We start from the raw sequence: 44313 nt of genomic DNA on the forward strand, positions 1-44313 counted from the left end.
GGAAAAGCAAAAGTGCGGTTATTTTCTTTTTTTAAATCATTAAGTTATTTCTTTTTTGCTAACATTGTCACAAATTTCATTTTAATGCGATTGCCGTTTTCATCGGTTTTGTGTAATTCACCCATTTCTTCGTTATATTTCACAAATTCCCAACCTTGATAATAATTTTTCAATTCGTTTTCTTTAAAGGTGAAAGAAAATGGCACAGGGCAAGGTACATCATTGGTGGACATTGCCGCAACAATTAAGTTATAACCGCCTACATTGGTATGTGCTTGTATATTTTTGATGATAGCCGGCACGCGCTCAGCCTTTAAGAACATAAATACGACAGTAGAAAGAATAAAATCGTAGTTTTCTTGAATATTGGCGGTGTTGATGTCGTAAAGTGCGGTTGAAATGGCGAGATTTTCTTTTGCTTTGGTTTCATTTAAAAATGCAAGGCTGTTTTCGTTATGATCCCAAGCGGTTACATCAAAACCGAGCAAACTTAAAAAGAGGGCATTGCGTCCTTGACCGCAGCCGAGATCAAGCGTTTTATAAGGTGGAATGGTTTCAACGGCGGCTTTCACTTCGGAATGGGTTGCCGTCATATTGTATTTTTTGCTGAAGTAATCTTCTTTTTTGCAATAAAAACCAAGGCTACATTCTAAATCATCCGTTAAGGCTTCCACCCGATGCCAAGCCTGTGGTTCAACAAAAGGCGTTTCATTTTCCGCAGTGAAAATATGTTCTGCGATCACTTCACCTTCTTCGGTGAGTTCATAAAATTTAAGTTTACCTTTAAGTACCGTTAATTTGCCCCAAGTGCCGACTTTGGTATTGTGTTTTTGTTGGAACATTTGCGGTAATGTGTCTTTTGTCCAAACGGGCATTTGTTTGTAGCAGATTAGTTGATCTTTCATTGTATTCTCCAAATATTTGATAAATAGTTGAGCGATATAGTAGGGAATAAATCCTTTTCTTTCAAGCCAAAATAAAAAAGGCGACTGAAGTCGCCCTTTCAATGCATTTTGTTATTTCACCTGCATTCCGGCGGTGACACCGCTATCTGCCGAAAGCAAGAATAAATCGCTTCCGCCTGTGCCGGCAGAAAGAATCATTCCTTCGGATACGCCGAATTTCATTTTGCGTGGCGCGAGGTTTGCCACCATAATCACAAAACGCCCTTCCAATTCTTCCGGTTTATTGTAAGCTGCCTTGATACCGGAAAACACTTGGCGGGTGTGATCGCCAAGATCTAATTCAAAACGCAGGAGTTTATTGGATTCCGGCACGGCTTCGCATTTCAACACTTTTGCCACACGCATATCCAGTTTGGCAAAGTCATCAATGGTAATGGTATCGCCAATAGGTTCAATGTGAGAAAGTGCGGTCGGTTTTGTTGCCGTTTTTTCTGCTGTTTTGTTGCTTTGTGCAAATAATGCCTTAGTTTCATCCACCACCGCATCAATTTGTTTTTTCTCTAAACGGGAGAATAACGCCTTAAACGGTGCAAGGGTATGACCAAGTAAAGGCTGGTTGATGTTATCCCAACGTAATTCACTTTGTAAAAAACCTTCAGCTCGTTCTGCCAATTTTGGTAGCACTGGTTTTAAATACGTCATTAATACACGGAATAACTCGATTCCCATTGAACACACGGCTTGTAATTCTGCTTCTTTGCCTTCTTCTTTAGCGATAACCCAAGGGGCTTTGTCATCAATGTATTTATTGGCTTTGTCGGTTAATGCCATAATTTCACGGATGGCTTTATTAAACTCACGGGTTTCGTAATAGTCGGCGATTTGTTCCGCTTGGGCGGTAAATTCGGCGAACAAGGCTTCATCTTCCAATTTATCCGCCAATTTGCCGCCAAAACGTTTCGCAATAAAGCCCGCATTGCGGGAAGCCAAATTGACAAGCTTGTTGACAATATCCGTATTCACCCGTTGAACAAAATCTTCTAAATTGAAATCAAGATCTTCAATACGATTATTGATTTTCGCCGCATAGTAATAACGCAGACATTCAGGATCAATATGGTTTAAGTAGGTATTGGCTTGAATAAATGTACCGCGTGATTTTGACATTTTCGCGCCATCTACGGTGACATAACCGTGGGCGAACACATTGGTTGGTTTACGATAGCCACTGCCTTGCAACATTGCCGGCCAGAAAAGGCTGTGGAAATACACAATATCTTTACCAATAAAATGATAAAGCTCCGCATTGCTCCCTTCATCCCAAAATTCATTGAAATTAATGCCTTCACGATCGCAAAGATTTTTAAAGGATGCCATATAGCCGATTGGTGCATCCAACCATACGTAGAAAAATTTATCTTTTGCCCCCGGAATTTCAAAACCAAAATAAGGGGCATCACGGGAAATATCCCATTGCTGCAAACCGCTTTCAAACCACTCTTGCATTTTATTGGCAATTTCAGGTTGAAGCGAGCCGGAGCGTGTCCATTCCTGCAACATATCTTCAAATGCCGGTAAATCAAAGAAGAAATGTTCCGATTCTTTCACGATTGGTGTGGCACCGGAAATGGCAGAGCGTGGGTTGATTAAATCCATTGGGCTATAAGTGGAAGCGCACACTTCGCAATTATCGCCATATTGATCTTCCGCTTTACATTTTGGACAAGTGCCTTTTACGAAACGATCCGGCAAAAACATATTTTTTTCCGGATCATAAAGTTGAGAAATGACATTGGTTTTAATAAAGCCATTGTTTTTTAATTTATTGTAAATTTCAGCAGTAATTTGTTTATTTTCTTCACTGTGGGTGGAGTGGTAATTATCAAAGCTAATATTGAAACCGGCGAAATCACGCACGTGATCGGCTTTGGCTTTGGCAATGAGTTCTTCCGGTGTAATACCGAGTTTATCGGCGTTTAACATAATTGGCGTGCCGTGGGCATCATCGGCACAAACAAAATAGACGTTGTTGCCACGCATACGTTGAAAACGCACCCAAATATCCGCTTGAATATGTTCCAACATATGACCTAAATGGATCGCACCATTGGCATAAGGCAGGGCGCAAGTGACTAAAATTTTACGGGGTTGATTCGACATTGTTATTCTCTTTTTATCACACAAAAAAACGCCCGTATCTTACCTGATAAAGGGGACTTTTTCTAGTTTGAAAAACTTTGACTTAACAGACCGCACTTTACGTGGTTAAATATGCCCGACAAATTTACTCTACTTAATATTTCAAAATGAGACGTTTTTATGACAACCTATTTTTCTGACAATCTTACCACTAAGCAACAACATCAAATTCAACAAATTATTCAACAATTTCAACATCCAAGCCTGCAAAAAGATTTGCTTGCCCTGAATACATTAAAAAAAGTCGAAAAGGGTGGGGAAACCTTGCGTATTGAATTGCAACTTCCTTTCGCTTGGAACAGCGGTGTCGAACAGCTTAAACAAAGTGTATCTGATGACTTATTAAAAGTGGCGAATTGCCAAGCCATAAAATGGGCAGTGAATTATCAGATCGCCACCTTAAAACGTGCGAATAATCAACCAGCAGTAAAGGGGGTGAAAAATATTATCGCCGTGACATCCGGCAAAGGCGGTGTGGGAAAATCCAGTGTTTCGGTTAATCTCGCCCTCGCCCTGCAAGCTCAAGGCGCGCGCGTGGGGATTTTGGATGCGGATATTTACGGTCCTTCTATTCCACATATGCTTGGCGTGCCACATCAACACCCAACCTCACCGGACAATCAGCATATTACGCCTATTAAAGCACACGGCTTGTCAGCAAATTCTATTGGATTTTTAATGGATGAAGACAGTGCAACAATTTGGCGTGGCCCGATGGCGAGCAGTGCATTGAGCCAATTACTTAATGAAACCTTGTGGGATAGCTTAGATTACCTTGTGATTGATATGCCACCGGGAACCGGTGATATTCAACTTACCCTGTCACAACAAATTCCGGTAACCGGGGCGGTGGTGGTGACAACACCACAGGACATTGCTTTGCTTGATGCGGTGAAAGGCGTTGCAATGTTTGAGCGGGTTTCAGTGCCGGTGCTTGGCATTGTGGAAAATATGTCAATGCACATTTGTAGCAACTGCGGTCATCACGAAGCGATTTTTGGTACCGGCGGTGCAGAAAAAATGGCAGAAAAATACAATGTGAAAGTATTGGCACATTTGCCATTGCATATTCGTATTCGTGAGGATCTTGACAGTGGAAATCCAACTACCATTGCCGCACCGCAAAGCGAAATCGCCCAAGCCTTCTTGCAACTTGCAGAAAAAATCTCCACCGAGCTTTATTGGCAAGGATCGGTCATTCCAAGTGAGATTTTGTTTAGAGAAGTGAAATAATAAAACGAGGCTGCATTTGCAGCCTTTTCTCCGCCTAATTCTTGTTCTTCTTACCCTTTCTCATTAGAATACCGTGCAATTTTTTTCTACACCTGCGAGATAACAATGAAAAATTTTGCCAAATACAGTCTCATCGATTTACATCTCCACCTAGACGGTTCCCTTTCCCCTGAATGGATGTTTGAATGGGCGGAAAAACAGAACATTCCTTTGCCGGCTCAAAATGTTGAACAACTTCTTCCTTATATTTCAGCCCCCCAAGATTGTACCGATCTCAATCAATACCTGAATTGTTTTGCGATTCCCGTTTCTTTACTACAAAGCCCGGAAGCCATAACATCCGCCGTTTTTGATTTAGTAAAACGCTTAGATCAGCAAGGGCTGGCCTATGTTGAAATTCGTTTTGCCCCTCAACTTCATACCCAAAAAGGTTTAACCCAATCACAGGTAATTGAAGCCGCTTTAGCCGGTTTACAGGCAGGACTAAGTGGAAGTCAATTATTTAAAGCGAATCTGATTTTATGTTGTTTGCGTGGCATTGGTTCACAAGCCGGAAATTTAGAAACCATACAAATGGCTAAGCATTATCTTTCAACGGAAAAAGCAGGCGTGGTTGCCGTGGATTTAGCCGGGCCGGAAACAGGGTATCCAACAAAAAATTTTGTCAAAGAATTTGAATTGGCAAAATCATTAGGTGTGCCTTTTACCATTCACGCCGGTGAAGCGGCTGGGGCAGAGAATGTTCAACAAGCGATCGAGCTTGGAGCAAGCCGAATTGGACACGGTATTCGTGCGGCAGAATCGGAATCGGTAATGCAATCGTTAGCCGAGAATCATATTGGCGTAGAAATGTGTCCGTGCAGTAATTTACAAACGAAAGCCATTAACGATTTAAAAAATTACCCGCTTAGAACGTTTCTAATGAAAGGCATTATTGCCACATTAAACACGGATAATATGACCGTCTCCCAAACGTGTATCCGACAAGAATTTGATTTATTGACACAAGAATACCAATTAATGGAAAGCGAATCACAACAGTTGCTTGAAAATGCCATTCGTGCCGCTTTTCTCAGTGAGGAAGAAAAACGGGGATTAAAAACCTATATTAAAAAACGTTTTGAAAAATGGGTTAAAGATATTTAACTTAATTATTTAAGAACGCCCCAATAAAAAACGGAGAAAAATATGAATAAACCAATTTGTGTTATTTTAACCGGTGCCGGTATTAGTGCCGAGAGTGGGATTCCGACTTTTCGTTCGGAAGATGGCTTGTGGGCAGGGCATAAGATTGAAGAAGTTTGCACGCCTGAGGCTTTAAGAAAAAATCGAGCCAAAGTGTTGGCGTTTTATAATGAACGCCGCCGTAATGCACAAGCAGCTCAACCGAATATGGCACACCTTGCTTTAGTCGAACTTGAAAAGGCTTATGATGTGCAAATTATTACCCAAAATGTTGATGACTTGCACGAACGTGCAGGTAGCCAAAACGTGCTGCATTTGCACGGTGAGCTGAACAAAGCAAGAAGTAGTTTTAATGAGGATTACATTGTTCCTTGTTTAGGTGATCAGCATATTGATGATAGAGATGATCAAGGACATCCAATGCGTCCGCACATTGTCTTTTTTGGTGAAAACGTTCCAATGCTGGATGAAGCCATTAAACGGGTAAAAAAAGCCGACATTGTGATCGTCATTGGTACATCGTTACAGGTTTATCCCGCCAATGGATTGGTCAATGAAGCACCTTATGGTGCCGAGATTTATCTCGTTGATCCTAACCCTAATACGGGCTTTATTCGTAAACACGTTATCACCGTGAAAGAAAAAGCCGGTGAAGGCGTGCCGAAAATTGTGAAAGCATTGCTGGATAAAAGGGGGAATTATTAAAACGAAGTGCGGTTAAAAATCCGATAAATTTTAAATAGCAACAATCTTTTGTTGATACAGTGGAAAAGAAGACAGTGTCTAGTCAGAGAAAGTCTGTTTACTTAGAAAATGATTTATAAATTTAAATCCCCTTTTTTTAGAAAAAGGGGATTACTTTAATTATTGCTCCATATTTTTTGCTACATTTAAAAATCCTTGCGCACTATTAAACACGGCTGATTTTCCTTGAGCGGTTAGAATCATATCGGACATTTCTCGGAATGCACCTTTTCCACCTTCTAAAGAAAGAATGTGATCGACGGCATTTTTTACATAAATAGGTGCATCAGCCACAGCAAAGGAAAGTCCGCATATGGCGAAAGCAGGGAGATCGACACTGTCATCGCCAATGTAAGCGGTTTGTTCCGGCGTTACACCGGCTTGTTTCATTAAATCAAAACAGGCGGTTTCTTTTTCCAGCTTGCCAAGGAAGAAAAGTTTAATGCCTAAATCGGCAATGCGGCGGCGTAGAATAGCGGAATCCCTGCCGGAAAGTACGGCAACTTGAATGCCGGCATCCATTAGCATTTTTACCCCCAAGCCATCACGCACGTGAAAACTTTTAATGGCTTCACCATTGGCATCGTAGTGGAGTAGTCCGTCTGTGAGTACGCCATCCACATCTGTAATAACCAGTTTAATGTTTTTAAGTTTTTGTTGCATTGCTGTTCCTTAACTTGAAAATTCCACTAAACCGACTACGTGATTTTCATCATTTACCACCACAAGGGAATGAATTTTTTGTGTTTTCATAAAGTCTTCCGCTTTGGCGAGAAATTCATCTTGGTGGATTGTTTTTGGTGATTGGGTCATAAAATCTTGAGCGGTTTTATTTAGGGTTTCTGCGCCATTTGCCGTTAATGCGCGGCGAATATCGCCATCGGTGATAATGCCTTTAAGCTGTTGTTCTTCCATTACCAGTGCAACGCCCATTCTGCCTTCATTCATTACGGTTAGGCAATCGGTGAAGCTTGTGCTTGGCTGTACGATTGGCAAGCGGGTTTGCATTTGATCTTTTACTTTGCACAACAAACGGCGACCAAGGCTGCCACCCGGATGAAATTTGGCAAAATCCGCCGGTTGGAAATTTCGTGCGGTGATTAAGGAGACCGCAAGGGCATCCCCCAGAGCCAGAGTAACAAGAGCGGAAGTTGTAGGAGCGAGATTATTCGGGCAAACTTCACGTTCAACGGTAATATCCAGCACATAATCGGCGTGGCGGGCGAGGGTGGAGTTTTTATTGCTTGTAACGGCGATAATTTTGTTACCAAAATTTTTAAGACTTGGGAGCAGCTTATTGACATCGTCGGTTTCGCCACTGTAAGAAATCAGCATTACAATGTCGATGGGTTTTAACATTCCAAGATCACCGTGAAAGGCTTCTGTTGGATGCAAAAAGAAACTTGGCGTACCGGTGGAGGCAAAGGTTGCCACCATTTTTTTGCCGATTAAGCCGGATTTGCCGATTCCACCAATCACCACACGTCCTTGGCAAGCTAAAATAAGTTCAACAACGTGGTTAAAATCTTCATCTAAACGTTGGCTTAGTTGCGTTAAGGCACGGCTTTCGACAGAAAGGGTATCGCGGGCAATTTGCAAATAATTCATTCTTTTTACCTAAAGTGCGGTTGAAATGGCGACTATTTTAGCCGAAGGCGTGAAAAATAAGAATGAAAATTTATGCCTAATCGTTGAATGCGATGACTGGCGGTTTTATTTTTCGAGGTAAACTAATATTTAAAATCCATTGGATTTTGTTGACCGTACTTTTATTCATCTCTATACTACGCGCCGAGTTGGTTAGACAATCGCTGGTTTATTGAAGCCCTTAACCGTAGCAATACGACCTAGTGGGACAAGTAAACGAGAGGAAAGTCCGAGCTACACAGGGCAGAGTGCCGGATAACGTCCGGGAGGCGTGAGCCTACGACCAGTGCAACAGAGAGCAGACCGCCGTGCAAACGGTAAGGGTGAAAGGGTGCGGTAAGAGCGCACCGTGCCGCCGGTAACGGTTGGCAGCAGGGTAAACTCCACTCGTAGCAAGACCAAATAGGAACTCAATGGATGGCCCGTTCAGAGTTCGGGTAGGTTGCTTGAGCGGCGGAGTAATCCACCGCCTAGAGGAATGATTGTCCACGACAGAACTCGGCTTATCGACCAACTCACAAAATTTTAAAAAAATGACCGCACTTTAGTTTGTTTCTTGGGAAATGGGGTAAGGTGCGGTTGTTTTTTTGCTTATATTAGGTTTCACCAAGGATAGTTACTTTTCTTTTCTTTGCGTTGCCAAAGAAAAGTAACCAAAAGAAAGGCAACTCTACTTTTCCTTATTCCCTTTGTTCCATTGAATTTGCTTAACGGAAATTTTCTGAACTCGCTACGCTCAAACAGACGAAAATTTCCTACAAATTCAATTTCACAAAGGCGGAAAAGAAGGGAGCCGATTTTATTATGCGGTTGTTTTGAATAGCTTTTTATGTCATTTATCCCCTCGTTAAAAAGAAAGAGGGGATTGATGGTAAGGTTTAGTCTTGGTAAATTCGGTTGTAAAGCGAACTTTCAAACTGTACTAACGGGGCGCGTTTGGTTTTGCTTTCAAGATCGCCGGTGGAGTAGCCGTTGATAAATTGTACGAAAGCGACTTTTTCGCCCCGAGCGTTCGTCATAAAGCCGGCAAGGTTATAAACACCTTTTAATGACCCTGTTTTGGCGATGACATTTTTCACTAAAGGTGGATTAATTAAGCCACCACGTCCACTGATCGTGCCATCTACGCCGGCGATGGGGAAGGTTTCCATTAAATGGAATTTGTCTTCATTTTTTGCAATGTATTCCAACACGGAAAGCATTGTTTTTGGGGCAACGAGATTATGACGGGAAAGTCCGGAGCCGTCTGCCAAAATGCTGTTGCCGAATTTTATTCCTTGTTTTTGTAATACGGATTTCACCGCCAATGTTCCCAGCTGGAAAGAGGCAGGGCGTTTGTAATAATGATAGGCAACGGCTCGGAATAAAGAATCGGCAATTTGGTTGTCGGATTTTTTCATCATTTTTTTCAATAAATCCGGTAAAGGTTTAGAGAAATGCTGTGCAATTAATTGTCCTTGCTGCGGTTTTTGAGGTTGCAATATTTTCCCATTAAATTCAATGCCTAAACGTTTTAATTGACGCTGTATAATGGCGGCAGCGTAGGCATCGGGATCTTGCACGGCAAAACTTAAACCGAAGGGTTTGGCTTGGCGGGCAAGGCAACCTTTCACTTGATAGCGGTTATTATCGTGTACCACCACATCTAATTGGCAATAAGGGGCTTCATTTGGGGCGGCAACATAAACCTGACCGAAAACCTGAATCGGGAATTGTGCCGGTACACTGATTTTGACGGTTTCACCCACTGCCAGATTGGCATCCAGTTCGGCATAAAAACAGTTATTATCAATGTTTGCGGCAGAAGGTGGAGAGTTGAAGCACATTGTTAAATCATTCCAAATCCAACCTAAGCCACGATCGTGACTGGCAAAAACGGATGTATCAAGAACCAAATCACCGCTAATTTTAGCCACGCCTTGTTTTTTTAGTTCTGCCAATAAACCATAAAGCTGACCGCTTGTAAGATCGGGATCGCCGGTAAAACGCACAATTAAATTACCGTTTAATTGATTATTTTGAATTTTACCGTTTGTTAATAATGCGGTTTCAAATTTGAACTCATCCCCTAAGACTAATTTTGCCGCCACCGCGGTGAAAACTTTTTGTGTACTTGCCGGCAGCATAAATGTGTCGCCGTGATAGTTGGCAATAAGGGCATTTTGATTCAAATTTTTAGCGATGACACCAACACTTGCCCCTTCCGGTAATTGTTGTGTAAGGGAGGCAACATCCACCTCGGCAATAGCAGGAAGGGAAAGGCTGAAAGAAAGAAAAAGGGTACGAAGTGCGGTCGAAATTGTAGATAATTTTGTCATATTTTCGGGTTATCGGTTGCTATTTTTTTTCAGACGAACAATAATAGCCACCGAGCGGATGAGAGTAAATCATTTTCTCATTTCAATCTATTTTATTTGACTGCGGCAAGATTTGAGATCTTGCCGTGGTTTTCTTTTGACTAAATTTTGAGGAAAACAATCGATGAAACAAATCCCAATGACAGTTCGTGGTGCGGAGCAGTTAAGAGAAGAATTAGATTTTTTAAAAAATGTACGCCGTCCGGAAATTATTAAAGCCATTGCCGAAGCGCGAGAACACGGTGATTTAAAAGAAAATGCAGAATATCACGCAGCACGTGAACAGCAAGGATTCTGCGAAGGCCGTATTCAAGAAATTGAAGGAAAATTGGCAAATTGTCAGATCATTGATGTAACAAAAATGCCAAATAACGGAAAAGTCATTTTTGGCGCGACAGTCGTTTTGGTGAATGTGGATACCGAGGAAGAAGTCACCTATCAAATTGTAGGCGATGATGAAGCGGATATTAAAGCCGGTTTGATTTCGGTCAATTCCCCGATTGCACGCGGTTTAATCGGTAAAGAATTAGACGACACGGTAAATATCACAACACCGGGCGGCACGGTTGAGTTTGAAATTATTGAAGTAAATTATATTTAATGATTAAAAAAGTGCGGTTAAAAATCTCTTTGAATTTTAACCGCACTTTTATGTTTTATTTACGGGGAAGTTGAATTTTGCTTTCTTCACTTGGGCGATAGAGTACCAAGATATGACCGATGGTTTGAACTTGAGTCGCTTTGGTTTCACGCACAATGGCATCAATAATTAATTGCTTGGTTTCACGATCGGCACCGGCAATTTTCACTTTAATGAGTTCGTGATGATCCAATGCATTTTCAATTTCGGCTAATACCCCTTCGGTTAAGCCATTACCGCCCAGCATTACCACCGGATTTAGATGGTGTGCAAGACCTTTTAAATATTGTTTTTGTTTGGTTGATAAGGTTGTCATTAAAAATCCTTAAAAATGAAGTCAGAACGAAAAAAGAGCGGTCAGAAAAAACGGTGTTTTTTAGAGAATGCCACTCTTGAATTCGGCAGATTGTACCCAAATATAGGCGAAGTTACAAAAAATAATATAAAAAGATAAAGATTATGGGAAAGAAAAAACGCTCGGCGAGTTCTTCGCGTTGGTTAAATGAACATTTTAAAGATCCGTTTGTGCAGAAAGCACATAAGCAAAAATTGCGTTCTCGTGCTTATTTTAAACTGGATGAAATTCAGCAAACAGATCGACTATTTAAAGCAGGGATGACGGTCGTTGATCTTGGTGCCGCGCCGGGGGGCTGGTCGCAATATGTGGTGAGCCAAATTGGCGGTAAAGGGCGTGTGATAGCCTGTGATATTTTAGAGATGGACCCTATTGTCGGTGTTGATTTTTTACAAGGTGATTTCCGTGATGAAAATGTGCTAAATGCACTTTTAGATCGCGTGGGTGAAGCCAAAGTCGATGTGGTGATGTCCGATATGGCACCTAATTTCAGTGGAATGCCTTCCGTAGATATTCCACGAGCGATGTATTTGGTAGAACTTGCGTTGGATATGTGCAAGCAGGTGTTGGCAACCAAAGGGAGTTTTGTGGTGAAAGTATTCCAAGGGGAAGGCTTTGATGAATATTTGAAAGAGATCCGCACGCTTTTTACCGTGGTGAAGGTGCGTAAACCCGAAGCCTCGCGCGGACGTTCCCGTGAGGTGTATATTGTGGCGACCGGTTATAAAGGCGAATTGCTTTGATAGCTTTTCATTAGCCCTGATATATAGTATCTTGTGACGATTTTATTAACTTAGAAAAGGCAGGTTAAACTTTGAACGATATGGTCAAAAATTTGGTACTCTGGATTGTGGTAGCGGTTGTTATGATGACAGCTTATCAGAGTTTCAATTCTTCTTCAGTGGAGAATTCCACAGACTATACCACCTTTGTTTATGATGTGAGCAATGGTCAAGTGAAAGAGGCACGTTTTGATACCAATGAAATCACGGTTATCAAAAATGACGGCTCAAAATATATGACTGTAATGCCGCCATTGGAAGACAAAAAATTACTTGATGATTTATTGAGTAAAAAAGTGAAAGTGGAAGGCACACCTTTTGAAAAACGTAGCATTATTTCACAAATTTTAATTTCTTGGTTCCCAATGTTATTCCTTGTGGGCGTGTGGATTTTCTTTATGCGACAAATGCAAGGTGGCGGCGGTAAGGCGATGAGCTTTGGTAAAAGCCGTGCAAAAATGCTGAATCAAGATCAAATCAAAGTGACTTTTGCCGATGTTGCAGGTTGTGATGAAGCCAAGGAAGAAGTGGGTGAAATCGTAGATTTCTTACGTGATCCGGGAAAATTCCAAAATTTAGGCGGAAAAATTCCGAAAGGTGTCTTGATGGTTGGCCCACCGGGAACAGGTAAAACCTTATTGGCAAAAGCCATTGCCGGTGAAGCAAAAGTGCCGTTTTTCACCATTTCCGGTTCTGACTTTGTAGAGATGTTTGTGGGCGTGGGGGCTTCCCGTGTTCGTGATATGTTTGAACAGGCAAAGAAAAATGCGCCTTGTTTAATTTTTATTGATGAAATTGATGCGGTAGGCCGCCAACGTGGTGCAGGTTTAGGTGGTGGTCACGATGAACGTGAACAAACCCTTAACCAAATGCTGGTTGAAATGGATGGTTTTGGTGGCAATGATGGTGTTATCGTGATTGCCGCAACCAACCGCCCTGATGTTTTAGATCCGGCGTTAACCCGTCCGGGACGTTTTGACCGCCAAGTGGTGGTAGGATTGCCTGATGTGAAAGGCCGTGAACAAATTTTACAAGTGCATATGCGTAAAGTGCCGGTGGCGGATGATGTGGATGCAATGACATTAGCACGCGGTACGCCGGGCTATTCCGGTGCAGATTTGGCGAATTTGGTGAACGAAGCCGCCTTATTTGCTGCACGTAGTAATAAACGTACCGTATCAATGCTTGAGTTTGAAAAAGCAAAAGACAAAATCAATATGGGGCCGGAACGCCGCACAATGATTATGACGGAGAAACAAAAAGAATCGACTGCATATCACGAAGCCGGTCACGCCATTGTGGGTTATTTAGTGCCTGAACACGATCCTGTGCATAAAGTCACAATTATTCCTCGCGGTCGTGCTTTAGGGGTAACGTTCTTCCTGCCGGAAGGCGATCAGGTGAGCATTAGCCAAAAACAATTGGAAAGTAAACTTTCCACCCTTTATGCAGGGCGTTTGGCGGAAGATTTGATTTACGGTGAAGAAAATATCTCCACCGGTGCATCAAATGATATTAAGGTGGCAACCAATATTGCCCGCAATATGGTGACGCAATGGGGCTTCTCTGACAAACTGGGCCCGATTCTTTATTCTGAAGATGAGGGGGAAGTGTTCTTAGGTCGTTCAATGGCGAAAGCAAAACATATGTCGGATGAAACGGCACACGCGATTGATGAAGAAGTCCGTGCCATTGTCACCCGTAATTATGAACGTGCAAGACAGTTGCTTATCGACAATATGGATATTTTGCACGCGATGAAAGACGCGTTAGTAAAATATGAAACCATTGAAGAGCCACAAATCAAGCAGTTAATGAATCGTGAACCGGTTACACCGCCTTCAGGTTGGGAAGAACCTAAAACTTCACAGGCGGCTTATTCAAACAGCACAACTGAAAATAAACAGGAAAGTGCGGTTGAAAAACCTCAAGATTCCGAATAATCAACAAAAACCTTCCTTATTAGGAAGGTTTTTTTATATCGGTATATTGATGATATAGGTTATGCCCTGAAAACAAAGGTCAGTATTTTTCCCGTGCATTATTCTTTTCTTGAATGGATTTCGCTATAATTCCCCACCTCAAATTCATTCCAAAAATTGACCGCACTTTATGAAACTTTATGCCAACGGCAAATGCTTAGACTTATCTACGCCTCAAATTATGGGGATTTTAAATTTTACGCCGGATTCTTTTTCCGATAGTGGGCGGTTTTTTAGCCTCGATAAGGCATTGTTCCAAGTGGAAAAAATGCTTAATGAAGGGGCAACAATGATTGATATTGGCGGCGAATCGACCCGCCCAATGGCAGATGAAGTATCGGAACAAGAAGAACTTCATCGTGTCGTACCGTTGGTAGAAGCCGTTCATCAGCGTTTTGATTGTTGGATTTCGGTGGATTCTTCAAAAGCAAGGGTAATGCAAGAATCCGCGAAAGTGGGAATGGATTTAATCAATGATATTCGCGCGTTGCAAGCGCCAAATGCTTTACAAACTGCAGTGGAATTGGCATTACCCGTTTGTATTATGCATATGCAAGGGCAACCACGCACAATGCAGGTTGATCCTCATTATGAAGATGTGGTGGAAGATGTTTTCCATTTTCTACATAAACGCTCTCAAGAATGTATTTCGGCAGGGGTGAAAAAAGAAAATCTCATTTGGGATATGGGATTTGGTTTTGGCAAAACCGTTCAACACAACTACAAATTATTGCAACAACTCGCGGTATTTTGCCAAGAAGGGTATCCGGTGCTTGCCGGTTTATCGCGTAAATCAATGATTGGTACAGTGTTGGATAAGCCCGTTGAGGAACGCCTGATTGGCAGCGTTGTCGGGGCATTAATTGCAGCTCAAAATGGGGCAAAAATTTTACGCGTGCACGATGTGGCGGCAACGTCCGATGCACTAAAAATTTGGCAGGCGACAGAAAACGCCTAAGTTGAAAAAATTAAAGGAATTGTATTATGGCAAATCGTAAATATTTCGGAACAGACGGTGTACGTGGCAAAGTAGGCACATATCCAATTACACCGGATTTCGCCCTTAAATTAGGGTGGGCAGCAGGAAAAGTGTTGGCTTCGCAAGGCTCAAAAACCGTCTTAATTGGTAAAGATACCCGTATTTCCGGCTATATGTTGGAATCTGCATTAGAAGCAGGGCTGGCGGCAGCCGGTTTATCAGCGGCATTTACCGGCCCAATGCCAACACCTGCGATTGCTTATTTAACCCGTACTTTCCGTGCGGAAGCAGGGATTGTGATTTCTGCCTCGCACAACCCTTATTATGATAACGGGATCAAATTTTTCTCTGCACAAGGCACAAAATTACCGGATGAAATTGAAGAAGCCATTGAAGCAATGCTTGAACAACCAATGGATTGTGTAGAATCCGCCGAATTAGGGAAAGCCAGTCGTATCAATGATGCCGCCGGTCGTTATATTGAATTTTGTAAAGGTACCTTTCCGGCACATCTTGGTTTAGAAGGATACAAAATTGTGGTGGATTGTGCGAATGGTGCAACTTACCATATCGCACCAAATGTTTTGCGTGAATTGGGTGCGGAAGTGATTGAAATCGGTACTGATCCGAATGGCGTGAATATCAATGAAAAATGCGGTGCAACAGATGTGCGGGCATTGCAGGAAAAAGTCTTAGAAGTAAAAGCTGATGTGGGATTGGCTTATGATGGTGACGGCGATCGCATTATGATGGTGGATCACCTTGGGAATAAAGTTGATGGCGATCAAATCTTATTTATCATTGCGCGTGAAGCCTTGCGTTCGGGGCAATTAAAAGGCGGTGTCGTTGGAACATTAATGAGTAATATGAGCCTTGAAATTGCATTAAAAATGCTAGGCGTGCCTTTTGTTCGCGCCAATGTGGGCGACCGTTATGTTTTAGAAAAAATGGTTGAACACGGTTGGACACTGGGGGGCGAAAATTCCGGTCATATCATTATTTCCGATAAAAACACAACCGGTGACGGCATTATTGCCTCACTTGCCGTGCTTTCAGCAATGGTTCAGCACAAACTTTCTTTAAATGAACTCGCCGGTGCGGTGAAATTATTTCCTCAAGTCTTAATTAATGTACGTTTTGCCGGTGGCACAAATCCATTAGAAAGTGAAGCGGTAAAAACCGTTGCCGCAGAGGTGGAAAAACGCTTAGAAGGCAAAGGGCGTATTTTGTTACGCAAATCAGGTACTGAGCCGTTGATTCGCGTAATGGTGGAATGTCAGGATGCCGAATTGGCTCAGCAATGTGCTGAAGAAATTGCCGAAGCTGTAAAAACAAATTAATTTATTTTTTGACCGCACGCTTATAAAAGTGCGGTCATTTTCTTTGTATTTTTCTTGATATAGGAAAGCAATATGAAAATTTTCATTATGCGCCACGGCGAATCCGAAGTGATGGCAAAAACAGATAAAGATCGTCATCTCACGGAATATGGTAAAAAACAAGCCTTTGCACAAGGGGAATGGTTAAAAAACTTCACAAAATCCACTGCACTTTCATTACAACGGGTTTTGGTGAGTCCCTATGTTCGAGCCCTAGAAACCTTTGAACAAGTTAATATTGCCTTTGCAGACGGCTTAAAGCCTAATTTAGAAATTTGGGAAGGCATCACGCCTTATGGATCGGCTGAATTAGTAACGGATTATCTTTCCGTATTGAAAAAGGAAGGAATTGAATCCGTCTTAATTATTTCCCATTTGCCTCTCGTTGGAGAAATGGTGGCAGATTTATATGGCAAGCGAAATCCTATCAGTTTTTATCCTGCGACCATTGCGCAAATCGAATGGCAAAACGGAAAAGGTGAAATTATTAGCCGTAGTTATCCACCGGAAATGTTGTAATTTGTTTGATTTTTAATCTTTTTGAAGATTTTTTGCCTTTACAAAAAATAAATTTTAAATGGGGAACTTTTTAGAAACCCTTTAATTTCAATATGTTATTGAAGAATTGACAGTATTATTGTTCGCTTTAGAAATAATAAAATGTAAATTTTGCTTTTGGGTATTTTCTTTTTCATTTTTTTCTGTAAACTTCGCCCGCAAAGCAAATCTGCTTTGATAATATATTTTCCCCTTTTACCCCTCATAGGAGATAAACAATGAAAAAATCAGTATTAGCCGTATTAGTATTAGGTGCAAGTTTAACCGTAACAGGTTGTTTTGATAAACAAGAAACTACACAAAAAGTAGAAGCAGCAAAAGAATCTGTGGCAAATGCCGCAACAAATGTTAAGGATGCGGCGGTAAGTGCAGCGGCAGATGTGAAAGATTCTGCCAAACAAGCCGTAGCGGATGTGAAAGATGCCGCAGCGAATGCAATGGATTCAGCTAAATCAATGGCAACAGATGCAAAAGATTCCACAATGGAAAAAGCAACTGAAATGAAAGATGCTGCGGTAGAAAAAGTAGAAGAAGCGAAAGATGCTGCGGTAGAAAAAGTAGAAGAAGCGAAAGATGCTGCGGTAGAAAAAGTAGAAGAAGCGAAAGATGCGGCGAAAGCAAAAATTGAAGAAGCAAAAGATGCAGCAATGTCTAAAGTGGAAGAGATGAAAAACGTAGCGGCAGAGATGAAAGATTCAGCTGCTGAGAAAACCACTGAAATGAAAGATGCTGCAGCGGCTAAAATGGATGAAGCAAAAGATGCAATGTCTTCAATGAAAGAAGCGGCAAGCGAAAAAATGTCTGAAGCAGCAGATGCCGTAAAAGACGCAGCAAAATAATTTTGAGTATTCAAAAATCCCTACCGGAGTTATCCCGTAGGGATTTTATTTTTTTATGAGGAAAAAATGCTTTGTACGATTTATAGAAGTAAGAAGAAGCCGGGAAGCTATCTTTATATTCAGAAACGTGATGATTTTTCAGCTGTACCGGAGGCTTTACTGGCTCAATTTGGTCAACCGGAAATCGTAATGATGTTTAATTTGGCAGGAGAGAAATCCCTACATAATGCAGATAAGCGTGAAGTTCGTGAAAAAATTGAATCTCAAGGCTTTTACTTGCAAATGCCAAAGCAAGATGATGGCTTATTTAATAGTTTGAGTGAGATCAAATAATCACCCGATTTCCCGTCAAAAGCCCATAAATCTTGCGTTAGCTCAAGTTATTTCTTTCAAAATGCCTTTAAAATCGACCGCACTTTTAGGCTGCTATTTTTAGCCTAATGAAATTGAATTTAAAGGAGAGAAAATGAGTAGCTTTTTTATTACAGGAACGGATACGAATGTCGGTAAAACGACAGCCTGCCGTGCCATTATTCAAGCCTTACAAAATAGAGGGGTGAATATTGTCGGTTTTAAACCTATCGCTTGCAATACAGAGGAAGGTGGATATCCTACGGGGCAGGAGTTTTTATCTCACTACGATAATAAAGAAAATAGTGATGTGCTCACATTAATGAATTCGACTTCACAAGAGGTCACCTACGAAGAAATAAATAGCTATACTTTTAACCATTCTTTGCCAATGTTGGTAGGGGCAAAAACACATATCAAAGTAGAAAAAATTAACCATACCCTCGATAAGCTAAGTCATAAATATCAATCTGTTGCCGTTGAAGGGGCGTTTGGTTTATTAACGCCAATGGCAGAAGGGAAAAGTTTTGCCGATTGGGTAAAGGATAGAAAAATGCCGGTGGTGCTTGTTGTGGGGATAAAAGATGGTTGTATCAATCACGCCTTGCTCACACTGAAAGCCATCCATAGTTTGGGCGTGCCTTTACTTGGTTGGGTGGCAAACCGCATTAATCCGCTGTTAAGTCATTATGCTGAAATCGTTGAATTTTTAGAACATAATATTGATGCCCCGCTCTTAGGCAAGATTCCTTATTTACATAAGCCCGAAACACAAGAACTAGGGCATTATCTGACGAATATTGATCGCTTAATGTATGTGCAAACGGCACAAGTAAAATAGAAAATTGTAAAAAGTGCAATCAAATAAACCGTAATGCCAGTTAGTTAACCCACTGACTGGCTCTTTTTATGTGATATTTAAGCGTTTTTTCTTTCACAACTCTCTGATAATTTCACTTTTTCTTATTAGAAAGTTCACAATGCCCCAACTCATCTAAAAGCGATTGGTACCCCTTAGGTAAATTTCCCGGGCTTAATAATGATACACCGGTGAAGTAAGCGATAACAGAAGCACTACACCCGGCAAAGCTGAGACTATTTGGGAGGGGGATTCCTTTGCACTTTGCTGCCTCAGTCATTGCCTTTCGGATGAGATTATACGCCCGTAAATTTCCCAAAATCTCTTGCTCGCCCCTCTCTGGCTTTTTATTTCTTAATGTATAAGCTTGTGCCAATAGGTACTGCTTAACTTCTCGGTAACCCAATTCAATTTTCCGGCGATGTCGATAAACTGAAACAACTTCGTTCGCCGGATAAGTTGTATTATCAAGAAGAGAGGTAATACATTGAAAATGCTTACCCTTTTCTGTTTTTTCTAATCCTAATTCACGTAGGACATCGTATTTTACCCCTTTTCGTAAGGGAATGAGCCAATGGCTTTGTGTTGAGGATGTTTGTACCATTAATAATCGCTATTAATGACCTGATGGCTCATTAAATCCATATGACAAAACCACTTTTACTTGAGAATAAAGCCTTTGTCTGCGATATGTCCCGAGCGTCCAAATGTTTGTTCTAAAAACTACTCCATCTACGAAAGGAGATTCAGCCCACACTATTTAGGGAGTGTTGATTGACCCCTTGATAAAAGTAAGGTGAAGCTAATTTAAAAAGTCGTTTTAGGCTTTCTGCCCTCAATCGTTGTCTATCTTGAACAGTAGCACTAGGGGACTATCACCTGTTTTTACTGGGGAGAGCTAAATCAAGTTGGCTTACGATGCTTCTCAAAGATTGTTTGCGATAAAACCCGAGCCAATGACCGACCAAATGACCGATTCAAAGGGAAGTTTTGAGGGCTTAATTTCATAAATCATTTTCGATCGTCAAGAGGATTAACTGATCTGTATTACGGTTAAAATTAACCGTACTTTTTACTTACATTAAAGGCTATATCTATAAGTTAGAACTGATAATTCGTAACTCATGTCCTACACGGGTAGTACATTAGGAGGACGTTGGCTGTGTGGATAATAGAATTTATTAAAGGCATTATTAAGCGAAACATTGATATTTAATTGATCATATTACATTTAATTTGATCTCAAGAAAATGATAGTAACACTAGACAATATTTCTCTACTAAAGTGGAGGATTATGAATTTTTTTAAAGGAATAACTGAGTGCGGGAGCGGTTAACGCTAATTTAAGGAGATAAGGGCAACAGAGATACAATAACCTATTTTTAGTGAATCTGTTGCCCAAAAGTTTTTCTAAAACAAACTTAAGGTTACTCTACAATCTCATAACAAGGTTCGTAGGCTTTGCCTGTTGGTAATTTCATTCGGTGTTGAACGATAAAATCTTTCAGTACCAAATCCACTTTTTCCATTAAAGTGCGGTCGCCTTTTAGTTTAAATTTGCCTAATCGGGCAATGTTATCCTGCGCTTGTGGTTTGATGTTGCCTGCCACAATGCCCGAAAATACTTGACGAAGATTTGCCGTTAAATCCATTTTTGATTGATTAAAATGCAAGGCTAAATTCGCCATATTTTCGTGTGTGGGTTCAAAGGGATGTTGAAAACGTGGATCAATTTTTAACGACCAATTAAACCCATAAGAATCATTGGTTTGGCAACGTTGAATTTTGACTTCTTCCATTGCCTTTTTCATTTGGCGTGCCACATTCACCGGATCATCAATGATAATGCTGTAAAGTTTTTGCGCCTCTTCACCCAATACATCGCCAATAAAACGATCGATGGTTGCAAAATAATCGGCACTTTCTTTCGGACCGGTTAGAATCAGCGGGAGATGTTGTGCTTTGTTTTCCGGATTGAGTTTTACGCCTAGGATATAAAGCAGTTCTTCAAATGTGCCGGGGCCGCCGGGGAAAATGAGAATGCCGTGTCCCATTCGCACAAAAGCCTCAAGGCGTTTTTCAATGTCGGGCATAATAATCAGTTCATTGACAATTGGATTTGGCGGCTCGGAGGCGATGATTGAAGGTTCGGTAATGCCTACGAAACGGCTGTTTTTATAGCGTTGATTGGCGTGTCCGATCGCAGCCCCTTTCATCGGTGCTTCCATTACACCCGTGCCGCAACCGGTGATGATGTTCATCTCCCGTAAGCCTAATTCCAAGCCGACTTGACGGCAATATTGGTATTCAATGTCATTAATCGAATGACCGCCCCAACATACCACTAAATTTGGATGCTCACCCACAATGAGGGCTTTCGCATTGCGTAAAATCAAGAAAACCTGATTCGTGATGTGTTTGCTTTCTTGCGGATTGGCGACTTGTTGTGCCGTATTTAAAAACAAAATATCACGTAGTACGGCGAAAAGATGATATTGAATATTCAAGATCATTTTACCGTCCACAAACGCACTTTCCGGGGGATGATGCAGTTCAAGACTTACGCCCCGTTCACGTGTAACAAGGCGAATTTCAAAATCGGTATATTGTTGCAGAAGGGCGCGGCTGTCGTCTGTGACCGCTCCGGAATTTAACACGGCGAGAGAGCAGTTACGATACAGTTGGTATAAATCCGATTGTGCCGTTTGGGTGAGTTGTTCCACTTCAAGATGGGACAACTGATCCATACTGCCTTTGGGGTTTATAAAATGAATATTTGACATAACAATCCTTATTGTCTGGCTAAACGTTGATTGTGCGGAACGGGTTCAAAGTTAGAGCGGAAGGGATTAATATCCAAGCCGCCACGGCGGGTATAACGGGCGTAAACCGTTAATTTTTCCGGTTTGGCGTAGTGCATTAAATCGCAAAAAATGCGTTCGACACATTGTTCGTGGAATTCGTTATGCTGACGAAATGAGACAACGTAACGTAATAGTTTTTCCCGATCAATTTTTTCACCCACATAATGAATTTGCAAGGTTCCCCAGTCGGGCTGATGAGTGATTAAGCAGTTAGATTTCAGTAAATGGCTCACCAACCGTTCCTCAACTATTTCATTAGAAACGCAATCTTTCAACCAATCGGCGTTAAAGGCATAATCGTTGATTTCAATATCCGATTCATCAATGCAATGTCCCGCTAAAACGTCTATTTTCTGTCCGTGATAAAAGGAAAGGGAATTTAACCGCACTTTCACTTCCCCTTGCGCACAATCCGTTAGATCTTGCTGTAGGGTTTGTGCAACCTGTTCAATATTGGCAAATTTGCTTTGGTTAAAGCTGTTTAAATAGAGTTTAAAACTTTTAGATTCGATGAGATTTTGGCTTCGATAATCCAAATAAATATCTGCAATGGCGACTTGCGGCAGCCCTTTTTCATTAAGCCACGAGATTTCATAAGCCGTCCAAATATCCGCGCCAATCGTGAAAGGCTGGGTTTCGGTAATGCCTAAGTCATCACGATTTAATGCCCGTGGCACCGGTTGTAGCAAAGTGCGGTCATATTTGGAGGCATATTCTGTGTTGTGTCCGAGTTTTAAGGATTTTAAGCTATTGTCGTGGTAATTCATTTATGTTCTCCGATAAAAAGGGCAATTTTGTATTTTCGATAATATCAATTTACAAAAAATGCCACGAAAGATTAGAAACCAATCGGCATTGATCACATTTAAAATGGAAGAGATCAAAAATCGGTTCCTTTAACGCCCATTCGCCACCACAGGCAGGGCAGCGACGTTGTTGTTCCTCTTGCAAGGATTTTCCCCCTACGCGATATAAATAATAGTAAGTCGGCACGCCGGCGGCTTTTTCGATGGCTTGGCTTAAATAACGCCCGTGTTTCGCCAAGGTGCTTTGGTGATCGGAAATTTCCCGCAAGGCTTGTTCTTCTAGGGGAGCGCCGTTCATTTGTAATTGATCGCAGGCTTGCCAATTTTCCTGCCATTTAATCACATCTTGGCTCAAGTGCGGTTGATTTTTCAGTTGTTTATGCAGGGGAATAGGGGCGAAATTTTCACCGCTATGAATAGGGGAACAACTTTGCAAATGGGTAGTATAAAGCACCTGCCAGTCAGGCTGCGGATTTTCTGCGGTTTGATCAGAATTGAGATCATCACCGATAAGCTGAAAACCATCAAAAATTAGCCCGCACTTTTCGGCATTTTCTAATGCTCGGGTGACTTCCGCATTATTATTTTGAGGAAAAAGACTGTCCGATTGCGGGCAAATAACACGCATTGCAAAGCCTTGTTCGGCGTTTTCTTCCGCTAAATAGAGGGGAATTTCACGCCCGATAATTTGACCGTTATAACGCCATTGATCAATCACTTGGTTTAATAAATGGGTTTGCTTTTCCACATCATTTTCAAGTGCGGTCAATTTAAAGAAAGTTTCGATTAAATACATAATTGTTTTAGCCGTTGTCCGATTTGGTTTAAGCCGTTCAAGCGTGTTTCACTTAATCGTTGGGCAATACCGAGATTAGTGAAAAACGCGGTTAAATCAAACGCCTGCAATGCTTCGGCGGTTTTTCCATTAATTTCTTGCAACAAAATCCAAAGCAAGCCATTCATAATGCGTGCTTCACTAAAGGCTTTAAATTGAAAAGTGCGGTCATTTTGCGGAATGATTTGAAACCACATCTGTGCTTCGCAGCCGGTGATGGGGGGCATTTGAGCAAGTTCTTCATCTGTTGGGCGTGGAAAATTTTTTCCGGCTTGAATGATGAAGCGATAGCGTTCTTCCCAGTTTTGGGCATTTTTTAATTGTTCGATCATTGTAGTAAATCCAAGGTTTTATCAAGGGCGATGAGGAATTTTTCTACGTCTTCCGGTGTATTGTAAGGGGCGAAGGAAAGGCGTAGTGTCGTGCGTTCGCCAAGTCGTGCCAAATAAGGCTGGGCGCAATGTTCGCCCACCCGTAAGGCGATATGTTGTTCGCTCAATAAGGTGGCGATGTCCGAGCAATCAATACCATCAAACACAAAACAAACAATGGAACTTGGCTGTGGGGAATTGAATAATCGACAATTTGTATAGGTTTTTAACCGCACTTTGACAGATTCAGCCAATGCCACGGCGTGTTGTTCGGCGGCGATAAAATCCCATTGAGACAACCATTCCAAGATCGCGTGAAAGCCAATCACGCCGGCAATATTGGGCGTGCCGGCTTCTAAGCGATAAGGCAAATCCGCAAAGGTAATCTTTTCGCTTGAGACCCGATCAACCATTTTCCCACCAAAAAAGAGAGGCTGAAGTTGAGAAAGTGCGGTCAATTTTCCGCTTAAAACGCCAATGCCATTCGGGCCGTAAATTTTGTGTGCTGAAAACGCAAGAAAATCCGCATCCAAATCTTGAAGATCGATCTTAATATGACTAACGGCTTGTGCCGCATCCACCAAAACAAGAGCATTGCTGTGTTGGCGAATCAGTTGAATTAAATGTTTAATCGGCTGTTCTGTGCCGGTAACGTTGGAAACAAAATTCAATGCCACTAACTTTGTGCGGGCATTTAATGCCGTTTTTAAGGTGCTTTCATCAATCAACCCATTATCCAAAAGGGGCAGAACACGCACTGTTGCCCCGCATTTTTTGGCGATTTCGTGCCAAGTGACAAAATTAGCGTGATGATCTGCTTGGCTAATTAAAATTTCATCACCGGCATTGAGTTGTGGCAATAAACCATTTGCCACCAAATTAATGGCGTGCGTGGTGCCGGCAGTCCAAACCACCGCGCGTTCGCCTTCTGCATTGATGAATTGTTTTACCCGTTGGCGGGCAAGCTCATATTGTGCTGTTTGTGCCGCATCATATTGGCTGCGATGAACGGAGCCTGCGGAAGTATAAAATTCAGCGGTGCGATCGATTAACACCTGCGGTTTTAATGCGGTTGCGGCGTTATCTAAATACACAACCGCATCAGGGCGTTGAAAATAGGGGAATTGCTGTTTGAATGCCTGATAATTAAAAGCCATATTTTCGTTCCTTTCTATGATGTCGCCATTCTTGTGGCTGAATAGGGTAAGCGTCCCGCCATAATCCTTTGCGTTGCGCCCGTGCTTTTTCTTGGGCGTGTAAATAAATAGGATGGCGAAGATATTGATTATACGCCCAAGCCATACCGGTTTTGACCATTTCTAAATTGATGTTTTTTCCGCCCAGATAAACTGTTGCCAAAACACGGTGATAGCGATCATAGCCACTTATTTCTAAGGAAATGAGGCGTTTATACACCCATTTTGAAAGTTGTTGTTTGGCTTTCTTGCCAAAAGGTTGATTTTTTTCGGGGGCATCAATTTCTTCTAAACGAACTCTAATCGGTCGCTTTTCTTGTGTGAGGCAAGTCAGCGTATCACCATCGCTAATGCCCACCACAAAGCAAGGTTGGCGAGAGGCGGCATTGGCGGAAAGTGCGGTTAAAAAAAGCAAAGAAATGAATAATGCGGCAGGTTTTATCATCATTTTAGGGCTAAGTTAAATATAAGGCGGCTATTCTAACAAATCTTCACCTGAATGCGTGAAGAAATCCTTTTTTGATCAAACGCATAAATTTGTGCATTTTTCAGAAAAGTGGCTTTCATCCCGAAGTAAAAGGCGTAAAATCTTTTTTAAATTTTATCAAAAAAGTTGAAAAGGATAAAAATGTTACACAAAGCGTTTCTTTTGGCGCGTTCGTTGCTGATTTTGTATGTAATGCTTTATCTCGGCAATCTTATTGCACATTTTATGCCAATCGGTGTGCCGGGGAGCATTTGGGGATTATTATTGCTTTTTCTCGGCTTAACCACGCAAATCGTGCGTTTAGAATGGATTTATTTGGGGGCAAATTTGTTAATTCGTTTTATGGCGGTGTTGTTTGTGCCGGTGAGTGTGGGGATTATTAAATATTCCCAGTTATTGTGGGCGCAAATGAATATTTTGCTTATTCCCAACGTGGTGAGTACCTGTGTTACTTTAGTGTTTATCGGTGTTGTGGCGAATGTAATGTTTGATCATCAATCCTTCGGACACAAACGTAAAAAACTCTTGGCAAAACGTATGGCACAAATGGGGAAATAGAGGTGGGTTATGAATTATGCCATTTATCTTTATACTTTTTTAACGATTTTCGGATTTTGGCTTGCCCTGCAAATTAATCAGCGTTGGAAATCGCTGATTTTCAATTCTTTTATTCTGACTGTGTTGATTTTGGTGTTGATTTTAGTGGTCGGTAAAATTCCTTATGATGATTATATGGCTGGCAATGCGCCACTGAATAATTTATTAAGTCTGAGTATTGTCGCCCTTGCGTTGCCTTTATATGAACAGTTAAAACAAATTGCCAAACAATGGCGGATTATTCTTTCGGTGGTGGTATTGGCTTCGTTTTTCTCAATGTTAAGCGGGGCGGTTTTGGCATTCATTTTGGGGGCGACACCGGAAATGATCGCCACGATTTTACCCAAATCCATCACCACCCCCATTGCAATGGAAGTTTCTGCCCATTTAGGCGGAATCCCTTCCGTTACGGCGGTGGGCGTTGTGCTTGCCGGTTTGCAGGGGTCAATTTTCGGTTATTTAATTTTGAAAAAAATCGGCTTACGTCATCAAGAAGCCATTGGTTTATCGGTCGGTTCCGTATCCCACGTTTTAGGCACGGTGAGTTGTATGGAAATAAATCCTAAAGCGGGCAGTTATAGTTCGATTTCTCTTGTGCTTTGTGGCATTATCAGCTCTATTCTTGCACCATTGGTGTTTAACATTATTCATCTGTTTATATAATTTTTATGAAAAATAGCCTATCTTCAAGTTGGACTGAACGATTTATTCCTGATCCGCCTCGTGAAAAAGACCATCGCCCTCCATTCCGCCGTGATCGTGGGCGAATTTTACATTCCGCCGCTTTTCGTTGCTTACAGGCGAAAACACAAATTCACGCCATTGGCGAAAACGATTTTTATCGCACCCGTTTAACCCATTCTTTAGAAGTGGCTCAAATTGGCAGCAGCCTTGTGGCACAGCTCAAATTTGCCGAAGCCTTTTCTCATTTATCCACACAGCTCAATCTTGCTGAAACCGAATTACAAAAACAGCTAAAAGGGCTTTTACCCAGTAATGATTTAATCGAAAGCCTTTGTTTTGCGCACGATATTGGGCATCCGCCTTTTGGACACGGTGGGGAAGTGGCACTTAATTTTATGATGCACCAACAGGGCGGATTTGAAGGCAATGCGCAAACTTTTCGGATTCTTACCAAACTGGAGCCTTACACTGAAAATTCAGGAATGAATTTAACCCGCCGCACCTTACTCGGTGTGGTGAAATACCCCACCATTTTAGACACTGCCTCTCCGCAATATCAGGCTTTGCCGCATTTTAAGGAGACGGATGTACGTTATGTCAAAATCAGTGATTGGAAACCGGGGAAAGGGATTTTTCGTGATGATTTGAAGATGTTCGATTGGTTGTTGGAAAATCTTTCCGAAAATGACCGCACTTTGTTTAGTTCAATGCAGAAAGTGCGGTCAAATTCTGCGGAGTTTTTGAAAACCCGTTTTAAATCGCTGGATTGCAGTATTATGGAGCTTGCTGATGATATTGCCTATGCCGTACACGATTTAGAAGATGCCATTGTGACCAAAATGGTCAATCAACATCAATGGCAGGAAGCTCATTCGGCATTGGCGGCAATTCCTTTCCCGTGGTTGCAAAAAAATATTGATCGCCTGAGCCAACAATTATTTTCCGATAAACATTTTGAGCGTAAAAATGCCATTGGCGCATTAGTAAACTTTTTTATTACCGGTGTTCGCTGGACAATAACGGATAAATTTGACGAACCTTTGTTACGTTATAATGCCGAATTACCCGAGCCGGTGGTGAGGGCATTGGAAATTTTTAAACAGTTTGTTTGGAAATATGTGATTCGCAGTGTTGAAACCCAACGTATTGAATACAAAGGACAACGAATGTTGACGGAAATGTTTCAAATTTTTGAATCCGATCCCCTTCGCTTATTACCCCATAACACCGCGCAGAAATGGCTAAATGCCCCCGATGAAGGTAAAAAACGTATTATTTGCGATTATATTGCCGGAATGTCTGATGCTTATGCAATGCGGGTTTATCAGCAGTTATAGCGAAAAAAACCGCTACCCATACGGAATAGCGGAGGAGGTCTTAAATAAGAAATTAAAAAAACTGCTGCATATGCAGCGCACTAGCGGTTTATAAGACTCGGGTTTTGTGATTTAGTTCACAAAATTATTTAATTTTTTGAAAAATTTTCCTTTTGTTGTAGAAAGGCTAGAATTTGTGCCTCAATTCCTTCTGCATCTAATTGTAATTCGTGCAGCATTTCTTGCTGTGTGCCTTGCGGAATAAAATAATCAGGCAAGCCGAGCTGTAAAAGTGCGGTTGGTTTGGCGGAAGAATTGATCACTTCCGCCACTGCCGAACCTGCCCCGCCTTGAATGGCATTTTCTTCTAAGGTGACTAAATAATCGTGAGTTTGAGTCAGCACGTTGATCATTTCCACATCCAAGGGTTTGACAAATCGCATATCAACCACCGTTGCATTAAGTTTTTCCGCAACCTTTAATGCCGCCGGTAAAAGCGTACCAAAATTTAAAATAGCGATTTTTTCCCCTTCTTTAATAAGACGGGCTTTGCCAATCGGTAACATTGCTAATGGGGCTAATTCTACGCCCACCGCATTGCCACGAGGATAACGCACCGCAGCAGGCTTGCCATATTTATAGCCGGTATAGAGCATTTGACGACATTCATTCTCATCGCTTGGCGTCATAATCATCATATTCGGAATACAACGCATAAAACTCAAATCAAATGCCCCTTGGTGGGTTTGCCCGTCAGCCCCCACGATACCGGCACGATCAATGGCAAATAAAACAGGGAGATTTTGAATGGCGACATCGTGAATCAGTTGATCGTAAGCCCGTTGTAAGAACGTGGAATAAATTGCCACAACCGGTTTATACCCTCCAATTGCCAAGCCTGCCGCAAAGGTAACCGCGTGTTGTTCTGCAATGGCAACATCAAAATATTGTGTCGGAAAACGTTGGGAAAATTCCACCATTCCCGACCCTTCACGCATTGCAGGGGTAATGCCGACAATTTTGGGATCTTTTTCCGCCATTTCACAAAGCCAATCACCAAAAATTTTAGAATAAGTGGGCTTCACGTTTGATTTTGGCAATTCGCCGCTGGTGGGATCAAACTTCGGTACACCGTGGAAACCAATGGGGTCTTTTTCCGCAGGGGCATAACCTTTGCCTTTTTTGGTTTTAATATGTAGAAATTGTGGGCCTTTGAGATGACGCATATTGCTAAGGGTTGCCACTAATTCATCAATATTATGACCATCCACCGGCCCAATATAATTAAAACCGAGTTCTTCAAAAAGCGTGCTTTCCGGCGAGAACATCACGCCTTTCATATGTTCTTCGGTTTTTTTTATAAAGTTTTTGACGGTAGGGACTTTATCCAGAATTTTTTTGCTGCCGTCCCGCACGGTGGAATAAAGCGAACCGGAAAAAATACGTGCCAAGTGATTATTTAATGCCCCCACATTTTCAGAAATCGACATTTCATTATCATTCAAAATTACCAACATATCCGTATGTAATGCACCGGCGTGGTTTAATGCCTCAAATGCCATACCGGCGGTAATTGCACCGTCACCAATAACACAAACGGTTCGCCGCCCTGCATTTTCACGTTCCGCCGCAACGGCAATGCCTAAGCCAGCACTGATTGAAGTGGAGGAATGGCCTACGCTTAATACATCAAATTCGCTTTCTTCACGCCAAGGGAAAGGGTGAATACCGTCTTTTTGGCGAATCGTGGACATTTGATCGCGGCGACCGGTGAGGATTTTGTGCGGATAGGCTTGATGTCCTACATCCCAAATGAGCTGATCAAAAGGTGTTTTGTACACATAATGCAAAGCTACGGTGAGTTCTACCGTCCCTAAGCCGGAAGCCAAATGTCCGCTGGTTTGACTAACGGATTCCAAAAGATAATTGCGTAATTCCAGACAAAGCTGAGGGAGCTGATCTTTATTTAACAGACGTAAATCTTCCGGTGAATTAATAAGGGATAAAAGAGGGTAGTTGTTCATATTGTGAGTCATTCCAAAATATTTTTATTTTTGACCGCACTTTTGTGACGCGGTCGCAATTAACTTTTCCGTGTAATAATAAATTCAGCCAAGGCACGAAGTGCGGTCGTATCAAAGGGAATTTTTTCCAGCTCGGATAACGCGGTTTGGTATAAATCCTGTGCTTTTTGTTTCGCCCCTGCCAAGCCCAATAATTTTGGGTAAGTGCTTTTATCCAAGCCTAAATCTGATCCTACGGGTTTGCCGATTTCCGCACTGTCGCCTTCAATATCTAAAATATCGTCCTGCACTTGGAAAGCCAATCCAATCGCTTCGGCATAATTGGTTAATCTCATCTCCAATGTTTTATCGGAAAAATGCGGTGAGCAAATAAAACCAAGTTTTAAGGCAGCAGTCAGTAATGCGCCGGTTTTATTGCGGTGAATACGTTCCAATTCATCCAAGCCGATTTGTTTATGTTCGGAAATCAAATCTAAACTTTGTCCTAAACACATACCTTGCACACCGGAGGCGCGAGCCAAAAGTTGGACTAAAGACAGTTTTTGTTCTGCAGAAAGGGAAGGTGCTTGGGTGAGAATATCAAAGGCAAAACTTTGAAGTACATCGCCGGCAAGAATTGCGGTAGCTTCATCAAAAGCAATATGGCAGGTTGGGTGACCACGGCGTAAATCATCATTATCCATTGCCGGCAAATCATCGTGAATTAATGAATAAGCGTGAATGGCTTCAATGGCGGCAGCGGCATAATCTAAGGTTTCTTCCTTTGCCCCTAACATTTTGCCCGTGGCGTAAACCAAGAAAGGACGAACCCGTTTTCCCCCCAATAATAAACCGTATTTCATCGCATCACGCAAGGGAGCATTATGGCTTTCAATGCCGTCAAATTGCGTTTCTAAAAAGTGGTTAATACGTGTTTGAACAAGTTTTAATTCTTGGGAAAATTGGCTCATTCTTATTCATTTCCTTCATAATCGCTCAAGGGGGCAGTTTCACTTTTTTGTAACAATATTTGAATTCGTTGTTCCGCCTGCTGTAAGCGTTCTTGCCCTAATTGAGCTAATTTTATACCTTGTTCAAATTCTTTTAACGCTTCTTCCAAAGGCAATTCACCACTTTCTAAACGGGAAACAATGGTTTCTAATTGTGTTAATGTGGTTTCAAAATCCTGCGAAGTTGCCGGTTTGCGAGCCATTAAGCTATCCTTTTTATGGGAAAAAATATGGGCGTATTGTACTGTATTTTGGTGGGATGTTAAAAATTTATTTCAACGTTCACCTCCTATTAAAATAAGAATAGTTATGTAGACTTTTCCCTTGCTTCACGTAAAATATCCGCCATTTTTTATCAAGACAAATTCCTATGAAATTTATCGTTAAACTTTTCCCTGAAATTATGATTAAAAGTGAAACCGTGCGTAAGCGGTTCGCTAAAATTCTGACCGGTAACATTCGCAATATTCTGCAAAAATACGATGAAGAAACCGCCGTGGTACGCCATTGGGATTACATTGAAGTGCGGTCAAAAAATGAAGAAAACCGTGAAAATCTAATCACTTTGTTACAACGTATTCCGGGGATTCATCACTTTTTGGAAGTGGAAGAAAAAACCTTTACTGATTTGCACCATATTTTTGAACTCACCCTTGCGGATGTGGAACAGCAACTACAAGGTAAAACGTTCTGCGTGCGGGTAAAACGCAAAGGAAAGCATAAATTTAGTTCTATTGAAGCAGAACGTTATATTGGCGGTGGATTAAATCAGCATATTGAAAGCGCGAAAGTGCGATTGAAAAATCCTGATGTGACGGTGCGTATTGATATTGAAGATGACAAAATGATGCTGGTAAAAGCACGCCACGCCGGCATTGGCGGTTATCCTATCGGCACGCAGGAAGATGTACTTTCCCTTATTTCCGGCGGGTTTGATTCCGGCGTGTCCAGTTATATGTTAATTCGCCGTGGTTCACGCGTGCATTATTGTTTCTTTAATCTTGGTGGGGCAGCACACGAAATTGGCGTAAAACAAATGGCGTACCATATTTGGCAACGTTATAGTTCATCTCATAAAGTGCGTTTTGTTGCGATCAATTTTGAAGGTGTCGTTGGTGAGATTTTAGAGAAAGTCGATAATGGGCAAATGGGCGTGGTGTTAAAACGAATGATGGTGCGCGCCGCAAGTAAAGTGGCAGCACGTTTTAACATTGAAGCCATTGTAACAGGGGAGGCATTAGGGCAGGTTTCCAGCCAAACTTTAACCAATTTACGCCTGATAGATGAAGCGGCGGATGCTTTGGTATTACGTCCGCTCATTACACACGATAAAGAGCAAATTATCGCGATGGCAAAAGAAATTGGCACGGATGACATAGCCAAATCAATGCCGGAATTTTGTGGTGTGATCTCGAAAAATCCAACAATCAAAGCCGTGCGTGAAAAAATTATCTCGGAAGAAAATAATTTCAATTTTGAAGTGTTGGGAACTGCGGTGCAAAATGCACAATATTTGGATATTCGTCAAATAGCGGAAGAAACGGAAAGGGAAGTGGTTGAAGTGGATACCATTTCCGTCTTGGGCGAAAACGATGTGATTTTGGATATTCGTAGTCCGGAAGAAACGGATGAAAATCCTTTTGAATCAAATACCCACGAAGTTATGCTAATGCCGTTTTATAAACTTTCATCACAATTTGCTTCACTCGATCAACGTAAAAATTACGTGCTTTATTGCGAGCGTGGGGTTATGAGCAAATTACAAGCCTTATACTTAAAAGAAAATGGCTTTACGAACGTACGTGTTTTTTCTAAAAAATAAGCTCAAAATTAACCGCACTTTCAGTGCGGTGCCTATTTCCTACCTAAAATGAATTAGTTTAGTCATCATTATATATATGGCTATATAGCCAACTAAGGAAATATAGTGAATTTATAATCAGGTTTAAAGGATTCCATTGTGCTTTTTCCTTTGAATCTTTTAGAATGTGCCAAATTTTATCGCATAACTCCGAGCTTGTTTGTCTAAGTTCTTTTACGAATATGACGGCAACGCCAATAACGATGTATGTTATTCAGGGATACGTTGGAAACGGCTTATCCTCTCCATTTAGAAAGGTGTCTAATGCAATTTCAATCTATTCCCATAAAAAACGTGGGGAACGGGCGTTTGGTCGATCCGTTTCAACGTGCTTATTATTATTTGCGTTTATCGATTACCGATCAGTGCAATTTTCGTTGTCATTATTGCTTGCCAAACGGCTATCAAGCAGAGACAAATAAACCGCATTTTCTTACCTTAAATGAAATCACACGCATAGCCAAAGCCTTTGCCAATATGGGGACGGAGAAAATTCGTTTAACCGGTGGCGAACCAACTTTACGTAAGGATTTTCTTGCTATTGCCGAAAATATCGCTCAAATACGGGGCATTCACCAAATTGCCTTAACAACCAATGGTTACCGTATGGCAAAAGATGTTGAGGCTTGGCAACGGGCGGGCATTACATCCATTAATGTGAGCGTAGATAGTCTCGATCCGAAAATGTTTCATCAAATTACCGGCATTAATAAATTTGATGACATTATGCGGGGCATTGAGCGGGCATTTGAAATCGGCTATCAAAAAGTGAAAGTCAATGCCGTTTTAATGAAAAATTTGAACGATCACGAATTTAATCAATTCTTAGCTTGGATAAAAAATCGCCCGATTCAAATGCGTTTTATTGAGCTTATGCAAACCGGCGAAATGGACCATTTTTTTCATCGCCATCATTTATCCGGTGAAATTCTTGCTCAAAAATTACTTTCACAAGGTTGGCAATTACAGCAACGAGGCATAACCGATGGGCCGGCGAAAGTGTTTAAACATCCCGACTATATTGGCGAAATTGGCTTAATTATGCCCTATGAAAAAAATTTCTGTGCTAGTTGTAATCGTTTACGTGTTTCGGCAAAAGGGAAGTTGCACCTTTGTTTATTTGGTGAGGAGGGGATTGAATTACGTGATTTATTGCAATCGGACGATCAACAGGCAGTATTGCAAGCGCGTATTTTTTTTGCATTGCAGGGTAAACGTGAACATCATTATCTCCATCAAGGCGACAGTGGTATTCGTAATCATCTCGCCTCAATTGGTGGCTAATAAAAACTTTTTCAAAATCAACCGCACTTTTTAATTATGACAACATTTACGCATATTAATAGCCAAGGCGAAGCCAATATGGTGGACGTTTCCGGCAAAACCGATACCGTACGTGAAGCACGTGCAGAAGCTATTGTGACTATGTCACAAGAAACCTTATCAATGATTGTTGAAGGCAAACATCACAAAGGTGATGTGTTCGCAACAGCCCGTATTGCCGGTATTCAAGCGGCAAAACACACTTGGGAACTTATTCCGTTATGCCATCCTTTGTTACTTTCCAAAGTGGAAGTTTCACTTGAACCCTTGCGCGAAACCAATCAGGTTCGTATTGAATCGCTTTGCAAATTAACCGGAAAAACCGGTGTCGAAATGGAGGCTTTAACCGCTGCGAGTGTGGCGGCATTAACCATTTACGATATGTGCAAAGCGGTACAAAAAGATATCGTGATTGAGCGTGTTCGTTTGCTTGAAAAGTGCGGTGGAAAATCAGGTCATTTTTTGGTGGAGAACTAAATGTTTAATGTGTTATTTTTTGCGCAAACCCGTGAATTAATTGGGGTAGATGAAATTCAAATAGAAGGTGATTTCGCAACTGCAGAAGCCTTGCGTGAACATTTGAGCCAAAAAGGTGAAAAATGGGCTTTGGCATTGGAAAAAGGAAAGTTGCTTGTCGCAATTAATCAAACCTTAATGCCTCTTGAAAGTCTCATCAAATCCGGTGATGAAATTGCTTTTTTTCCACCGGTAACCGGAGGCTAAAATGAAGGATATTCAAATTTCGGTACAAGAAGCCGAATTTAATCAAAATACCGTTTATCATTGGCTTTCAGAATCACATTCTGTTGGTGCTGTGGTGATTTTTGTAGGGAAAGTGCGTGATCTTAATTTAGGTGATGATGTCTCTAGCCTTTATCTTGAACATTATCCTGCAATGACAGAAAAAGCATTACAAGAAATTGTGGCAGAAGCGAAACAACGTTGGAAAATTCAGCGGATATGCGTGATTCATCGGGTTGGTTTGTTGCAAACAGGAGATGAAATTGTGCTTGTAGGCGTAAGTTCTGCTCACCGTGGCGATGCCTACCGTGCCAACGAATTCATCATGGATTATCTCAAGTCAAAAGCCCCCTTTTGGAAAAAGGAACAAACAAATGCAGGTGAGCGTTGGATTGAGGCGCGAGATGCGGATAAAGAAGCGTTAAAAAAATGGTAGAAAGTGCGGTCAATTATTTAAAAATTTTTAAAATGAAAGCTCGGTAAGTACCGAGCTTTAATCATTTTTATTAAGCGTTGGTTGTTGCCAGTTTTTCTAAATCTTTATCAATTAAGAACAAGGCTTTGCCGTCTTCACCAAGTAGGTTGAGTTTATCTAAAATACCACTAAAGAGTTTTTCTTCTTCGTGCTGTTCAGCTACATACCATTGTAAGAAATTAAAGGCAGAGTAGTCTTTTTCTTCAAAGGTTTTACCGACTAACTCATTAATTTTTGAGGTGATTAATTTTTCGTGTTCGTAGGTTAGTTCAATCACTTCTTTTAAGGATTTATATTCGTGGGACGGTGCTTCAATTGCCGAAATAACTGCCATTGCACCGGTTTCATTCAAATAGGTGAATAATTTGCGCATATGTTCCATTTCTTCCGCAGCGTGAGCAGAAAGGAATTTTGCCGCACCTTCAAAGCCTTGTTGCTCGCACCACGCACTCATTTGAAGATACAAATTAGAAGAATAAAATTCTAAATTCATTTGATCATTTAATAGTTTTACTACATTTGTCGATAACATTTTATTTCTCCTATTTATTGTAAAGTTGCCAAATCACGATCTACAAAGTACAGACCACGCCCGTCTTCACCCACTAAGTTAAATTTATCAAGAATGCTACTGAATAATTTTTCTTCTTCGTGCTGTTCTGCCACATACCATTGCAAGAAATTGAAAGTAGAGTAGTCTTTATTTGCAAAAGTCACTTCAACCAATTCATTGATTTTTGAAGTTACTAATTTTTCGTGTTCAAGTGTGATTTCAAATACTTCTTTCAACGATTTATAATCATTTTTAGGGGCTTCAATTTTGCCTAAAAGCGGCATACCACTGGTTTCGTTTACATATTGAAATAACTTGTGCATATGTTCTAATTCTTCATCGGCGTGACGAAGCAAAAATGCGGCAGCACCTTCATAACCATGTTTGGAACACCACGCACTCATTTGTAAATAAACGTTAGAAGAGTAGAACTCTAGATTAATTTGTTCGTTTAATTTGTCTGCAATAGCTTGTTTCAGCATAACTAACTCCTTTCCATCTGATGAATAAATACGAACGATATAACAATAAAGCTTAAATTGTGAGGCGCATTTTAGATTTACAAATGAGAACTTGCAAGCATTTCCTTAAAAAATATTTCATAAGTTATTAATTTTTAAAGATAAAAGTAACGTCAATTATTCTCATTTATAAATAGGAGTCATATTAATTACAAAGGGTATTTTTCGTTTTTTAAAGAAGGCTATTTCAAAGAGGACAATAATGACAACGTCACATTTCTATTTATAAGTGTTTTTTTTCAATTCTATAAAACTTTACCACCATAAGATCTCCAGATTTTACGTAGCGCGATCATCTTTTCGTTTTCACCTTTTATTCACTTATCTCCAAAATGATAAAAGCCAAACCGATTGGCTTTGTCACTTTATTTTTAAATTTATTTCTGATGAAGAGATTCCTCATTTGTTACTTTTGAAAAGAGGAAGCAATAGAAGGGTGAAAATCGGCTCAAAAGACGTTACGCTATCATATATGTCATTTAACATAATATGCATTATGCGAAATTAGTTATCGGGTAAGTGAAAACTACGGATTAAGGAAATCACAAACTTATACACAAGTCACGAATACTACTTAAACAAGACAAATAAAGCGATATTTGAACGTTGTAACGGTTTTTTTGAGCTATTTATTGAGTGGTTGACGTTGATTGTCAGGATTTTGTAAAGTTTTTTAGGTGAGAAATTAAGATTTTTATTTTTCGGCAGGTGCGGTAAATGTTCAGGGATTTTTAAAACTGACAGCACCGCAAGGCGGTCAATTTTTCAAATTACATCAAGCAAGGTTTACGGGCAAATCCAGCTGGTTTGCCCTTCCATTTTTCGCAAGCGAAAAATAAGTAGATAAAAAAAGTGCGGTTAAAATTGACCGCACTTTTGCTTATTTGTGACAAGGTGACATTTTACGCCTTGTCATCGGTACGTCCTCGCATTGCTGCGGGCGTACCGATTTCAAGGCTAAAAAAGATTATTCTTGTCAAATTTTCGCATTAAGTGATCTAAATTTACTTCATTTTTGTTGTCATTCACGATTCTTGTGTGCATAAGTAACAGAATATCTGATTTCTCAAATTTCTTTGACTTTCCAAAAATCCAAGACGGTAAACCAAATGCCGATTGGTCGTTTTTATCTGTTTTTTCTTCACTCAATCCACCTAAAATAACTAAAGAACCATCATTGACATAAACAGTTGAATCAACCAGTCTTTTTAATAATGTGGGCGTGTCGTTTACACCGGTTTCTGTTCGGGCAAAATTAGAAAGTTCAGAACGTACATTCACTTTGACGCCGTTATCGGTGATAGTCGGTTTGATGTTGAAAATCACACCGGAAGAACGGTAATCAATGCTTCTTGTTCTTACGCCGTCCTGATAACTTTCTGCGCCAAGAACCGGTACATCTGACCCTACGACAAATGAACCGCTTTCACTATCAAGCACTCTAATTACCGGCGAAGAAATCACATTAAACCGTGATTCTGTGTCAAATATGCTAAAAAGTGCGTTCACGTCTGATGTTTTTAATGAAATCAGGTTGTCAGATGTATTCCCGATTGAAAAATTAAGGGATAGTTTCGATTTTAAAATGTTGGCGAGAATGTTTAAACCTGATTGGTGATTATCCCCTTTTTTGACTTCTAAAATTCGTGCAGTGACAACCACTTGAGCCGGTTTGATATCCAATTGTGGCAGCACTTTTTTCACTTTATTAATGGTTTCTTGGTCGGCGTGAACGACAAGCACGTCCCCTTTTGAATTGATTGAACCTTTGAAACGTTGATTTTCATTCACCTCTGATGATGACGTGACTAATTCTCGGATATTATCAGAGAGATATTCAACGCCTCGAAAACGTGGTTTATAAACAAAACTATGCCCTTTTATCTTGATGATGGGGTCAACATATTTTAGATAATCAACCCCGTTTTTCTTGTAAACTTTGATGTTCATATTATTGAAGTAACGGTTAAAAAATTCTTCTTTATTGACGTTATCGGTTAGGTAAAAAGATACCTTTTTATTCAGTTCCAATACATTTGGATCTAGCATATATGGACGATTTAAAAACTCTTCATAAATCATTCCGATCGCTTTTTTTAATTCTAGATCATCAACCTTTAACGTATCTGCTTTCGCCCAAAAAGCAAAGCATAAAGTGAACAATAAAATAATTTTAGTTTTCACGCTTCCCCCCTATTCCAAATACCAATTCTTTTCGTTTGTTGCCTGAATAGATTGTTACTTTTTCTCCATCAATCAGACCGGTAAGCTGATTTCCGCTATGAATAAAATTTGAGGGTTGTTCATACCTTAAATTTGTGCCATCTGATAGGATGACTACCCTTTTTCCTTTACGTTCTAACTGCCCTACAATGCGCCAATTCTTCGATAGCGGCGCATTTTCTATTCCTGCTTTTTCTTCTTTATGTCGTTCTCTTTTTGTCTTTGAGGGTGATCTCGGTTCATTTCGGGGTTGGGATTGTTTTTTTTCTTCAGGTTGAAGGGATTGTTGAGTTTCTTCCTCTTTAATTTGTGTGCCATTGAAATAATGGTATAGGTAGATTCCGCCGCCAATCATCAATAAAACTGACAATATAAATTTTGTGATAAAAAACTTATTTTTTAATAAGTTGGTTCTATCATCTATCACTTGTTCTTTGGCATTATCACCATCATAACTTTTATATAACGTGAAAATTTCAGGGTCATATTTAGATTGGATTGAATGAATAAGGTTAGTTTTAAATGTTTTTGAACCTGAATAGACATCAATGCGATAACGACTATCTAGACCTAATGATTTTAGTTTTGTCATTTTATAGGTTGTTTCTATTCTGTCTTTGATAAAACGAGGGATATTTGAGACCGATTGATTTATGACGACAAAATCACTTGTATTGCCTTTTTCGTTGACAAAGTGGCGGTGTTCGGCAATAAAACTACGGTGTTCCTCTTTGATTTTCTTGGCTTCATCAAAAATTCGCCAGATTTCATCAATACAAATTAAATCTCCATTTTTTGCAATGGTTTCACTGTCTGATGAATTTTTATAAGGGAAAAAATGAGGTTTTAGAACATCATCATCTTCAACTTTGATGATGGTACCTAATCTTGTCGTGTCGATTTGATTATGTTCTTTGCGTTTCTCATTTTGTTTGTCAATATAATCAAGGAACTTACTTTCATCTATTCCTACAATGTTCGTTACAATTCTACGTCCGGCAAGAAATGCCGGCAAAATGACAGAATGAACAACCTCATAGGTTTTACCACTGCCGGGGATACCTACATATGCATTAATTGCCATTTATTCCCCCCTTATTAACCTATTACCGGAATGCGACGGATAATGAAGCGAGTTATATAAGCTGAAAATATAATTTGCATTCCTGTTCCCACTTTAAGCAATGATAAAAAATAAAGTGCCATTGTGGGCAAGCCGTTAAATAATTGGGAGATGTTAGAAATAATCCCATTCGCTCCAATCAGGTCAATTAAAATTGGAGTAAATTCAGCCACAATAAAATACAATGCAAAGAAAGCAAAAAATTTCGGGATCATTTTACCGAAAACAAACGCTAATGAGCCTTTTAGAAATGCGAGTATTGCAACCATATTTCCCCCTTGTTAAGCGGATAAGATAATTCGGAATGCAAAGATGTAGTAAACCAATAACATTATTGAGGCAAGCATTGGTCCTATTCTTTCAGCCAGTTGACAATGCGCATCTGATGAAATTGAAGTATCAAAAAAATCAATATTTAATGCCTGACAACTACCGACAGGTAAATTAAACTCTAGTTTTGATAATAATGCTTCTTTTAAATCTAATAAGGGTTGAAGAATTTCTATGCCGCTTACCGTTGGTAAAATTGGGTCTTGATAACCATCTGTAATGTCTGTTTCTGTTCCCTCTATTGGTTTTGATATTGTGCCGGCTTGTGAACCCGATACAACACCAGAGCTAATTCCTGTATCTGCGCTACTACCAATATTTGAACCTGTTCCAATATTTGAGCCTGTTCCTGAACCAATTCCCGTTCCGCCTGCATTTGAACCACTAACCCCACTTGATATCGGTGGCGAGGGTTTATTATTTTCATTTGTGTCAATCGTGTCTGCTTTTACAGTCGGATTGTTTTTTCGATAACTGTCATATTCTTCGATTGAGGATTTAGAACCAAGAAATCCGCCCAATGAATAACTTTTCTTTCCCGAAGAACTTACTTTAGAAAGATCCATTGCAGTCAAATTTCTGCTTGTATCAATATTTACACTACTGCCATTACTTCTTGTTATTGAATTGCCATTTGAACGAAAATATTCATTCTTCATATTATTAAAAGAATTTGCTAAATCCTGCTCTTTTACTAAATATTCTGCTTTTTTGTTTGTTGAAATTGATGAACTAAAATGGATAAATTTTACTTCCGGTTCATTTTCTTGGTTTTCAATATCTTCTTTTGTTTTTAAATCTAAACGAGATTGAACAACCATTACAGGCACATTTAATTCTTCAACCTTTTTGTAAAATTGTTTATCTATTCCTCCAAAACTTATCTCATAACCTTCATCTAACGATTTATTTTCATCTTCTGATATTTCTTTCCCTTGTCTAATAAAATTCGCTATATCGGCTTTTGATAATTAAAAAATATGATGTTGAATAGGCAAAAGTAAATCACTCGGCATTTTTACTGATTGTAGATATTCTGCTTTTACTCTTTCATCATTCGATTTTAAATTGACCGGACGATAATAACTTTCATAAATCAATGTACGATATTCATCTGTCAAATCTAAATAGGCTTCCTTCTCTTCTGAATAAGGTTCTATGTCCTCCAAATGTTGCCAATATCGGTGATAAAGGCTTTTAAAGTCATTAAAATAAAGGTATTGATCTTCATTTATTGGATGTTTTGTTCTGTATAAGTACATTCCTGCCGAGGCATACCAAATCGGCGCTAGCGCATAGTCCAACCCATCTTCCATTGTTGAATAACTCATTAATTCATCAATAAAATCATCTCTGTTATGCGTTTCTTCAAAGACTAAATCACCCAATTCACTATCTTTATAAAGCGATTTTAAAATATCGTGTTCGGAATATTTATTTAATAAAGACATTGATTTTAATTGAGATACCGTTTGGTCTGTTTTTGAGATGAAATCCAGTTTTCCATCTGAATTATAATTTATGATAGTTTCACCTACTGTGACCTTATGGCAATTTCTCCCTTCTCTACTTGGTCTAACACAGTCCTTACTCTCACTGGTATCAATACCGGTAGCACCTCCAAAAGCGTAAGCGGACATCTTTCCCGCTTCGGTTTGTGCTTCTTGTTGTGTTAAACCTGCCATTGATAAATAACTAGTCATTGAGGCTTCATAGGCGGCAATAAGTGGATGTGCATTAGATTGAATTGATATACAAAAGAATAATAATCCTATAAATTTTTTCATCTCAAATTCCTTTAATGATGTAATCCCATCACAACAGCCCAACCGCAAGCGATACCAAAAATAAAAAAGATTAAATCCCACATATTTTCCCTCGATCAAAAAAAGGGGCTTTCGCCCCTTCTTCCATAAAGGATTAACCACTAATCATTCGTAAAACAGCACGAGAGCCGGCAACCGCAACACGAATACCTGCTATTGCAGCAGCAATAGCAATTACAGCAGCAACAGCTGTTCCAAAATCAACATTAGACAATTGGGAAAAATCAGCTCCTGCTGCAAATGCAGTTGAACCAATAGATAATGCACCAACTAAAATGGTTAGTTTTTTCAATGATTTAATCATAATAAACCCCTTAATTTTTTAACGTGAAAATTGCTTTATTGCACCAAGAACTGAACCGATACCCAAACCGGTAAAGTAAAAAAAGACAATGGCACTAAAAGCAAATCCCCAGATTTGAGCGGGATCATATTGTGTTGAATATGTTTCCCACTCGCTGATTTTTGATAACTCCGTAGAATGAAATTTACTGATTTCATTTGCCGGAATTTTCAAAAATACATCTTGGCAAACATTGAAATCCTTATCACAAATTGCGGTTGTTATGATAATTTCATCATTGTTTGCCATAATTTTTACCCAAAAATAAGATATAAAATCGAAGAACCAATAAGAAACCCGACTGTTGAGGCTAAACTCATTACTAAGAATTCTTGCATTGCTTCCGCCTATTTAACCGGTTTAATTCCATATTGAGAGACATAAGAAATAGAATAACCATATTTTCCCCCGACTTCCCAAGCAGATAAATTAACGTGGATTTCTACATCTTTTAATTTAAGTTCATCAATTTGGTTGATTAATCCATTATTGAAATCATTTTGAGAAATAGATATTTTTTGAACTTCTTCACTTTTTGAACCAAATTCATTAATCACAGATATCCCAATTCCCATTACGTGACGATAACGAATTTCGCCCGTTTCTCTATTTGTGTATTCACTGGATTTATAACCAAGTAAAGTCCCTCTAATGATGATACCGTGTTCCATTTATACCCCCTTAGGCTGCTAGTTTTAAGTGATGATTCGATCTTTGATACCATTTCGGAATAGTCAAAGGTTTTACTTCAATTTCTCTGGTTGATACCACTTTAACCGGTGAGAATTTAGAAATATCGCATTTATTCGCTATATCAATACCAATTTTGCGCAGTCTTGCACGATGTACTTTTACTTGAGCTTTTGACAGATCAAAAACTTGACCGTGAGACCACTGCAAGGCATACATTGCCGTAGTATTTGCCGCTTTAACTGTATCTACTACTCCGCTATTAATTAAAGTTTCTGATATAGTTTCAAAATTCATTGCTGTAACCTTTAATCTGTTATCAATATTTAAAAATTCTTTATTTAATTCTCTTAATCTTGAATAATCACTTAAACCATAAAAATGTAAATTTTCTCTCTGTAAAAATCTTGATTTTAGTTTCTGTTCAAATCTTGCTACACCTTGTTCTTTGCAGTATTCAATGACTTTTATTAACTGTTTATATTGCTCTGATTGCTCCCCAAATTTATTTTTTATTTTGGTTAATGAATGTAATTCCAATTCAAATGCCTTGTTATAAACAGATGGATAAATCAACGAGGCATTTCCTTGTTTACTTAACCAATCCACAGTTTGTCCATTCGGATGTAATCTTGCATTTGAATTTCTATAATGAAGTGTCGCAAGTCCACTAATGTAATGTTCTACATTATTCTGACCAACCGCCCTATTCTCCGTAATATGTAATTCTTTTATGATGGCTCCATCTGAATATTTCTTAGGTTTTGAATTTTCACCTGATTGACCAATCCAAGTTCTAGTACATTTAGTAAAATTAGGTAGCCCTAATTCTGTCAAAATTTTGTTGAATACATTGACGCAGGCTTCAACAGATGAAAGACCAAATAAATTTTCAACCCGTCCCCATCTACTTGGATTTCCACTCATAGTTAAAGTAGAACCATTAATTTTTATCATCACCGAATCACAAAAACTTCCTTCGTGTTTGAAAGTAGGAATCCGAATCCCCTCTTGTTGCTCTCCTGTCTCAATATGAACACCGACAAAGCCAAAATCCCCAATCAAAGGGAGTTGGCAGTCGAAAATCTGTTCAATTTTAAGCCAATCAAAGAACATAGATTAAATAATCTTAGAAACTTA

At 40.1% G+C, this 44313-nt stretch carries 47 protein-coding genes, 1 other RNA gene and 1 riboswitch; of the genes, 21 read left to right on the top strand and 27 right to left on the bottom strand.

Annotated features, from left to right (window positions below; genetic code table 11):
• Positions 1-44: 44 nt before the first annotated feature.
• Positions 45-905 (bottom strand): SAM-dependent methyltransferase TehB, encoded by an 861-nt coding sequence (gene tehB, locus BKL49_RS07315; protein ID WP_077424041.1) that lies wholly within the window; start codon positions 903-905, stop codon positions 45-47.
• 111 nt (positions 906-1016) lie between these two features.
• On the bottom strand, positions 1017-3065 hold the full coding sequence (metG, locus tag BKL49_RS07320; RefSeq protein WP_077424043.1) for a methionine--tRNA ligase: 2049 nt from the start codon (positions 3063-3065) through the stop codon (positions 1017-1019).
• A gap of 159 nt (positions 3066-3224) precedes the next feature.
• On the opposite strand from metG, the gene apbC reads away from it, so the two are divergent.
• The 3 genes from apbC (at position 3225) to BKL49_RS07335 (ending at position 6227) form a co-directional block, all read left to right on the top strand.
• A complete protein-coding gene (gene apbC / locus BKL49_RS07325) occupies positions 3225-4337 on the top strand; it encodes an iron-sulfur cluster carrier protein ApbC (RefSeq protein WP_077424045.1) in 1113 nt (370 codons plus the stop codon).
• Positions 4338-4442: 105 nt separating this feature from the next.
• On the top strand, positions 4443-5483 hold the full coding sequence (add, locus tag BKL49_RS07330) for an adenosine deaminase (protein WP_077424046.1): 1041 nt from the start codon (positions 4443-4445) through the stop codon (positions 5481-5483).
• Positions 5484-5525: 42 nt separating this feature from the next.
• The gene (locus BKL49_RS07335) at positions 5526-6227 is read left to right on the top strand and encodes an SIR2 family NAD-dependent protein deacylase (RefSeq protein WP_077424048.1); all 702 of its coding nucleotides are present in this window, start codon (positions 5526-5528) and stop codon (positions 6225-6227) included.
• A 159-nt stretch (positions 6228-6386) separates the two neighbouring features.
• Here BKL49_RS07335 and BKL49_RS07340 read toward each other — a convergent pair whose 3' ends face one another.
• Both BKL49_RS07340 and BKL49_RS07345 read right to left on the bottom strand, forming a co-directional pair.
• Complete coding sequence (locus BKL49_RS07340) at positions 6387-6929, bottom strand: KdsC family phosphatase (protein ID WP_077424051.1); 543 nt, start codon at positions 6927-6929, stop codon at positions 6387-6389.
• Positions 6930-6938: 9 nt separating this feature from the next.
• Positions 6939-7874, bottom strand: coding sequence for a KpsF/GutQ family sugar isomerase (locus BKL49_RS07345; protein ID WP_077424053.1), 936 nt, complete (start codon positions 7872-7874; stop codon positions 6939-6941).
• A 184-nt stretch (positions 7875-8058) separates the two neighbouring features.
• Between BKL49_RS07345 and rnpB the strand changes: the two genes are divergently transcribed.
• An RNA gene (gene rnpB, locus BKL49_RS07350) (RNase P RNA component class A) lies at positions 8059-8435 on the top strand.
• Positions 8436-8791: 356 nt separating this feature from the next.
• Here the strand turns inward: rnpB and dacB are convergent.
• Positions 8792-10231, bottom strand: coding sequence for a serine-type D-Ala-D-Ala carboxypeptidase (gene dacB, locus BKL49_RS07360; RefSeq protein ID WP_077424055.1), 1440 nt, complete (start codon positions 10229-10231; stop codon positions 8792-8794).
• A gap of 163 nt (positions 10232-10394) precedes the next feature.
• Between dacB and greA the strand changes: the two genes are divergently transcribed.
• Positions 10395-10871 (top strand): transcription elongation factor GreA, encoded by a 477-nt coding sequence (greA, locus tag BKL49_RS07365; RefSeq protein WP_077424057.1) that lies wholly within the window; start codon positions 10395-10397, stop codon positions 10869-10871.
• A 55-nt stretch (positions 10872-10926) separates the two neighbouring features.
• Here the strand turns inward: greA and yhbY are convergent, their stop codons facing one another.
• Positions 10927-11226 (bottom strand): ribosome assembly RNA-binding protein YhbY, encoded by a 300-nt coding sequence (yhbY, locus tag BKL49_RS07370; protein WP_077424059.1) that lies wholly within the window; start codon positions 11224-11226, stop codon positions 10927-10929.
• Between the two features lie 143 nt (positions 11227-11369).
• Here yhbY and rlmE point away from each other — a divergent pair, with 143 nt between their 5' ends.
• The 8 genes from rlmE (at position 11370) to bioD (ending at position 18976) form a co-directional block, all read left to right on the top strand.
• Complete coding sequence (rlmE, locus tag BKL49_RS07375; protein ID WP_077424061.1) at positions 11370-12008, top strand: 23S rRNA (uridine(2552)-2'-O)-methyltransferase RlmE; 639 nt, start codon at positions 11370-11372, stop codon at positions 12006-12008.
• An 80-nt stretch (positions 12009-12088) separates the two neighbouring features.
• Complete coding sequence (gene ftsH, locus BKL49_RS07380) at positions 12089-13990, top strand: ATP-dependent zinc metalloprotease FtsH (RefSeq protein ID WP_077424063.1); 1902 nt, start codon at positions 12089-12091, stop codon at positions 13988-13990.
• A gap of 169 nt (positions 13991-14159) precedes the next feature.
• Positions 14160-14987 carry a dihydropteroate synthase gene (gene folP, locus BKL49_RS07385; protein ID WP_077424065.1) on the top strand — a complete coding sequence of 276 codons (828 nt, stop codon included), beginning with the start codon at positions 14160-14162 and terminating at the stop codon, positions 14985-14987.
• 26 nt (positions 14988-15013) lie between these two features.
• Positions 15014-16348, top strand: coding sequence for a phosphoglucosamine mutase (gene glmM / locus BKL49_RS07390; protein WP_077424067.1), 1335 nt, complete (start codon positions 15014-15016; stop codon positions 16346-16348).
• A 72-nt stretch (positions 16349-16420) separates the two neighbouring features.
• Positions 16421-16906 carry a phosphohistidine phosphatase SixA gene (gene sixA, locus BKL49_RS07395; protein ID WP_077424069.1) on the top strand — a complete coding sequence of 162 codons (486 nt, stop codon included), beginning with the start codon at positions 16421-16423 and terminating at the stop codon, positions 16904-16906.
• Between the two features lie 257 nt (positions 16907-17163).
• Positions 17164-17784 carry a histone gene (locus tag BKL49_RS07400; RefSeq protein WP_077424072.1) on the top strand — a complete coding sequence of 207 codons (621 nt, stop codon included), beginning with the start codon at positions 17164-17166 and terminating at the stop codon, positions 17782-17784.
• 66 nt (positions 17785-17850) lie between these two features.
• Entirely contained in the window at positions 17851-18117 is a 267-nt protein-coding gene (locus tag BKL49_RS07405; protein ID WP_077424074.1) for a YcgL domain-containing protein, read from the top strand.
• Positions 18118-18250: 133 nt separating this feature from the next.
• Positions 18251-18976, top strand: a complete 726-nt coding sequence (gene bioD, locus BKL49_RS07410; RefSeq protein WP_077424076.1) for a dethiobiotin synthase — start codon at positions 18251-18253, stop codon at positions 18974-18976.
• 112 nt (positions 18977-19088) lie between these two features.
• Here bioD and BKL49_RS07415 read toward each other — a convergent pair whose 3' ends face one another.
• The 7 genes from BKL49_RS07415 to BKL49_RS07445 all read right to left on the bottom strand — a co-directional run bounded on the left by BKL49_RS07415 (position 19089) and on the right by BKL49_RS07445 (position 25512).
• The gene (locus tag BKL49_RS07415) at positions 19089-19598 is read right to left on the bottom strand and encodes a transposase (RefSeq protein ID WP_077424078.1); all 510 of its coding nucleotides are present in this window, start codon (positions 19596-19598) and stop codon (positions 19089-19091) included.
• A gap of 824 nt (positions 19599-20422) precedes the next feature.
• The gene (gene ppnN / locus BKL49_RS07420; protein ID WP_077424080.1) at positions 20423-21778 is read right to left on the bottom strand and encodes a nucleotide 5'-monophosphate nucleosidase PpnN; all 1356 of its coding nucleotides are present in this window, start codon (positions 21776-21778) and stop codon (positions 20423-20425) included.
• 8 nt (positions 21779-21786) lie between these two features.
• The gene (gene queF, locus BKL49_RS07425) at positions 21787-22626 is read right to left on the bottom strand and encodes an NADPH-dependent 7-cyano-7-deazaguanine reductase QueF (RefSeq protein WP_077424082.1); all 840 of its coding nucleotides are present in this window, start codon (positions 22624-22626) and stop codon (positions 21787-21789) included.
• Positions 22627-22675: 49 nt separating this feature from the next.
• On the bottom strand, positions 22676-23461 hold the full coding sequence (locus BKL49_RS07430; RefSeq protein ID WP_077424084.1) for a Zn-ribbon-containing protein: 786 nt from the start codon (positions 23459-23461) through the stop codon (positions 22676-22678).
• Complete coding sequence (locus BKL49_RS07435; protein WP_077424086.1) at positions 23452-23832, bottom strand: SufE family protein; 381 nt, start codon at positions 23830-23832, stop codon at positions 23452-23454. Before BKL49_RS07435 ends, BKL49_RS07430 begins: the two co-directional genes overlap by 10 nt.
• Positions 23829-25028 (bottom strand): cysteine desulfurase, encoded by a 1200-nt coding sequence (locus BKL49_RS07440; RefSeq protein ID WP_077424088.1) that lies wholly within the window; start codon positions 25026-25028, stop codon positions 23829-23831. The genes BKL49_RS07435 and BKL49_RS07440 overlap by 4 nt, the downstream gene beginning before the upstream one ends.
• Entirely contained in the window at positions 25018-25512 is a 495-nt protein-coding gene (locus BKL49_RS07445) for a thermonuclease family protein (protein ID WP_077424135.1), read from the bottom strand. The genes BKL49_RS07440 and BKL49_RS07445 overlap by 11 nt, the downstream gene beginning before the upstream one ends.
• A 183-nt stretch (positions 25513-25695) precedes the next feature.
• Between BKL49_RS07445 and BKL49_RS07450 the strand changes: the two genes are divergently transcribed.
• The 3 genes from BKL49_RS07450 to BKL49_RS07460 are packed head-to-tail and all read left to right on the top strand — an operon-like array spanning position 25696 to position 28172.
• Positions 25696-26112: a CidA/LrgA family protein gene (locus BKL49_RS07450; protein WP_077424090.1), complete on the top strand. Its 417-nt coding sequence runs from the start codon at positions 25696-25698 to the stop codon at positions 26110-26112.
• A gap of 9 nt (positions 26113-26121) precedes the next feature.
• Positions 26122-26814 (top strand): CidB/LrgB family autolysis modulator, encoded by a 693-nt coding sequence (locus BKL49_RS07455; RefSeq protein ID WP_077424092.1) that lies wholly within the window; start codon positions 26122-26124, stop codon positions 26812-26814.
• A gap of 5 nt (positions 26815-26819) precedes the next feature.
• On the top strand, positions 26820-28172 hold the full coding sequence (locus BKL49_RS07460; protein ID WP_077424094.1) for an anti-phage deoxyguanosine triphosphatase: 1353 nt from the start codon (positions 26820-26822) through the stop codon (positions 28170-28172).
• Between the two features lie 128 nt (positions 28173-28300).
• Here BKL49_RS07460 and dxs read toward each other — a convergent pair whose 3' ends face one another.
• From dxs to xseB, 3 genes are read right to left on the bottom strand one after another with little or no spacing between them, the layout of a single operon-like run.
• Complete coding sequence (dxs, locus tag BKL49_RS07465) at positions 28301-30187, bottom strand: 1-deoxy-D-xylulose-5-phosphate synthase (RefSeq protein ID WP_077424096.1); 1887 nt, start codon at positions 30185-30187, stop codon at positions 28301-28303.
• Between the two features lie 47 nt (positions 30188-30234).
• Positions 30235-31125: a (2E,6E)-farnesyl diphosphate synthase gene (gene ispA, locus BKL49_RS07470; RefSeq protein ID WP_077424098.1), complete on the bottom strand. Its 891-nt coding sequence runs from the start codon at positions 31123-31125 to the stop codon at positions 30235-30237.
• Between the two features lie 2 nt (positions 31126-31127).
• On the bottom strand, positions 31128-31367 hold the full coding sequence (gene xseB / locus BKL49_RS07475; RefSeq protein WP_077424100.1) for an exodeoxyribonuclease VII small subunit: 240 nt from the start codon (positions 31365-31367) through the stop codon (positions 31128-31130).
• A 167-nt stretch (positions 31368-31534) separates the two neighbouring features.
• On the opposite strand from xseB, the gene thiI reads away from it, so the two are divergent.
• The 5 genes from thiI to moaE all read left to right on the top strand — a co-directional run bounded on the left by thiI (position 31535) and on the right by moaE (position 35525).
• On the top strand, positions 31535-32986 hold the full coding sequence (gene thiI, locus BKL49_RS07480; protein WP_077424102.1) for a tRNA uracil 4-sulfurtransferase ThiI: 1452 nt from the start codon (positions 31535-31537) through the stop codon (positions 32984-32986).
• Positions 32987-33161: 175 nt separating this feature from the next.
• Positions 33162-33301, top strand: a riboswitch (molybdenum cofactor riboswitch).
• Positions 33290-34309 carry a GTP 3',8-cyclase MoaA gene (gene moaA / locus BKL49_RS07485; protein WP_077424104.1) on the top strand — a complete coding sequence of 340 codons (1020 nt, stop codon included), beginning with the start codon at positions 33290-33292 and terminating at the stop codon, positions 34307-34309. Its footprint overlaps the riboswitch before it by 12 nt.
• A 36-nt stretch (positions 34310-34345) precedes the next feature.
• The gene (gene moaC, locus BKL49_RS07490; RefSeq protein ID WP_077424106.1) at positions 34346-34825 is read left to right on the top strand and encodes a cyclic pyranopterin monophosphate synthase MoaC; all 480 of its coding nucleotides are present in this window, start codon (positions 34346-34348) and stop codon (positions 34823-34825) included.
• On the top strand, positions 34826-35071 hold the full coding sequence (gene moaD / locus BKL49_RS07495) for a molybdopterin synthase sulfur carrier subunit (RefSeq protein ID WP_077424108.1): 246 nt from the start codon (positions 34826-34828) through the stop codon (positions 35069-35071).
• 1 nt (position 35072) lies between these two features.
• On the top strand, positions 35073-35525 hold the full coding sequence (gene moaE / locus BKL49_RS07500; RefSeq protein WP_077424110.1) for a molybdopterin synthase catalytic subunit MoaE: 453 nt from the start codon (positions 35073-35075) through the stop codon (positions 35523-35525).
• 70 nt (positions 35526-35595) lie between these two features.
• Here moaE and ftnA (BKL49_RS07505) read toward each other — a convergent pair whose 3' ends face one another.
• From ftnA (BKL49_RS07505) to BKL49_RS07555, 11 genes are all read right to left on the bottom strand, one after another.
• Entirely contained in the window at positions 35596-36096 is a 501-nt protein-coding gene (gene ftnA, locus BKL49_RS07505; protein ID WP_077424112.1) for a non-heme ferritin, read from the bottom strand.
• Between the two features lie 14 nt (positions 36097-36110).
• Positions 36111-36599 (bottom strand): non-heme ferritin, encoded by a 489-nt coding sequence (ftnA, locus tag BKL49_RS07510; protein WP_077424114.1) that lies wholly within the window; start codon positions 36597-36599, stop codon positions 36111-36113.
• Between the two features lie 996 nt (positions 36600-37595).
• Complete coding sequence (locus BKL49_RS07515) at positions 37596-38822, bottom strand: type II secretion system protein GspD (protein WP_077424116.1); 1227 nt, start codon at positions 38820-38822, stop codon at positions 37596-37598.
• Entirely contained in the window at positions 38812-39945 is a 1134-nt protein-coding gene (locus BKL49_RS07520; protein WP_077424118.1) for a zonular occludens toxin domain-containing protein, read from the bottom strand. Before BKL49_RS07520 ends, BKL49_RS07515 begins: the two co-directional genes overlap by 11 nt.
• Before the next feature lie 14 nt (positions 39946-39959).
• A complete protein-coding gene (locus BKL49_RS07525) occupies positions 39960-40253 on the bottom strand; it encodes a DUF2523 family protein (protein ID WP_077424120.1) in 294 nt (97 codons plus the stop codon).
• A gap of 12 nt (positions 40254-40265) precedes the next feature.
• A complete protein-coding gene (locus BKL49_RS07530) occupies positions 40266-41135 on the bottom strand; it encodes a hypothetical protein (protein WP_077424122.1) in 870 nt (289 codons plus the stop codon).
• A 150-nt stretch (positions 41136-41285) separates the two neighbouring features.
• Entirely contained in the window at positions 41286-42182 is an 897-nt protein-coding gene (locus tag BKL49_RS07535) for a hypothetical protein (protein ID WP_143530828.1), read from the bottom strand.
• Positions 42183-42234: 52 nt separating this feature from the next.
• Entirely contained in the window at positions 42235-42444 is a 210-nt protein-coding gene (locus BKL49_RS07540; protein WP_077424127.1) for a hypothetical protein, read from the bottom strand.
• An 18-nt stretch (positions 42445-42462) separates the two neighbouring features.
• Positions 42463-42732: a hypothetical protein gene (locus BKL49_RS07545; RefSeq protein ID WP_077424129.1), complete on the bottom strand. Its 270-nt coding sequence runs from the start codon at positions 42730-42732 to the stop codon at positions 42463-42465.
• 98 nt (positions 42733-42830) lie between these two features.
• The gene (locus BKL49_RS07550; protein WP_077424131.1) at positions 42831-43154 is read right to left on the bottom strand and encodes a DNA-binding protein; all 324 of its coding nucleotides are present in this window, start codon (positions 43152-43154) and stop codon (positions 42831-42833) included.
• 10 nt (positions 43155-43164) lie between these two features.
• Positions 43165-44289 carry a phage/plasmid replication domain-containing protein gene (locus tag BKL49_RS07555; RefSeq protein ID WP_077424133.1) on the bottom strand — a complete coding sequence of 375 codons (1125 nt, stop codon included), beginning with the start codon at positions 44287-44289 and terminating at the stop codon, positions 43165-43167.
• Between the last annotated feature and the right edge of the window lie 24 nt (positions 44290-44313).

The sequence above is a fragment of the Rodentibacter myodis genome, from assembly GCF_001999305.1.
Classification (GTDB): domain Bacteria; phylum Pseudomonadota; class Gammaproteobacteria; order Enterobacterales; family Pasteurellaceae; genus Rodentibacter; species Rodentibacter myodis.

What these genes read in the sequence shown, in the direction of transcription:
- tehB (WP_077424041.1), bottom strand. Translation starts at nt 905, where the DNA reads ATGAAAGATCAACTAATCTGCTACAAACAAATGCCCGTTTGGACAAAA.
- metG (WP_077424043.1), bottom strand. Translation starts at nt 3,065, where the DNA reads ATGTCGAATCAACCCCGTAAAATTTTAGTCACTTGCGCCCTGCCTTAT.
- apbC (WP_077424045.1), top strand. Translation starts at nt 3,225, where the DNA reads ATGACAACCTATTTTTCTGACAATCTTACCACTAAGCAACAACATCAA.
- add (WP_077424046.1), top strand. Translation starts at nt 4,443, where the DNA reads ATGAAAAATTTTGCCAAATACAGTCTCATCGATTTACATCTCCACCTA.
- BKL49_RS07335 (WP_077424048.1), top strand. Translation starts at nt 5,526, where the DNA reads ATGAATAAACCAATTTGTGTTATTTTAACCGGTGCCGGTATTAGTGCC.
- BKL49_RS07340 (WP_077424051.1), bottom strand. Translation starts at nt 6,929, where the DNA reads ATGCAACAAAAACTTAAAAACATTAAACTGGTTATTACAGATGTGGAT.
- BKL49_RS07345 (WP_077424053.1), bottom strand. Translation starts at nt 7,874, where the DNA reads ATGAATTATTTGCAAATTGCCCGCGATACCCTTTCTGTCGAAAGCCGT.
- dacB (WP_077424055.1), bottom strand. Translation starts at nt 10,231, where the DNA reads ATGACAAAATTATCTACAATTTCGACCGCACTTCGTACCCTTTTTCTT.
- greA (WP_077424057.1), top strand. Translation starts at nt 10,395, where the DNA reads ATGAAACAAATCCCAATGACAGTTCGTGGTGCGGAGCAGTTAAGAGAA.
- yhbY (WP_077424059.1), bottom strand. Translation starts at nt 11,226, where the DNA reads ATGACAACCTTATCAACCAAACAAAAACAATATTTAAAAGGTCTTGCA.
- rlmE (WP_077424061.1), top strand. Translation starts at nt 11,370, where the DNA reads ATGGGAAAGAAAAAACGCTCGGCGAGTTCTTCGCGTTGGTTAAATGAA.
- ftsH (WP_077424063.1), top strand. Translation starts at nt 12,089, where the DNA reads ATGGTCAAAAATTTGGTACTCTGGATTGTGGTAGCGGTTGTTATGATG.
- folP (WP_077424065.1), top strand. Translation starts at nt 14,160, where the DNA reads ATGAAACTTTATGCCAACGGCAAATGCTTAGACTTATCTACGCCTCAA.
- glmM (WP_077424067.1), top strand. Translation starts at nt 15,014, where the DNA reads ATGGCAAATCGTAAATATTTCGGAACAGACGGTGTACGTGGCAAAGTA.
- sixA (WP_077424069.1), top strand. Translation starts at nt 16,421, where the DNA reads ATGAAAATTTTCATTATGCGCCACGGCGAATCCGAAGTGATGGCAAAA.
- BKL49_RS07400 (WP_077424072.1), top strand. Translation starts at nt 17,164, where the DNA reads ATGAAAAAATCAGTATTAGCCGTATTAGTATTAGGTGCAAGTTTAACC.
- BKL49_RS07405 (WP_077424074.1), top strand. Translation starts at nt 17,851, where the DNA reads ATGCTTTGTACGATTTATAGAAGTAAGAAGAAGCCGGGAAGCTATCTT.
- bioD (WP_077424076.1), top strand. Translation starts at nt 18,251, where the DNA reads ATGAGTAGCTTTTTTATTACAGGAACGGATACGAATGTCGGTAAAACG.
- BKL49_RS07415 (WP_077424078.1), bottom strand. Translation starts at nt 19,598, where the DNA reads ATGGTACAAACATCCTCAACACAAAGCCATTGGCTCATTCCCTTACGA.
- ppnN (WP_077424080.1), bottom strand. Translation starts at nt 21,778, where the DNA reads ATGTCAAATATTCATTTTATAAACCCCAAAGGCAGTATGGATCAGTTG.
- queF (WP_077424082.1), bottom strand. Translation starts at nt 22,626, where the DNA reads ATGAATTACCACGACAATAGCTTAAAATCCTTAAAACTCGGACACAAC.
- BKL49_RS07430 (WP_077424084.1), bottom strand. Translation starts at nt 23,461, where the DNA reads ATGTATTTAATCGAAACTTTCTTTAAATTGACCGCACTTGAAAATGAT.
- BKL49_RS07435 (WP_077424086.1), bottom strand. Translation starts at nt 23,832, where the DNA reads ATGATCGAACAATTAAAAAATGCCCAAAACTGGGAAGAACGCTATCGC.
- BKL49_RS07440 (WP_077424088.1), bottom strand. Translation starts at nt 25,028, where the DNA reads ATGGCTTTTAATTATCAGGCATTCAAACAGCAATTCCCCTATTTTCAA.
- BKL49_RS07445 (WP_077424135.1), bottom strand. Translation starts at nt 25,512, where the DNA reads ATGATAAAACCTGCCGCATTATTCATTTCTTTGCTTTTTTTAACCGCA.
- BKL49_RS07450 (WP_077424090.1), top strand. Translation starts at nt 25,696, where the DNA reads ATGTTACACAAAGCGTTTCTTTTGGCGCGTTCGTTGCTGATTTTGTAT.
- BKL49_RS07455 (WP_077424092.1), top strand. Translation starts at nt 26,122, where the DNA reads ATGAATTATGCCATTTATCTTTATACTTTTTTAACGATTTTCGGATTT.
- BKL49_RS07460 (WP_077424094.1), top strand. Translation starts at nt 26,820, where the DNA reads ATGAAAAATAGCCTATCTTCAAGTTGGACTGAACGATTTATTCCTGAT.
- dxs (WP_077424096.1), bottom strand. Translation starts at nt 30,187, where the DNA reads ATGACTCACAATATGAACAACTACCCTCTTTTATCCCTTATTAATTCA.
- ispA (WP_077424098.1), bottom strand. Translation starts at nt 31,125, where the DNA reads ATGAGCCAATTTTCCCAAGAATTAAAACTTGTTCAAACACGTATTAAC.
- xseB (WP_077424100.1), bottom strand. Translation starts at nt 31,367, where the DNA reads ATGGCTCGCAAACCGGCAACTTCGCAGGATTTTGAAACCACATTAACA.
- thiI (WP_077424102.1), top strand. Translation starts at nt 31,535, where the DNA reads ATGAAATTTATCGTTAAACTTTTCCCTGAAATTATGATTAAAAGTGAA.
- moaA (WP_077424104.1), top strand. Translation starts at nt 33,290, where the DNA reads ATGCAATTTCAATCTATTCCCATAAAAAACGTGGGGAACGGGCGTTTG.
- moaC (WP_077424106.1), top strand. Translation starts at nt 34,346, where the DNA reads ATGACAACATTTACGCATATTAATAGCCAAGGCGAAGCCAATATGGTG.
- moaD (WP_077424108.1), top strand. Translation starts at nt 34,826, where the DNA reads ATGTTTAATGTGTTATTTTTTGCGCAAACCCGTGAATTAATTGGGGTA.
- moaE (WP_077424110.1), top strand. Translation starts at nt 35,073, where the DNA reads ATGAAGGATATTCAAATTTCGGTACAAGAAGCCGAATTTAATCAAAAT.
- ftnA (WP_077424112.1), bottom strand. Translation starts at nt 36,096, where the DNA reads ATGTTATCGACAAATGTAGTAAAACTATTAAATGATCAAATGAATTTA.
- ftnA (WP_077424114.1), bottom strand. Translation starts at nt 36,599, where the DNA reads ATGCTGAAACAAGCTATTGCAGACAAATTAAACGAACAAATTAATCTA.
- BKL49_RS07520 (WP_077424118.1), bottom strand. Translation starts at nt 39,945, where the DNA reads ATGGCAATTAATGCATATGTAGGTATCCCCGGCAGTGGTAAAACCTAT.
- BKL49_RS07525 (WP_077424120.1), bottom strand. Translation starts at nt 40,253, where the DNA reads ATGGTTGCAATACTCGCATTTCTAAAAGGCTCATTAGCGTTTGTTTTC.
- BKL49_RS07530 (WP_077424122.1), bottom strand. Translation starts at nt 41,135, where the DNA reads ATGGTTGTTCAATCTCGTTTAGATTTAAAAACAAAAGAAGATATTGAA.
- BKL49_RS07540 (WP_077424127.1), bottom strand. Translation starts at nt 42,444, where the DNA reads ATGATTAAATCATTGAAAAAACTAACCATTTTAGTTGGTGCATTATCT.
- BKL49_RS07545 (WP_077424129.1), bottom strand. Translation starts at nt 42,732, where the DNA reads ATGGCAAACAATGATGAAATTATCATAACAACCGCAATTTGTGATAAG.
- BKL49_RS07550 (WP_077424131.1), bottom strand. Translation starts at nt 43,154, where the DNA reads ATGGAACACGGTATCATCATTAGAGGGACTTTACTTGGTTATAAATCC.
- BKL49_RS07555 (WP_077424133.1), bottom strand. Translation starts at nt 44,289, where the DNA reads ATGTTCTTTGATTGGCTTAAAATTGAACAGATTTTCGACTGCCAACTC.